General features: G+C 72.2%; 39 protein-coding genes. 21 read left to right on the top strand and 18 right to left on the bottom strand.

The window, feature by feature from the left end; all coding sequences use genetic code 11:
* Nucleotides 1-43: 43 nt before the first annotated feature.
* A complete protein-coding gene (locus ACZ7L7_RS08525) occupies nt 44-1,126 on the bottom strand; it encodes an aldo/keto reductase (RefSeq protein ID WP_453602554.1) in 1,083 nt (360 codons plus the stop codon).
* 150 nt (nt 1,127-1,276) lie between these two features.
* Between ACZ7L7_RS08525 and ACZ7L7_RS08520 the strand changes: the two genes are divergently transcribed.
* Nucleotides 1,277-2,185, top strand: coding sequence for an AraC family transcriptional regulator (locus tag ACZ7L7_RS08520; RefSeq protein ID WP_285512396.1), 909 nt, complete (start codon nt 1,277-1,279; stop codon nt 2,183-2,185).
* 30 nt (nt 2,186-2,215) lie between these two features.
* On the opposite strand, the gene ACZ7L7_RS08515 is transcribed toward ACZ7L7_RS08520, so the two are convergent.
* Nucleotides 2,216-2,701: a MarR family winged helix-turn-helix transcriptional regulator gene (locus ACZ7L7_RS08515; protein ID WP_285512395.1), complete on the bottom strand. Its 486-nt coding sequence runs from the start codon at nt 2,699-2,701 to the stop codon at nt 2,216-2,218.
* Between the two features lie 92 nt (nt 2,702-2,793).
* Here ACZ7L7_RS08515 and ACZ7L7_RS08510 point away from each other — a divergent pair, with 92 nt between their 5' ends.
* Nucleotides 2,794-4,596: an ABC transporter ATP-binding protein gene (locus tag ACZ7L7_RS08510; protein WP_471591843.1), complete on the top strand. Its 1,803-nt coding sequence runs from the start codon at nt 2,794-2,796 to the stop codon at nt 4,594-4,596.
* 303 nt (nt 4,597-4,899) lie between these two features.
* Nucleotides 4,900-5,757 (top strand): endolytic transglycosylase MltG, encoded by an 858-nt coding sequence (gene mltG / locus ACZ7L7_RS08505; RefSeq protein WP_285512393.1) that lies wholly within the window; start codon nt 4,900-4,902, stop codon nt 5,755-5,757.
* A 12-nt stretch (nt 5,758-5,769) separates the two neighbouring features.
* Here the strand turns inward: mltG and ACZ7L7_RS08500 are convergent, their stop codons facing one another.
* Entirely contained in the window at nt 5,770-6,840 is a 1,071-nt protein-coding gene (locus ACZ7L7_RS08500) for an NAD(P)-binding domain-containing protein (protein WP_471591844.1), read from the bottom strand.
* A gap of 7 nt (nt 6,841-6,847) precedes the next feature.
* Nucleotides 6,848-7,531, bottom strand: coding sequence for an ATP-binding cassette domain-containing protein (locus tag ACZ7L7_RS08495; protein ID WP_472075345.1), 684 nt, complete (start codon nt 7,529-7,531; stop codon nt 6,848-6,850).
* Nucleotides 7,532-7,709: 178 nt separating this feature from the next.
* Between ACZ7L7_RS08495 and ACZ7L7_RS08490 the strand changes: the two genes are divergently transcribed.
* The 5 genes from ACZ7L7_RS08490 to ACZ7L7_RS08470 all read left to right on the top strand — a co-directional run bounded on the left by ACZ7L7_RS08490 (nt 7,710) and on the right by ACZ7L7_RS08470 (nt 10,545).
* On the top strand, nt 7,710-8,132 hold the full coding sequence (locus ACZ7L7_RS08490; protein ID WP_453602561.1) for a secondary thiamine-phosphate synthase enzyme YjbQ: 423 nt from the start codon (nt 7,710-7,712) through the stop codon (nt 8,130-8,132).
* A gap of 119 nt (nt 8,133-8,251) precedes the next feature.
* Nucleotides 8,252-9,532 (top strand): M48 family metallopeptidase, encoded by a 1,281-nt coding sequence (locus ACZ7L7_RS08485; protein ID WP_285512389.1) that lies wholly within the window; start codon nt 8,252-8,254, stop codon nt 9,530-9,532.
* An 11-nt stretch (nt 9,533-9,543) separates the two neighbouring features.
* The gene (locus tag ACZ7L7_RS08480; protein ID WP_285512388.1) at nt 9,544-9,828 is read left to right on the top strand and encodes a hypothetical protein; all 285 of its coding nucleotides are present in this window, start codon (nt 9,544-9,546) and stop codon (nt 9,826-9,828) included.
* 221 nt (nt 9,829-10,049) lie between these two features.
* Complete coding sequence (locus tag ACZ7L7_RS08475) at nt 10,050-10,184, top strand: hypothetical protein (protein ID WP_285512387.1); 135 nt, start codon at nt 10,050-10,052, stop codon at nt 10,182-10,184.
* A 19-nt stretch (nt 10,185-10,203) separates the two neighbouring features.
* Nucleotides 10,204-10,545 (top strand): hypothetical protein, encoded by a 342-nt coding sequence (locus ACZ7L7_RS08470; protein ID WP_453602564.1) that lies wholly within the window; start codon nt 10,204-10,206, stop codon nt 10,543-10,545.
* A gap of 250 nt (nt 10,546-10,795) precedes the next feature.
* Here the strand turns inward: ACZ7L7_RS08470 and ACZ7L7_RS08465 are convergent, their stop codons facing one another.
* Nucleotides 10,796-11,416 carry a dihydrofolate reductase family protein gene (locus tag ACZ7L7_RS08465; RefSeq protein WP_471591846.1) on the bottom strand — a complete coding sequence of 207 codons (621 nt, stop codon included), beginning with the start codon at nt 11,414-11,416 and terminating at the stop codon, nt 10,796-10,798.
* Nucleotides 11,417-11,764: 348 nt separating this feature from the next.
* Here ACZ7L7_RS08465 and ACZ7L7_RS08460 point away from each other — a divergent pair, with 348 nt between their 5' ends.
* From ACZ7L7_RS08460 to ACZ7L7_RS08450, 3 genes are all read left to right on the top strand, one after another.
* Nucleotides 11,765-13,315, top strand: a complete 1,551-nt coding sequence (locus tag ACZ7L7_RS08460) for a pectate lyase family protein (RefSeq protein ID WP_453602568.1) — start codon at nt 11,765-11,767, stop codon at nt 13,313-13,315.
* 180 nt (nt 13,316-13,495) lie between these two features.
* A complete protein-coding gene (locus ACZ7L7_RS08455; RefSeq protein WP_285512383.1) occupies nt 13,496-13,678 on the top strand; it encodes a hypothetical protein in 183 nt (60 codons plus the stop codon).
* 17 nt (nt 13,679-13,695) lie between these two features.
* On the top strand, nt 13,696-14,322 hold the full coding sequence (locus ACZ7L7_RS08450) for a hypothetical protein (protein WP_453602571.1): 627 nt from the start codon (nt 13,696-13,698) through the stop codon (nt 14,320-14,322).
* Nucleotides 14,323-14,352: 30 nt separating this feature from the next.
* Here the strand turns inward: ACZ7L7_RS08450 and ACZ7L7_RS08445 are convergent, their stop codons facing one another.
* Nucleotides 14,353-16,221, bottom strand: a complete 1,869-nt coding sequence (locus ACZ7L7_RS08445) for an ATP-binding protein (RefSeq protein ID WP_472075342.1) — start codon at nt 16,219-16,221, stop codon at nt 14,353-14,355.
* Nucleotides 16,222-16,390: 169 nt separating this feature from the next.
* Here ACZ7L7_RS08445 and ACZ7L7_RS08440 point away from each other — a divergent pair, with 169 nt between their 5' ends.
* The 7 genes from ACZ7L7_RS08440 (at nt 16,391) to ACZ7L7_RS08410 (ending at nt 23,568) form a co-directional block, all read left to right on the top strand.
* On the top strand, nt 16,391-16,741 hold the full coding sequence (locus ACZ7L7_RS08440; RefSeq protein ID WP_285512380.1) for a zinc ribbon domain-containing protein YjdM: 351 nt from the start codon (nt 16,391-16,393) through the stop codon (nt 16,739-16,741).
* A gap of 168 nt (nt 16,742-16,909) precedes the next feature.
* Nucleotides 16,910-18,601: a SulP family inorganic anion transporter gene (locus ACZ7L7_RS08435; protein WP_471430120.1), complete on the top strand. Its 1,692-nt coding sequence runs from the start codon at nt 16,910-16,912 to the stop codon at nt 18,599-18,601.
* A 3-nt stretch (nt 18,602-18,604) separates the two neighbouring features.
* Nucleotides 18,605-19,027 carry an ATP-binding protein gene (locus ACZ7L7_RS08430; protein WP_453602573.1) on the top strand — a complete coding sequence of 141 codons (423 nt, stop codon included), beginning with the start codon at nt 18,605-18,607 and terminating at the stop codon, nt 19,025-19,027.
* A gap of 123 nt (nt 19,028-19,150) precedes the next feature.
* Nucleotides 19,151-19,495 (top strand): ArsR/SmtB family transcription factor, encoded by a 345-nt coding sequence (locus ACZ7L7_RS08425; protein ID WP_453602575.1) that lies wholly within the window; start codon nt 19,151-19,153, stop codon nt 19,493-19,495.
* A gap of 160 nt (nt 19,496-19,655) precedes the next feature.
* On the top strand, nt 19,656-20,513 hold the full coding sequence (locus ACZ7L7_RS08420) for an ABC transporter ATP-binding protein (protein WP_471591848.1): 858 nt from the start codon (nt 19,656-19,658) through the stop codon (nt 20,511-20,513).
* The gene (locus ACZ7L7_RS08415) at nt 20,510-21,496 is read left to right on the top strand and encodes an iron-siderophore ABC transporter substrate-binding protein (RefSeq protein WP_472075340.1); all 987 of its coding nucleotides are present in this window, start codon (nt 20,510-20,512) and stop codon (nt 21,494-21,496) included. Before ACZ7L7_RS08420 ends, ACZ7L7_RS08415 begins: the two co-directional genes overlap by 4 nt.
* Nucleotides 21,497-21,501: 5 nt before the next feature.
* The gene (locus ACZ7L7_RS08410) at nt 21,502-23,568 is read left to right on the top strand and encodes an iron ABC transporter permease (RefSeq protein WP_453602580.1); all 2,067 of its coding nucleotides are present in this window, start codon (nt 21,502-21,504) and stop codon (nt 23,566-23,568) included.
* A 54-nt stretch (nt 23,569-23,622) separates the two neighbouring features.
* On the opposite strand, the gene ACZ7L7_RS08405 is transcribed toward ACZ7L7_RS08410, so the two are convergent.
* Together ACZ7L7_RS08405 and ACZ7L7_RS08400 are read right to left on the bottom strand one after the other, a co-directional pair.
* Entirely contained in the window at nt 23,623-24,414 is a 792-nt protein-coding gene (locus ACZ7L7_RS08405; RefSeq protein WP_472075338.1) for an ABC transporter permease, read from the bottom strand.
* Nucleotides 24,415-24,417: 3 nt separating this feature from the next.
* Nucleotides 24,418-25,743, bottom strand: coding sequence for a lysine N(6)-hydroxylase/L-ornithine N(5)-oxygenase family protein (locus ACZ7L7_RS08400; protein WP_285512375.1), 1,326 nt, complete (start codon nt 25,741-25,743; stop codon nt 24,418-24,420).
* 122 nt (nt 25,744-25,865) lie between these two features.
* Here ACZ7L7_RS08400 and ACZ7L7_RS08395 point away from each other — a divergent pair, with 122 nt between their 5' ends.
* The gene (locus ACZ7L7_RS08395) at nt 25,866-26,813 is read left to right on the top strand and encodes a methionyl-tRNA formyltransferase (protein ID WP_285512374.1); all 948 of its coding nucleotides are present in this window, start codon (nt 25,866-25,868) and stop codon (nt 26,811-26,813) included.
* A gap of 20 nt (nt 26,814-26,833) precedes the next feature.
* Here the strand turns inward: ACZ7L7_RS08395 and ACZ7L7_RS08390 are convergent, their stop codons facing one another.
* Genes ACZ7L7_RS08390 through ACZ7L7_RS08380 form a run of 3 tightly spaced genes read right to left on the bottom strand, consistent with a single transcriptional unit; the run spans nt 26,834 to nt 29,891 of the window.
* Nucleotides 26,834-27,691 carry an ABC transporter ATP-binding protein gene (locus tag ACZ7L7_RS08390; protein WP_285512373.1) on the bottom strand — a complete coding sequence of 286 codons (858 nt, stop codon included), beginning with the start codon at nt 27,689-27,691 and terminating at the stop codon, nt 26,834-26,836.
* A gap of 4 nt (nt 27,692-27,695) precedes the next feature.
* A complete protein-coding gene (locus tag ACZ7L7_RS08385; protein ID WP_472075336.1) occupies nt 27,696-28,802 on the bottom strand; it encodes a FecCD family ABC transporter permease in 1,107 nt (368 codons plus the stop codon).
* A gap of 48 nt (nt 28,803-28,850) precedes the next feature.
* Complete coding sequence (locus ACZ7L7_RS08380) at nt 28,851-29,891, bottom strand: FecCD family ABC transporter permease (protein WP_285512371.1); 1,041 nt, start codon at nt 29,889-29,891, stop codon at nt 28,851-28,853.
* 176 nt (nt 29,892-30,067) lie between these two features.
* On the opposite strand from ACZ7L7_RS08380, the gene ACZ7L7_RS08375 reads away from it, so the two are divergent.
* Both ACZ7L7_RS08375 and ACZ7L7_RS08370 read left to right on the top strand, forming a co-directional pair.
* The gene (locus ACZ7L7_RS08375) at nt 30,068-48,727 is read left to right on the top strand and encodes an amino acid adenylation domain-containing protein (RefSeq protein ID WP_472075334.1); all 18,660 of its coding nucleotides are present in this window, start codon (nt 30,068-30,070) and stop codon (nt 48,725-48,727) included.
* Nucleotides 48,728-48,759: 32 nt separating this feature from the next.
* Nucleotides 48,760-48,969, top strand: a complete 210-nt coding sequence (locus ACZ7L7_RS08370) for an MbtH family protein (protein ID WP_285512369.1) — start codon at nt 48,760-48,762, stop codon at nt 48,967-48,969.
* Between the two features lie 60 nt (nt 48,970-49,029).
* Here ACZ7L7_RS08370 and ACZ7L7_RS08365 read toward each other — a convergent pair whose 3' ends face one another.
* From ACZ7L7_RS08365 to ACZ7L7_RS08335, 7 genes are all read right to left on the bottom strand, one after another.
* Entirely contained in the window at nt 49,030-50,100 is a 1,071-nt protein-coding gene (locus ACZ7L7_RS08365; RefSeq protein WP_472075332.1) for an iron-siderophore ABC transporter substrate-binding protein, read from the bottom strand.
* A gap of 66 nt (nt 50,101-50,166) precedes the next feature.
* Nucleotides 50,167-51,936, bottom strand: a complete 1,770-nt coding sequence (locus tag ACZ7L7_RS08360; protein WP_472075330.1) for an ABC transporter ATP-binding protein — start codon at nt 51,934-51,936, stop codon at nt 50,167-50,169.
* Nucleotides 51,933-53,630, bottom strand: coding sequence for an ABC transporter ATP-binding protein (locus ACZ7L7_RS08355; RefSeq protein WP_285512366.1), 1,698 nt, complete (start codon nt 53,628-53,630; stop codon nt 51,933-51,935). The genes ACZ7L7_RS08360 and ACZ7L7_RS08355 overlap by 4 nt, the downstream gene beginning before the upstream one ends.
* Before the next feature lie 83 nt (nt 53,631-53,713).
* Entirely contained in the window at nt 53,714-54,328 is a 615-nt protein-coding gene (locus ACZ7L7_RS08350) for a hypothetical protein (RefSeq protein ID WP_472075328.1), read from the bottom strand.
* 78 nt (nt 54,329-54,406) lie between these two features.
* Complete coding sequence (locus ACZ7L7_RS08345; protein WP_472075326.1) at nt 54,407-55,888, bottom strand: tripartite tricarboxylate transporter permease; 1,482 nt, start codon at nt 55,886-55,888, stop codon at nt 54,407-54,409.
* A 1-nt stretch (nt 55,889) separates the two neighbouring features.
* A complete protein-coding gene (locus tag ACZ7L7_RS08340; protein ID WP_471591854.1) occupies nt 55,890-56,426 on the bottom strand; it encodes a tripartite tricarboxylate transporter TctB family protein in 537 nt (178 codons plus the stop codon).
* A complete protein-coding gene (locus ACZ7L7_RS08335) occupies nt 56,423-57,409 on the bottom strand; it encodes a Bug family tripartite tricarboxylate transporter substrate binding protein (protein WP_453602608.1) in 987 nt (328 codons plus the stop codon). Before ACZ7L7_RS08335 ends, ACZ7L7_RS08340 begins: the two co-directional genes overlap by 4 nt.
* Between the last annotated feature and the right edge of the window lie 262 nt (nt 57,410-57,671).

Raw genomic sequence — 57,671 nt, 5'->3', positions numbered from 1 at the left:
GAAGGCTCCTTGACCGGCGGAAACCGGTCAAGGAGCCCGGAGTTCAGTACCGCACCGCACTCTGCAGCAACGGCGGATACACCGCCGACTCCTCCCCGTCCACCGTCGCCCCGGCGAACTGGAGCATTGACCGGATCGAACCGTTCACCGAGGACGGGTAGTCGAGCTCCGGCTCGGACACCTTGTCCAGCGCCTCCAGGTGCTCCGGCGCCAGCCGCACGTCAAGTCCCGCGAGATTGTTCTCCAGATGCTCCAGTCGCCGGGCTCCGATGATCGGTACGACCGTCCCGGGGCGGGACCGCAGCCAGGCCAGGGATACCGCCGCCGACGAGGTGCCCAACTCGTCCGCCACGGCGGCGACGGCGTCGATCACCTCGTACTCCCGCTCGCTCGGCCCGCCGACGAAGGCCGAGCGGGCGGAGTCGGTGACCTCGGTGCCGCGGCGGTACTTGCCGGAGAGGAAGCCGTTGCGCAGGGGGCTCCACGGCACCAGTGCCATGCCCTGGTCGGCGGCGAGCGGGGCGAGTTCGCCCTCGACGGTACGGGCCAGCAGCGAGTACTCGACCTGGAGGGCGATCAGCGGGGTCCAGCCCTTGAGCAGGGCCAGCGTCTGCGCCTGCGCGGTCAGCCAGGCGGGGGTGTTGGAGAAACCGACGTAGCGGATCTTGCCCGCCCGGACCAGGTCGTCCAGGGTGCGCATGGTCTCCTCGATCGGGGTGTGGCGGTCCCAGTTGTGCAGCCAGTACACATCGAGGTAGTCGGTGCGCAGTCGCCGCAGTGTCTCGTGGAGCTGCGCGATGATCGAGGCGCGGCCCGCGCCACCGCCGTTGGGGTCACCGGGGAAGAGGTTGCCGAAGAACTTCGAGGCCAGGACGACGTGTTGGCGACGTCCGGGGCGCGCGGCGAAGTAGTCGCCGAGGATCTTCTCCGAGTGGCCGTTGGTGTAGAAGTTCGCGGTGTCGATGAAGTTCCCGCCCCGGTCGAGGTAGGCGGAGAGGATCCGCTCGGACTCCTCGACGCTGCACCCGGCGGCCCCCGGGTCCTCGCCGAAGGTCATCGCGCCGAGCGCGAAAGGGCTGACACGGAGACCGGAACGGCCGAGAGTGATGTAGTGATCGAGCGGCATGATCGTGCTCCTTGATGAGGGAATCGGTCGGATCGACTACGTCAAGGAAATCGCAAAGATGCAGTTCATCGGTAGATCGATCCAATCGGCCTCTTGCACAATCCGACCGGACTCGGTCCGATCATGCTGTCCCCGCACTTACAGTGAAGCGTGCGCACGAGAGAAGAACTGCTCGACGAGATCCGCGGCATCATCGCGGAGCGGACGGCCACCGGAACCTCCGACACCGCGATCCCGGGACTGCTGCTGTCCCGGGTGGAGACGGCCGAGCCGGACTACTCCCTCACCGAGCCGCTGCTGGTGGTCATGGCGCAGGGCGGCAAGCGGCTGCTGCTCGGTGAGCAGGTCTACGAGTACCGGGCCGGGGACTGCCTCGTGGTCACCGCCGATCTGCCGGTCACCGGTCACTTCATCAACGCCCGCCGGGAGGAACCGGCGCTCGGCATGGCCCTGGAACTGCGCCCCGCCACCGTGGCCCCCCTGCTCCTTGAGGCGCCGCCGTTGCCCACGGCGCCCGGCACGGCGCTCGCTACCGGGCAGGCGGATGTCGATCTGCTGGACGCCGTGGCCCGCTTGCTCCGCCTGCTGGACCGCCCGACAGACGCGCCGGTGCTCGCTCCTCTCATCGAACGCGAGATCGTCTGGCGCCTGCTCACCGGCCCGCACGGCGCGATGGTCCGTCAGATCGGCATGGCCGACAGCAGCCTGACCTACGTGGCCCGCGCCATCCGCTGGATCCGCGAGCACTATGCCGAACCGATGCGCGTCGAGGACCTCGCCCGGCTCACCGGGATGAGCAGTTCGGCCTTCCACCGCAACTTCCGTGCCGTGACGGCGATGAGCCCGCTGCAGTTCCAGAAGCGCATCCGGCTCCAGGAGGCGCGTTCCCTGCTGGTCGCCCGGTCCGGGGATGTCGCGGGCGTGGGGCACGAGGTGGGCTACGACAGCCCCTCGCAGTTCAGCCGCGAGTACCGGAGGATGTTCGGCGCGCCGCCGGGCCAGGACGCGAACCGCCTGCGTGCGACGGTCGGGCCTTCCTCCGTACGGCAGTTGCCCTGAACCCCTGGCTACGTGCCGCCTGAACCCTGGCTACGCGCCACAGCCGCGGGCATCCCCGTCCACCAGTGTGTCCAGCAACCCCCCGAGCACCTCACGCTGTTCGGCCGTCAGCGGTGCCAGGATCTCCCGCGCCGCGGACCGTCGCGCCGCGTGCAGTTCCCGTAGCGCCTTCAGCCCGTCCTCGGTGAGTTCGATGCGGATCACCCGGCGGTTGGTCGGGTCCGGCGCCCGGCGCACCTTGCCGCTCGCCTCCAGCCCGTCCACCAGGGACGTGACGGCACGGGGGACCACCTCCAGCCGTTCGGCGAGGTCGGCCATCCGGGGCGGCGAGTCGTAGTGGGCGAGGGTGCGCAGCAGCCGGGACTGGGCCGGGGTGATGCCCAGGCCGGAGAGTTCGATGTGCCGCTTCTGGATCCGGTGCACACGCCGGGTGAGCCGCAGCAGCTGCTCGGCGAGCGAGCCGTCGGGGTCGGCCGCGGAGGCGGAGGCGGAGATCACCGGATCGGGGCTGGTCATACGGGAACAATAACAGGACCTTGTTCATTGTGAGTATAGGTAACAATGAGCTAAGCTCCGTCAGTCCCGTCCTCACCCCTCCGTAGGAGCCCATGCATCCCGATCACCAACCCACCTGGACACCGCCGGACGACAGCGATCAACAGCCCCGGCAGGTGCGCCGCATCCTGCGTCTGTTCCGCCCCTACCGCGGGCGGCTCGCGATCGTCGGCCTGCTGGTCGGCGCCGCGTCCCTGGTCTCGGTCGCCACACCGTTCCTGCTGAAGGCGATCCTCGACGTCGCCATCCCCGAGGGCCGCACCGGCCTGCTCAGCCTGCTCGCCCTCGGCATGATCCTCAGCGCCGTGCTGACCAGCGTCTTCGGCGTCCTGCAGACCCTGATCTCGACGACCGTCGGCCAGCGCGTCATGCACGACCTGCGCACCGAGGTCTACGGCCGCCTCCAGCGCATGTCGCTCGCCTTCTTCACCCGGACCCGCACCGGCGAGGTGCAGTCCCGCATCGCCAACGACATCGGCGGTATGCAGGCGACCGTCACCTCCACCGCCACCTCCCTGGTCGCCAATTTCACCAGCGTGGTCGCCACGATCATCGCGATGCTCGCCCTGGACTGGCGGCTCACGGTCGTCTCGCTGCTGCTGCTCCCGGTGTTCGTGTGGATCAGCCGCCGCGTCGGCAACGAACGCAAGAGGATCACCACCCAGCGCCAGAAGCAGATGGCCGCGATGGCCGCCACGGTCACCGAGTCGCTCTCCGTCAGCGGCATCCTGCTGGGCCGCACCATGGGCCGCTCCGACTCCCTGACCAAGGCCTTCGCCGATGAGTCGGAAGCCCTGGTCGACCTGGAAGTGCGCTCCAACATGGCCGGGCGCTGGCGCATGGCCGTCATCACGATCGTGATGGCCGCGATGCCCGCCGTCATCTACTGGACCGCGGGCCTGGCCCTCCAGTACGGCGGCCCCGAGGTCTCGATCGGCACGCTCGTCGCCTTCGTCTCGCTCCAGCAGGGCCTGTTCCGCCCCGCCGTCAGCCTGCTCGGCACCGGAGTCCAGATCCAGGCCTCGCTCGCCCTCTTCCAGCGCATCTTCGAGTACCTCGACCTGCCCATCGACATCACCGAGCCGGAGAACCCGGTCCACCTCGACGCGATCAAGGGCGAGGTCCGCTTCGAGAAGGTCGAGTTCCGCTACGACGACCAGGGCGCCCCCATCCTCGACGGCCTGGACCTCACCATCCCCGCCGGCGGAAGCCTCGCGGTCGTCGGCCCGACCGGTGCGGGCAAGTCCACGCTGGGCCACCTGGTGCCGCGCCTGTACGACGTCGTCGGCGGCCGGGTCACCCTCGACGGGGTCGACGTGCGCGACCTGGACTTCGACACGCTGGCCCGCGCGGTCGGTGTCGTCTCGCAGGAGACCTACCTCTTCCACGCAACCGTCGCCGACAACCTGCGCTTCGCCAAGCCCGACGCCACCGACGAGGAACTGCACGCGGCTGCCAAGGCGGCGCAGATCCACGACCACATCGCCTCGCTGCCCGACGGCTACGACACGGTCGTGGGTGAGCGCGGCTACCGCTTCTCCGGCGGCGAGAAGCAGCGGCTGGCGATCGCCCGGACCATCCTGCGCGACCCGCCGGTCCTCGTCCTCGACGAGGCCACCAGCGCCCTGGACACCCGCACCGAGCACGCCGTGCAGGAGGCCATCGACGCGCTCTCGGCCAACCGCACCACGCTCACCATCGCCCACCGGCTGTCCACCGTCCGGGGCGCCGACCAGATCGTGGTCCTGGACTCCGGCCGCGCCGTCGAGCGCGGCACGCACGAGGAACTGCTGGCCCTGGACGGCCGGTACGCGGCGCTGGTGCGCCGGGACGCGCAACTGGAACCGACGAACTGACGCCGCGTCCGGGGCCCATGAGTCGGCGTCGCGTCCGGGGCCCACGCGCCGGCGTCACGTCCGGGGCCCACGCGTCGGCGTCACCGCCGGGCCCACGAGTCGGCATCACCGCCGGGGCCCACGAGTCGGCATCACCGCCGGGGCCCACGACTCGGCGTCACCCCTGGGGCCCACGCGCCGACGTCACCGCCGGGCCCATGAGTCGGAAGCATCGCCTCCGGAGTCGACCGGATGGCCGCCGTCCGATGTCGACAAGATGAAAATATGCCGGGTTTGTGGCGATATGCGGGTTACCGTGCCCGCATGCACATGAACACTCCGTCACGGAACGCGATCCGACTGACGCGCCGGGGCCGAATCGTCCTCATCGCGACCGGGGCCGTCGTGGCCGGCACCGCCGTGGCGGTGCCGCTGCTGAGCATGGACAGCGAGGGCGAAAAGAAGCCCACGGCCCTGGTGATCCCGGAGGGCTGGCGGTCCGGACAGGTCTACGAGGCCGTCGACAAGGCCCTCGCCCTGCCCGCGGGGACCACCAAGAAATCCCTGGCCAAGGCCAACCTGAAGCTGCCGACCGACGCGGACGGCAACCCGGAGGGCTACCTCTTCCCGGCCACGTACCCGCTGGAGACCAACGGCACGAAGGCGACGCCGGAATCGCTGCTGAAGGCGATGGTCGACACCGCGAACAAGAAGTTCAACGGTGCCCCGATCGCCGCGGGCGCCCAGCGCAACGCGATGAACGTCTACCAGGCGGTCACCATCGCCAGCATCGTCCAGGCCGAGGCGGCCACCAAGGCCGACATGGGCAAGGTGGCGCGGGTCGTCTTCAACCGCCTGGAGCGCGGGATGCCGCTCCAGATGGACTCCACCATCAACTACGCCCTCAACCGCTCCACGCTGCGGACCACCGAGTCCGACACGAGGATCGACAGTCCCTACAACTCGTACCAGCGCATGGGCCTGCCCCCGACCCCGATCGACAACCCGGGCGAGGAGGCGGTGCGTGCCGCGATCAACCCCACGCCGGGTGACTGGCTGTACTTCGTCACCGTCAGGCCCGGCGACACCCGCTTCACCGCCGACTACGCCGAGCACCAGCGCAATGTCGCCGAGTTCAACCGCAACCAGCGCAGCGGCTCGCCCGAGGCCAAGTCGAAGTGACCGCGCGGGACATCACGCGGCGAGAGGGCGCTCCTCGGCCAGCAGCCGCCTGATGTCCCGTACGGCCGCGCGGCCCGCCCGGTTGGCGCCGATCGTGCTCGCCGAGGGGCCGTAGCCGACCAGGTGGATCCGTGGATCGGCGACCGCTCTGGTCCCCTCGACCCGGATACCGCCGCCCGGCTCCCGCAGCTTCAGCGGTGCCAGATGGTCGATGGCGGCCCGGAACCCGGTCGCCCAGAGAATGACGTCGGCCTCCACGCGGCGGCCGTCCGCCCACTCCACCCCGTCCGGGGTGATCCGCTCGAACATGGGCTGCCGGTCCAGCACCCCGTCCGCGAGGCCCTGCCGGATCGCGTCGTTGAGCGGCAGCCCGGTGACCGACACCACGCTCTTGGGCGGCAGCCCCTGCCGCACCCGCTCCTCCACCAGCGCCACCGCGGCCCGCCCCAGGTTCTCGTCGAAGGGGCCCTCGCGGAACACCGGGGGCCGCCGGGTCACCCAGGTGGTGGCGGCCGCGTACGGGGCGATCTCCAGCAGGTGCTGGGTACCGGAGGCACCCCCGCCCACCACGACCACCCGCAGCCCCGCGAACTCCTCCGGCCCCGGGTACTGCGCGGTGTGCAGTTGCCGCCCCCGGAAGGTCTCCTGCCCCGGATAGCGGGGCCAGAACGGCCGGTCCCAGGTCCCCGTGGCGTTGATCAGCGCCCGGGTCGACCAGTCCCCGGCCGAGGTCTCCACGACCAGCCGCCCGCCGTCCCCCTCGCGCACGGCCCGGACATCGACCGGCCGCCGTACGCGCAGGTCGAAGGCGCGCTCGTACTCCGCGAAGTACGCGGCGATCACCTCGGCGGACGGCCGCGCGGGATCGGCGCCGGTCAGCTCCATCCCGGGCAGCGCGTGCATCCCGTGCGCCTTGCCGTACGTCAGCGAGGGCCACCGGAACTGCCAGGCGCCGCCGGGCCCGGGGGAGTGGTCCAGCACCACGAAGTCACGGCCGGGCTCGAAGCCGGTGCGGCGCAGGTGATAGGCGCCGGAGAGCCCTGCCTGACCGGCGCCTATGACGACTACCTCGGTGTTGTTCACGGTTCTACTAACCAAGCGGGGTGCGAGGATCTTCCCGGGACGAGCGCGGCTCGGTGCGGCGGGGACGCTCATGGACGATGACACCGCCGTCGATCACGACCACCCGGTCGGCCAGGCGCTCGGCCGCCTCTGCGTCCCGCGTGGCCAGCAGTACGGCGACTCCCGGCCGCCGCCACACCTCCCCGCTCGGTGTGCCGAACGGTTCGTCCAGCAGGAGGAGTTCGGGCTCGCGCAGTAACGCCTGTGCCAGCCAGACGAGTTGGACCTCGTCGGGGGAGAGGGCCTTGGCGCGGGCGTTCGTACGGTGCCCGAGTCCGACCGCGTCGAGGGCGCGCTCGGCGCGGGCACGGTCCGGCTTGCCGGGCAGGCCGAGGAGGACGCAGCGCCAGACCCGTTTCCACGGGGGGAGTTGGGGCGCGTGCAGGGCAACGGCCTTGCGGCGCGGCACGAGAACAGTGCCCTCGATGTCACGGTCCAGCCCGGCGAGGACGCGCAACAGCGCCGACTTGCCGCTTCCGGCCCGCCCGAGGAGGGCGACGACCTCACCGGGTCGGATGTCCAGTCGCAGCCCGTCCAGGACCGGGCGGCCGTCGTAGGCGCGGGTAAGGCCGTCGACACGGACGGCGAGCGGGGCCTTGACGGTACGGCGGCGGGCTCGCGGACTCGTCGGCCGGTGGAGGTCGGTCGCCATGACGGCAGCCTTTCGCGGGTGCGGACGACGAGCGGCCGTTGGCTGACCACGCCGTACGCCCGACGGTAGGAAGGCGCCGGAGCACGGGTCAACGGAGGCCGGTTGAACTTCATACGGACGTCACACGCGGGGCGCGCGAGCGCGCTGCCGGGGAAGCGGATGACGGAGGATGGAGCACATGTCAGACACCTTCACCACCCGAGTCCTCAACGTGGCGTCCGGCTCCTCGGAGACGGTCGTCGATCTGACCCGCGACTGCGAGGCCTTCCTGCGGGAGGCGGCCGGGGGCCGGGACGGCCTGCTGAATGTCTTCGTCCCGCACGCCACGGCCGGCATCGCCGTCATCGAGACCGGCGCCGGCAGCGACCACGACCTCCTCGCCGCCCTCCACACGCTGCTCCCCGCCGACGACCGCTGGCAGCACCGCCACGGCAGCCCCGGCCACGGCCGCGACCACGTCCTCCCCGCGATCGTCCCGCCGCACGCGACCCTCCCGGTCCTGGGCGGCCGCCTGGAACTGGGCACCTGGCAGTCGGTGTGCCTGGTCGACACCAACAAGGACAACCCGCACCGGCAGGTCCGACTGAGCTTCCTGGGCTGACCGGGGGTGCCTGGGGGTATCTGATCACAGCTTCATATCGCGGGGTTTACGCAGGCGGCGCCGCATGATCGGCTTCGGGGTGCCATGCACGGGTGGCTTCTGGGGAGGGGAGCGTGCCGATGAGTGTCGCCGCGGAGGGGACCGCGCAGACGTGTCCGGAGTGCGGAGCGGAGATCCGCGTGGACGGACGGTTCACCACATGGTGCGCCGCCTGCGACTGGAACGTGGACCCCGGGCAACCGGAGGAGCCGCAGGGACGGCTGGAGCGGACGCGCCGCGCCCTGGCCCGACGGCACGGCGAGAGGCTTCTCGCCGAAGTGACGTCCTCCGGTGCCCTGCAACCACGACGGGACGCCTCCGCGCTCCTCGCCCACGCCATCGCCCTCGCCGTCCACGCCGTCACCCTGGTGCTGGCCGCACTGGGGATCTGGCTGTTCGTACGGGGGCTCGGCGGATTCGGGATGGTGCCCGGACTGTTCCTCCTGCTCGTGGCCTGGGTGCTCAGACCCCGGCCGAACCGGCTGCCCGGCGACATCCCCGCGCTGCGACGGGCTGACGCACCGGAGTTGTTCGCGCTGCTCGACGAGGTCGGCCGGGTGGCCGGCACGCGCGGTGTGGACGCGATCGTGGTGCGGGCCGAGCTCAACGCGAGCGTGACGACGTACGGCGTCTTCGGTCGTCGTGTGCTGACCATCGGGCTGCCGCTCTGGGAGATCCTCACTCCCCAGGAGCGGATCGCCCTGATCGGCCACGAGATCGGCCACTTCGGCAACGGCGACACCCGGCACGGCCTGGTGGTCGGAACGGCGTTCCATTCGCTCGACGCCTGGTGCTACTTCCTGGCACCGATTCCCCAGCCGACCGCGCTGCAGATGGCCGTCAACGTCGTGTCCTTCCTGCCGTACATGGCCGTTCAGGGTGTCATGCTCCTGCTCGACCAGCTGACCCTGCGCGCCACCCAGCGCGCCGAATACCTCGCCGACCGGGTGGCCGCCCGTGCCGGGTCCACCGAGGCGGCCGTGGGACTCATGGACCGGCTCCTGGTCCTGGACTCCGCCGCGGTGACCCTGCGCCGAGAGGCCAATCAGGCGAGCCTGAGGGGGCCGCGGGCGGGGACCACGAACGACACGGAAGGCCTGTGGGAGCGGCTCGCCGAGGCCATGGCGTCGATCCCGGAGCACGAGTACGAACGCCAGCGGCGGGCGGGCGCCCGGCGCGGCCACAGCGTGGACACCACCCACCCCCCGACCCACCTGCGCCGGTCCTGCCTCCTCACCGCCGAGCCCGTAGCCGCGGCCGTCCCGGCGGACCCCGAACGCGACCGGCGGATCGCCGCCGAACTCGCCGACGGGCGGCGCCGGGTGACACGGCAGATCCTGCGCCACGAGTTCGACGACTAGGTTTTCGGCCCATGGAGACCGAAGTGACCGCCGCGTACCCCTCCCTCACCCGAGCGATGGCCGAGGCCTTCGTCGATGTCCTCTGGTTCGTGGAGAGCTGCGAGGACGAGCAGATGCACCCGGACGACGCCGTCAAGGTTCTCGAAGGCGTCGCGCACTGGGCGACCCGACTGACCGACGACCAGCGCGCCGAGCTGCTCGAACTGCTCGACACGATGGCGGAGGCGGAACCCAGCCCCGCACGGCGGGAGTTCCTGGAGGGATTCGCGGTGGGCTTCGGGCTCGTCGACGAGTGACAATGCTCGGCATGACGACTTGAAGGGCACGGGCCGACCGTTGGCGCTGGACCAAGGTCGGCACCTGGGACACCGTCCTCGACGGGGACCACCGGGTCTGCGCCACCTGCGGCACACCCGTCCGCTCCTACCAGTACCGCTTCCACCCGCCCGACTCCGCGATGTACGAGCGCTGCGTCGGCCTCGCCTGGTGCTCCGGTTGCCGCGTCTACTCGGCGAACATGGTCCACGTACCCCGGGCGCGACGCCTTGTCGATGCCCTGGAGTCGCTGCCCCCTGAGCACAGGGAGCGGCTGCTCCGGTCGGAGACGCGGCTGATCGAGTATCTGGACAAGGCCCGCCCCTGGAGCGCGTGACGGCGATTACGATCACCGGGTGAGCAGCGGCATGGTGAGGGCGTTCACCGGCCTGTTCCGGGGACGCGGGCGCGCGGACGAGCACGCGGAGGAACTGGCCCGGGTCGAGGCGGAGATCACCGCGTTCGGGCAGACGCTGGCCCGGCATCCCTTCGTACCGGACCACCAGGCGCACGACGTCGAACTCCTCGCCGACTACCAGCAGGCGCTGGACGCGTACGAGCGGGCCAAGCGGGACTCCTGCCGCTCTTCGACGCCGAGGGCGGGAATGTCGTCGGTGTATCGGTGGCTGAAGTGGGCCAAGAGCGCGTCTACTTCTGGGACCACGAGCGGGAGGACACGGACTGTACCGTCCTGCTGATCGCCGACTGCCTCGATGAGTTCATGGGCTCTCTGCGTGATGCCGGTGACTGGGACGACGGCCCGTTCCGTGAACGCACCCGCCTCGACACCCACACGGTCAGCCCGATGACGGACAGGAGTATCGGGCCTCCGACGAGGATCGGGACGGAGCCCACGAGGACCGCGGTCAGGATGAGGTCCTGCCAGGTGGCTTCCGGCCCCGTCATGTTCCCCTCCGTCGTGCCGTCGATTCCTGCGGCAAGTCCCGTTCAGCAGTCGACACGGTACGTCACATGAATGACCTGGGTCGCGGCTCGGGAGCTGATCTGGGTCAGCTTCAGGGGCGGGACGTTCGCGAAGAGGCGGGAGCCCGCGCCGATGGTCACCGGGACGATGTGCAGGCGGAGTTCCTCGATCAGGCCGGCCGCGAGGTACTGGTTGATCGTCGTGGCGCCGCCGTGGATCAGGACGTCGCCGTCGCCCGCTGCCGCCCTCGCCTGCTCCAGCGCTGAGGTGATTCCGTCGGTGACGAAGTGGAACGTCGTGCCGCCCTCCATCGGCTGGGGCTCGCGCGGGTGGTGGGTGAGGACGAACACCGGGGTGTGGAACGGGGGATCGTCGCCCCACCAGCCGTTCCAGGGCCGGTCCCACGGTCCGCGCACGGGGCCGAACATGTTGCGGCCCATGATGTAGGCCCCGGCGCCGCCCAACTGCTCGATCTCCGCCTGGTTCTCCTCCGCCCGGTCGAACATCCAGCTGTGCAGCACAGCCCCCGAGCCGTCACCTCCGTCGTCGCCGAACGGGCGCTCCTCGCTCTGGTTCGGCCCGGCCGCGTACCCGTCCGCCGAGATCGTGATGTCGCTGATCACCCTGGCCGTTGGCGCCGTCATCGGCAGCTCCGCTCGTCGTCGTGGTCCGTCCGGGCGCCACGGGCCCGGGGGACGGCTTGCGCACAGGCGTCCCCCACAGCCTCGCACGCGTCACGCCGCCCAGCCCTTCACCCTCGGATTCGTTCGAGAATGTGAACGAGATTCCGTCCACGGTCTTGTCAGCCGGTCGACCCACCCCTATCGTCTCCCGCCAGAAAGCGCTTTCCCGCTCGCCACAGCCGCCCCGGGAACCCCCTTCCCGGCCGTCGGCCGGGTGCCCTCCGCGCGGATCGCCGCGCCACGGAACCAGGCACCGCGCAACGCCCGCACCACGCATCGGACGTACCCCGCACACGCCAGGAGACGACCATGAAAAGACCTCTCGCCCTACGCCTGTCCGCAGTCTCGGCCGCGCTCGCCCTCGGGGCCGCGGCGGGGATCGCCGCGCTGTCCATGCCCTCGGCATCCGCCGCGACCAGCGGCGCGACCGGCTATGCCACCCAGAACGGCGGCACCACCGGCGGTGCCGGCGGGCAGACCGTCAAGGCCACCACCGGCACCCAGATCCACGCGGCGCTGTGCGGCCGGGCCAGCAGCAGTACGCCCATCGTCATCCAGGTCGAGGGCACCATCAACCACGGCAACACCGCGAAGGTGTCGGGCGGCAGCTGCAACACCGCCGCCGGTGTCATCGAGCTGAAGCAGATCAGCAACGTCACCATCGTCGGCGTCGGAAGCGGCGCGGTCTTCGACCAACTGGGCATCCACATCCGTGAATCCAGCAACATCATCATCCAGAACGTCACGGTGCGGAACGTGAAGAAGTCCGGCTCGCCCACCTCCAACGGCGGCGACGCCATCGGCATGGAGAGCGACGTCCGCAACGTCTGGGTCGACCACGTCACCCTGGAGGCGTCCGGCGGTGAGTCGGAGGGCTACGACGGCCTCTTCGACATGAAGGACAACACCCAGTACGTGACTCTCTCGTACAGCATCCTGCGCAACTCCGGCCGCGGCGGACTGATCGGGTCCAGCGAAAGCGACCTGTCCAACGGCTATGTGACGTTCCATCACAACCTGTACAGCAACATCGACTCCCGCGCACCCCTGCTCCGCGGCGGCACGGCGCACGCCTACAACAACCACTACAAGAGCCTCAACGAGTCCGGCATCAACTCCCGCGCCGGCGCCAAGGCCAAGGTGGACAACAACTACTTCGAGGACTCCAAGGACGTCCTCGGCACCTTCTACACCGACGAGCGCGGCTACTGGCAGGTCAGCGGCAACGTCTTCGACAACGTGACCTGGTCCTCCACTGGCTCGAAGAACTACCCCGCGGGACCGAACCCGACGTCCAACACCACGGTCTCCATCCCGTATGCCTACACCCTCGACGCCGCCACCTGCGTGCCGGACGTCGTGAGCCGTACGGCGGGCGCCAACACCGGGCTGAAGGTGTCCGACGGCAACTGCACCCCGCAGACGCCGAGCCCGACCCCGACCACGCCCACCCCGACACCCACCACCCCCACACCGACCCCGACCGAGCCCAGCGGCACCAACCTCAGCATCGGCGCCGGTTCCGACGGCTCCAGCAAGGCCGACGGCACCAGCTACGGCAACGTCCGCGACGGAAACATGAGCACCTACTGGTCCCCGAGCGGTTCCACCGGCTCCATCTCCATCAAGTGGGGCTCCGCCACCACGGTCAACAGCGTCAACATCCGCGAGGCCGCCGGGTCCACCGGCGCCATCGGCTCCTGGCGCCTGCTGAACGCCGACACCGGGGCCGTCCTCACCTCCGGCACCGGCGCCGGCGTGATCACCTTCGCGCAGACCTCGCTGAAGAAGATCACCTTCGAGATCACGGGCTCCAACGGCACCCCCAGGGTCGCCGAGTTCGAGACCTACGCCCCGTAAGGGCTCATAAGGCACTCCCCGCTGCTCCGCCGCTCACCGGCGGGGCAGCGGGCCGTGGCCTTCCGGTCATGGCGAGCCTCGACGACATCACGGCCCTGCTGTGAGAACCCGGCTTCCACTGGTCCGACCCCGCTCCGTGGGAACGGCTGGAAGAGGAACTCGGCGTCCGCGTTCCTGCGCGTGCCGGACCCTCCGTCCGGACCCTGGGCGGTGGGCGTGCACGAGTGGAACAGCTTCAGCCACACCCCCCACGACATGCCGTTCAGCGACTGGTTGCCGGCGTATCTCAGGAACGAGGACGCCACGATGTACGCGCACGAACCCGGGCCGGAGTGGCGGCCGTCCTGCGAAGACACCACCTGAGGTGGCATCTTGGCCCCGTGACCCAGGTGCAGGAAGACGGACCGGGGAAAGAGGAACAGGCATGGCTCGCCACTCAGCGGCCCTCACGCATCCGTGACGTCCAGGCCGGGCGGCTGGGCTGGACGGAGGTCGATCTGCTCGACATCGACAGCGGGGGCGGGAAGCCGTTGCGGGACGCGCTGGAGGTGTTCGGCGTCCGGGTGCACTACCTGCCCGTCGGGCAGCCCCGCCATCTGGTGGCGGCCCTGGACGGGAGCAGACCGATTGCGCCCTACGTGATTCTCGCCTGCCATGGTGACGAGGGACGCGTCCTGCTGGACGAACTCGCCGAGGAACTGGCCCGGTTCCAGCCGTTCAACGGCACGCTGGGGCCGGAACAGGTGCGCGCGCACCTGCGGTTGCCGGGCAGCGTCGTCCTCGTCACGGGTTGCGAGACGGGGCACCCCGCGCTCGCCGACGCCTTCCTCGACGCCGGCGCCAGCGTGTACATCGCCCCTGAGGGCGCCCCGTTCGGCTACGCGAGTGTGTTCGCGCCGATGTTCCTCTTCTACGAACTCACCCAACAGCGAGGCCTGACCGAGGCCGTTGAGCGCCTGCGCGCGCACGACGACGAACTGTCCATGTGGCGCCTCCATCGGCGGTGACGCCGGGGGACCGGGCATACCAGGCCCCGCTCAGTGGCGGGCCGAGCCGCTTGCCGCCTCGGTGGGCACATCCGGCGTCGAGGCCCCGCGCGGTCGGGGAAGGGACGGGAGGGGGTGGCGGTCCCGGGTGCCCGACTCGATGTCCGTGATCAGTGCGCGCAGTGCCTCGTGGCCGTGCGGCAGGGCGCGTGCCCGGTCGAGGGTGGCCAGCGTACGGCGGGCGCGACGCGCCGCGCGGGTGTCGCGACCCTGGTGGTGGTCGACGTAGGCCATGGCGTAGCGGGCGAGGAGGGTGCCCCAGGCGTCGTCGCGGATCTCCCGTCGGGACAGGGCGCGATGGGCGGTGCGCCGGGCGACGTCGGGGGCGAGGGCCGTCTGGGTCACGGCCCGGGTCGCCAGGGCGACGGCGGGGGACGGGCCGTAGTCGGGGCGGGCGGGGAGCGTGCGCGCGGACTCGGCGAAGTGCGCGGCGGCGCCGCGCGGGTCTCCTTCGTGCAGCGCGATCAGCCCCTGCACATGTGCGATCTGCCCGATCGTGGTGTCGTCGCCCGCCAGGACCGCCTGCGGCCAGGCCTGGCCCAGCAGGACGCGGGCGGCCTGCGGATCGCGGCGCGCGCTGAGCCAGGCCGCCAGCCAACGGCCGCGCCTGGACGCCGGGTTGTCCTCCGGGCACAGGGGCAGCAGCCGCAGCAGGTAGTCGAGGCCCTGCTCGCCATGGCCGTAGACCACCCACCAGAACCACAGGCCGACGACCGTCCGCAGGGCCGTGACTCCCTGGTCGGGGCGGTGCACGGCCTGGTTCAGTACGGCGGTCAGCTCCTCCTGCTCCTCCTGGACCAGGGCCACCGCTTGGTCCTGGCGGCCCGACGCCCACAAGTACTGTGCTGTTCCGGCGAGTTGCCGCGCATGGGTGGCCCTGCGCTCCAGGGCGGTCTCGCACTCGCCGGCCGCCCGGAGCCGTTCGGCGCCGAAGTCCCGTGCGGCGCGGGTCATCCGGTAGCGGGGCGGGCGCGGCCCGCCGGGGTCGCGGACCGGTTCGAGGACGTTGATGGCCGCCAACCCGGCCAGCAGCGAGGGGACTTGGTGGGGTTCCACACCCCCGCCGCCGCACAGGAAGGACGCGGTGGACTCGTCGAACGCCCCGGCGAGGACGCTGGCCCTGCCCCAGACGATCCGCGCCTCGCGCTCGCACAGGGCGTAGGACGCGCCCACGGTGGCCCGCAGTGAACGGTGCCGGCGCAGCGCGGGGCCCTCCCCGTGCAGCCAGCACTGGTGGACCTCCAGGACGGCGGCGAGGTCGCCCACCCGCTGGAACGCGAGCTGTTCCGCGGCCAGTTCGAGGGCGAGCGGGACCCCTTCGAGGGAGCGGCAGATCCGTTCCACCGCCCGCAGGTCGGGGCCCTCTGCGCGGAAGCCGTCCGAGGCGGCGCGGGCGCGGCGCAGGAAGAGATCCACGGCCGGGGGAACGTCCGGACCGGTGGCGGCGAGCGGGGGCAGGCGCAGTACGCGTTCCTCGCCGAGGCCCAGCGCCTGCCGCGCCGTCACCAGCACCCGCAGTCCGGGTGCGGCGTCCAGCAGCCGCCGTACCCGGCCGACGGTCGCCCGGTGGACGGGGTCCACGTCGTCGAGCAGGAGCAGGCCCGTCGACGGCACCTGTGTGAGTGCCGCGGAGCAGTCGCCCTGCCCGTGCACCTGCACCATCGGCCACCGCGCGCCCACCGCCGCCGCCAGCCGGCTCTTGCCGACGCCCGCCCTCCCGGTCACCGTCACCAGACGGTGCGCCGCCAGCAGCCGTGCCAGCTCGGCCGACTCCCGCGCCCGGCCCACCAGCTCACCGGCGTTTCCGGTGCCGCAGGCACCCGGCGTCGCCGGGTCGCCGACGCAACTCCACACGCTCATGAGGCCCCCGAGGTCGGCGGCCCGGCGGTGCAGAACCGTCTCTTCTGTGGTGTCACGGCAACTCCAACGGGAGAACCGCGCCGAGGTGGCGACGTGGCCGACGGGAGTACACAACGCGGCTATCTTTCGCACGTACATACGACCCCGTGGTTGCGGTTACGCTGGGTTGATGATCGAGAATCTTCCGCCCTGTCCCCAGTGCTCCTGCGAGTACACCTACGAGATGAACGCCCTGGTCGTGTGCCCCGAGTGCGGCCACGAGTGGGTGCCCGCCGAGGGCGAGGCCGACACTGCGGGTGAGCGCGTGGTCAAGGACTCCGTGGGCAATGTGCTCCAGGACGGCGACTCCGTGGTCGTCGTCAAGGCGCTCAAGGTCAAGGGCAGCCCCTCGGGCATCAAGGCCGGGACCAAGGTGCGCAACATCCGCCTCGTCGACGGTGTCGACGGACACGACATCGACTGCAAGATCGAGGGCTTCGGTGCCATGCAGCTGAAGTCCAGCGTGGTCAAGAAGGCCTGATCCGGTAGACCGTCCGGGGGATCGGGGCGGCCGTGTCCTGCGGAATTGCAAAATTTCGCAATTGGTTAGATGCTGTGTTGGCTGTGCTCGCAGGTAGCCGCGAGCACAGCTTTTCGCGTACGCCCCGACGACGGGGCCACCACAGCAGGGAACCGAGGGGTCGTGTCCGTGCCGCAGCGGATCAACACAATCTGGGCCCGGATCGCGGCACTCTTGCCCGGTCGCGAGGACCTGGCGTACGTGCGCCGGGATCCGCGCCGCGATCTGCTGGCCGGTATGACCGTGGCGATCGTGGCGCTGCCGCTCGCGCTGGGCTTCGGAGTCTCCTCCGGCCTCGGCGCGGAGGCGGGGCTGGCGACCGCGGTGATCGCCGGAGCGCTCGCCGCCGTGTTCGGCGGATCGAATCTGCAGGTGTCGGGTCCGACCGGCGCCATGACGGTCGTGCTGGTGCCGATCGTGGCCGAGCACGGACCCTCCGGCGTCCTCACGGTCGGCCTGCTGGCCGGTGTGATGCTCGTCGCACTCGCCGTGCTCCGTGCCGGACGCTGGATGCGGTACGTCCCCGCTCCCGTCGTCGAGGGCTTCACTCTCGGCATCGCCTGTGTGATCGGCCTCCAGCAGCTCCCGAACGCCCTGGGCGTGCCCACCCCCGAGGGTGAGCGCGTCCTGCAGGTCAGCTGGGAGGCGTTCGAGGAGTTCGTCCAGCACCCGAACTGGACCGCGCTGGGGCTCTCCCTCGGTGTCGCGGCGCTCATGCTGGCCGGGGCGCGCTGGCGGCCGACCGTGCCGTTCTCGATCATCGCCGTCGTCGTCGCCACGGTCGTCGCCCAGCTGGCCGACCTCGACGACGCCGAGCCGATCGGCGACCTGCCCGCCGGGCTGCCCGCGCCCTCGCTGGGCTTCCTCGACCTCGGCTCGCTCGGCACCCTGCTCGCCCCGGCCGTGGCGGTCGCCGCACTGGCCGCGCTGGAGTCGCTGCTGTCCGCGTCCGTCGCCGACGGCATGACCGTGGGCCAGTCCCACGACCCGGACCGGGAACTGTTCGGCCAGGGCCTGGCCAACATCGCCTCCCCGTTGTTCGGCGGCGTGCCCGCCACCGGAGCCATAGCCCGTACGGCCGTCAACGTGCGCACCGGCGCCGGGTCCCGGCTCGCCGCCCTCACCCACGCCGCGGTCCTCGCCGTGATCGTCTTCGCCGCCGCGCCCCTGGTCGAGCGCATCCCGCTCGCGGCGCTGGCCGGTGTGCTGCTGGCGACCGCGGTCCGCATGGTCGAGGTCGGCTCCCTGCGGGCGATGGCCAAGGCCACCCGCTCCGACGCGCTCATCCTCGTCCTGACCGCCGCCGCCACCCTGGCCCTGGACCTCGTCTACGCCGTGGTCATCGGCCTGGCCGTGGCCGGCGCCCTCGCCCTGCGCGCCGTGGCCAAGCAGGCCCGCCTGGACCAGGTGGAGCTGGACCGCGGCGACCACAGCGCCGAGGAGCACGCCCTGCTCGCGGAGCACATCGTCGCCTACCGCATCGACGGCCCGCTGTTCTTCGCCGCCGCCCACCGCTTCCTGCTGGAACTGACCGAGGTCGCCGACGTCCGGGTGGTGATCCTGCGTATGTCGCGGGTGTCGACCATGGACGCCACCGGCGCCCTCGTCCTGAAGGACGCGGTGGAGAAGCTCCGGCGGCGCGGCATCCTCGTCCTGGCCTCCGGTATCCGGGCGGGCCAGCGGCAGGTCCTTAACTCCGTGGGCGCGCTGGACCTGCTCACGCACGGGGAGGCGGAGTACGCCACCACACCCGACGCGATCCGGGCGGCCCGCGCGCACCTGGAGTCGACCGGGGTGCTGCCCGCCCGCTCGGAGGCGTGATCCATGACCACCGGGCTGGAAACCCTGCCGTGGCGGCATGTGCTCACCCTGCCCACCGAGCCGGCCGCCGTGCGGATCGCCCGGCAGACGGCCGAGCTGGTGCTGGTCGAGTGGGGCATCGGCGTACGCCACCCCGCCGCGGACCCCGCGCTGCTCATCCTGAGCGAGCTGGTGACCAACAGCGTCCGGCACGCCGCCGAGCTCTCCCCGACGCTGACGGTCGTCTACGCGGCCGGCCCGGACTGTCTGGTCCTCGCCGTCCATGACCGCCACCCCTACCGGCCCTCGATGTGCGGACCCCTCCCCGAGGACGGCCGCGGGATTGGTACCGTCCGGGAACTCGTCCGCACCCTGGGCGGAACCGCGGTGGTCCGCGCGGACTCGGACGGCCGCGGCAAGAGCGTGTGGATCACGCTGCCGCTGTGAGTCCGGTGACAGAACGGCCGACGAGGCGCCCTGGCTCCCCGGCTGACCTCAGGAATTGCTAAAGTTGGCAACTCCTGAGGTCACATCGCCGGTGCCACAGGCGAGGATCGGAGAGGTGGCACGGTGAGTACGCCGCTGTATCAACTGAAGGCCGAGTTCTTCAAGACGCTCGGCCATCCGGCCCGGATCCGGGTGCTGGAGTTGCTCAGCGAGCGTGAGCACGCGGTGTCCGAGATGCTGCCCCAGGTGGGCATCGAGCCCGCGCACCTGTCCCAGCAGCTGGCCGTGCTGCGCCGGGCGAACCTCGTGGTGACCCGCAAGGAGGGCTCCACGGTGTACTACTCCCTCACCAGCCCCCACGTCGCCGAACTGCTCCGCATCGCCCGGACCATCCTCTCCGGCGTCCTGGCGGGCCAGGCCGAACTCCTCGCCGACCTGCAGGCGGCCCAGGGGGAGCCGAAGCGGTAGCCGTCGGCGCCGCGCGTGCGTGCAGCCCAAAGCGGCGGCACTGCGTTTCCACACGGTCAGGGCGGTCGTAGAACTGTCCATTTCTGGCCGAACTCTGTCTTGTGATCGTGTTCGACGCCCCCTTGCGAAGCGCTATTTAGGTTAGGCTAACCTTTGTTGTATGCGATCAGGTGAAGAGATCCCCGCGGCCTCCCATGCCCGCGGTCATGAACTGTCGGCCACCGGCGTCACCGTGGCCTACGACGGCACGGACGTCGTCCATGACGCCTCGGTGACCCTGCGGCCGGGCGAGGTGACCGTGCTCGTGGGGCCCAACGGCAGCGGCAAGTCGACGCTCCTGCGCACCATCGCGCGACTCCAGCGGCCCAGGACCGCCACGCTGGAGATCGACGACGCGGACGCCCTCGCGCTGAGCCCCCGTCAGTTCTCGCGTCTGGTGGCCCTGCTGACACAGGGTCGGCCCACACCCACCGGGCTGACCGTGCGCGAGGTAGTCGAGTTCGGGCGCTACCCCTACCGGGGCCGCTGGGGCAGGGCCGACCCGGACGGACCGGCCGCCGTCGACCGCGCGCTCGCCTTCACCGGCGTCGCCGAACTCGCCGACCGGGGCGCCGAACACCTCTCCGGCGGCCAGCTCCAGCGGGTCTGGCTCGCGAGCTGCCTCGCCCAGGAGACCGGCGTCCTGCTCCTCGACGAACCCACCACCTACCTCGACCTGCGCTACCAGATCGAACTCCTCGACCTGGTACGCGACCTGGCGGACGACCACGGCATCGCGGTCGGCGCCGTCCTGCACGACCTGGACCAGGCCGCGGCCCTCGCCGACCGCATCGTGCTGCTGCACGAGGGCCGCATCGTCGCGGACGGCCTCCCCGAGGACGTCCTCACCGCCCAGCGGCTGACCGACACCTACGGCATCCGCATCGAAGTCGACACCGACCCCCTCACGGGCCGGCTGCGCACCCGCGCGATCGGCCGGCACCACACGCGCACCGAAAGGCTCAGCACACCCTCATGAGACGCCTGATGACCACCGCGGCCCTCGCCACCGCCGCGGCCCTCGCCCTGACCGCCTGCGGTACCACCGAGCCCGCCGCCGACAGCGACGACGCGAAGAAGACCACCGAGGCCATCACCCTCACCGACGCCTCCGGCAAGAAGGTCGAACTCGACGGGCCCGCCAAGAAGGTCGTCGGGACCGAGTGGCACGAGGTCGAACTGCTGGTGTCGCTGGGCGTGGACCCCGTCGGCGTCGCCGACGTCAAGGGCTACACCACCTGGGACCAGGCCGTCCCGCTGAAGAACGAGCCGAAGGACATCGGTACCCGCGGCGAGCCCAGCATGGACACCATCGCCGCCCTCAAGCCGGACCTCATCGTCGCCAGCACCGACCTGCCGCCCGCCGCGGTCAAGCAGCTGCGCGAGGTCGCCCCGGTCGTCGAGGTGCGCTCCGCCGACGCGGCCGACCCCATCGGGCAGATGAACGAGAACCTCGACCTGCTCGCCAAGGCCACCGGCACCACCGCGCAGGCCGAGAAGCTCAAGGAGGGCTTCGAGACGAAGCTCGCCGAGGGCAAGAAGGCCATCGCCGACGCCGGTCTCGCGGGCGCCAAGTACGCCTTCGCCGACGGCTACGACATCTCCAACCAGGTCTCCATCCGCCCCTACACCAGCGGTTCGCTCATCGGAGCCGTCAACGAGCGGCTCGGCCTGAAGAACGACTGGAAGGTCAAGGGCGACGAGAGCTACGGCCTCGACACCACCGACGTCGAGGGCCTCACCGAGCTCAGCGACGACGTGCGGTTCGCCTACATCGGCAACGACGGCGACAAGAGCAGCACCCCCTTCACCGACGCCCTCGCCAAGGACAAGGTGTGGACGTCGCTGCCGTTCGTGAAGAAGGGCAACGTGCACCGACTGCCCGACGGCATCTGGATGTTCGGCGGTCCCGAGTCGATGAATCAGTACATCGACTCCGTCGTCGCCGCGCTGACGAAGTAGCACCCATGGCCGTCACCGCGACACCTCCCGTCACCCGTCCCCCGGTCACCACGTCCCGGACGGGCGCGGCCGCGGTGACGGCCGCACTGGTCCTGCTGGTCGCCGCCCTCGCGGTCGTCGACATCACGCAGGGCACCGCGGCGGTCGGCGCGGCCGAGGTGTGGAAGGCGTTCACCGGGCAGGCCGACCCCGGTGACGCCTCCGTCGTCATCGCCTCCCGGCTGCCGAGGATGACCGCCGGAATCCTCGTCGGCGCCATGCTCGGCATCGCGGGCGCCGCCCTCCAGGCGGTCAGCCGTAACGTCCTGGCCTCGCCCGACACCCTTGCCGTCAACGCCGGTTCGTACCTCGCCCTCGGCCTGGTCGCCGTCACCGGCGTCTCCCTGCCGCTGTTCGCCTCCTCCGCGGTCGCGCTCGTCGGCGCCCTCGCCGCGGCGACTGTCGTGCTCGGGCTGTCCGGCCTCGGCGCCGGAACCGTACGCCTGGTGCTCGCGGGCACCGCGCTGATGCTCGGCCTGAACGCCGTCACCGAGGGGCTGCTCCTGCTGTTCCCCGAGGAGACCCACGGGCTCTACCAGTGGAACCAGGGCAGCATCGGCCAGAACGGCTTCGACGGCGTGCTGCACATGGCGCCCCTCGGCGTCATCGGCCTGGTCGGGCTGCTGCTGGTCGCCCGCCGGGTCGACGCGCTGGCCCTCGGCGACGACACGGCGCGGGGGCTCGGCGTGCCGGTGCGCGCCACCCGCGTCACGGCCGTCGTGCTGGCGGCGCTGCTGTCGGCGGCGTCCGTCACGCTGGCCGGACCCATCGGCTTCGTCGGCCTGTGCGCGCCCGCCCTCGTACGCTTCCTCGCCCGCCGGGTACGGGCCTTCACCCGCACCCGGGCCGGCCTTCCCCTCACCGGCCTGACCGGCGCGGCCCTCGTCCTCGGCTCGGACGTGCTCCTACGGGCCCTGGTCCCCGCGGACCAGGCGGTCGCCGTCCCCACGGGCGTCGTCACCAGCCTCGTCGGCGCCGTCTTCCTCGTCGTCATGGCGGTACGGCTCAAGGACAGCGCGGCCTCGGCGGCTCCCGACCGACTGCGCATCCGCAGCCGAACGGTGTTCCTCACCGTCACCGCGGTCCTGGTGACCGTGCTGATCGGCGTGGCCATCGCCGCCGTACTCCTGGGCGACGCCAAGCTGTTGCTCGGGGACGTCGTCAACTGGGCGCAGGGCAGGGCCGGTCGGACCGTCTCCTTCGTCCTGGACACCCGGGTGCCCCGCGTGCTGGCCGCGCTGCTCGCCGGGGCCGCGCTCGCCCTGTCCGGCACGCTCATCCAGGCGGTCACCCGCAACCCGCTCGCCGAACCCGCCGTGCTCGGCGTCTCCGGCGGGGCCGCGCTGGGCGCCGTACTCCTGGTGACCACCACGCCGCTCGCCGGATCGTGGAGCCTGGCGGGCGCGGCCTTCGCGGGAGCCGCGGTCAGCTCCGTCATCGTCTTCGGTCTCGCCGCGCGGGGCGGCTTCCAGCAGAACCGGCTGGTGCTGGTCGGCATCGGCGTCGCCACCGCGGCGACGGCCCTGATCAGTCTCCTGATCGTCCTCACGGACCCGTTCAACGCGGTCAAGGCCCTTACCTGGCTGTCCGGTTCGACGTACGGGCGGACCATGCCGGACGTCGTGCCGCTGGCAGTCGTCGTGGTGGTCGGCGCGGTCGTGGCGGGAGCCCGGCGTGCGGAACTCGACCTCGTCTCCCTCGACGAGGACACCCCGCGCCTGCTCGGGATGGACCTGGCCCGGGCGCGGCTCGGTTTCCTGGTGCTGGGTGTGGTGCTGAGCGCCACCGCGGTGGCCGCCGCGGGCACGATCGGCTTCGTCGGCCTGGTCGCCCCGCACGCGGCCCGTGCCCTGGTGGGGCGCCCGCACACCCGCGTCGTCCCGGTGGCCATGCTGCTCGGTGCGGCCCTGGTGTGCACGGCGGACCTGCTGGGGCGCACGGTGATCGCGCCCGCGCAGTTGGGCGCCGGGATGGTGACGGCGGTGATCGGGACGCCGTACTTCCTGTATCTGCTGGTGCGCAGTCGGCGGTAGACGGAGCGCGGGTGCGCCGATGGGACCGGGGAAGCCGGTCCGATCGGCGCATTGTCAAGTGAGAGGGGTGTCCTCCCGCCGGTGCAGCCTGCGCCGGGCCACCAGTTCCACCGTCAGGGCCACCGAGACCGCCTCCACCGCCAGGAGCGCGATGAGGACGAAGACCTGGACCGTGCCCGCCTGAATCGGTGACGCCCCAGCCAGGAGCATGCCCACGAAGGCGCCGGGGAGGGTGACCAGGCCCACCGTGCGGGTCTGGTCCAGCGCGGGCAGCAGGGCGTCCGAGGCGGCACCGCGGGCGACTTCGAGGTGGGCCTCGCGGTCCGGGAGCCCCAGGGACAGGGCCGCCTCGACCTCGCCGTGGCGTGCGGTGACCTCGTCCAGGGCGCGCCGGCCGGCCAGTACCGTCGCGGTCAGGGCGCCGCCGATGAGGATGCCGCTCACCGGGACGATGGCGATGCCGGGCACGGTGAGCAGGCCGGTCAGCACCAGGGCGGTGATGACCGGCGCCACCGGGACCGCGATCGGCAGCGCCGCCCACCACCAGGTTCCGTTGCCGGTGATCCGCCGTCCCGCCGTGCGGGTGGCGACGGCGGACATCAGCAGCAGGAACCCGATCAGGCCCGCGGTGCGGTGCACGGCCCAGCCGATCACCAGGGACACCGCGGCCAGTTGCAGGGCCGCCCGCACGCCTGCCGTCACGACCTCGCGGGCACGTCCGTACGACTCGTCCGGCGCGAGCCGGAAGAGGGCCGTCACGGCGGTGGCCGTGAGCAGCAGGACGACGAGGGCGACGGCGAGCGTGGCGTTGACGGGCAGCAGGGTGTCGGCCGCCAGCGGGAGCACGGGCTACCGCGCGGCGGTGCTCGCGTTCCGGCTGAGGAGCGAGGCGCTGATCTCCCCGGCGCGTACGGCGGTCGTGGACAACAGGGTCGAGGTGAGGCCGTGGGTGTGCTCGGTGCCGCCCTGGAGGTAGATGGCCGCCCGCACGTGCGCCGCGGTCTCCACCCGGTGGTCGCGACCGATCCTCAGCTGGTCCTCCTCGTCGCGCAGGCAGAGCTTGGCGATCTCCCTGAGGTTGTCGCCGAGGCCCCTGGGCTGGTAGCCGGTCGCGTAGACGACCAAGTCGCAGTCGAGGAGCTGCTGTTCACCGGTCGGCAGGAACTCCACCGTCACCTTCACGCCGTCCGCGTGCTCGGCGACCTCGCGCAGCCGGGAGACGTTCATCATCCGCAGCCGCTGCCTGCCCTGCACCTTCTCCTGGTACATCGTGCGCGACAGGGACTCGATCAAGTCGATGTCCACCACGGAGTAGTTGGTGCCCCGGTGGTAGTCGTACAGGGATCGTTTCACCTGCGGCGGGGCCTCGAAGAACAGGTCCACGGCCTCGGGGTCGAAGATCCGGTTGGCGAACGGACTGTCATCGGCCGGTGTGTAGCCGTACTTGGCGAACACCGAGCAGATCTCGGCCTCGGGGAAGGTCCGGTGCAGATAGTCGACGGCCTCCGCGGCGCTCTGCCCGGCGCCGAGGACGACCGCTCGGCGGACGGGCCTGCCGGACCGTACGCGCTCCTCCACGCGGGACAGCAACTCGCTGTTGTGCCAGGCGCGTTCGGAGAAAATCGCGCCGGGCGGCAGGTGGGGTTCGAGACCCGTCGCCACGCACAGCGTGCGGGTCCGGCGTACCGTCAGCCGCTCCGGGGCGGCCGGATCGCGGCTGGCGACGTCGAACCAGCGGACCTCGCCGTCCTGCGTCACCGGCTTCACGGAGACCACGTCGGCCCCGTACTCCACGAGGTGGTCCACGCGGGCCGCCGCCCACTCGAAGTAGTCGTGGAACTCGATACGCAAGGGGAACAGTGTCTTCTGATTGAGGAAGTCCACCAGCCGCCCGCGCTCGCGCAGATAGCACAGGAAGCTGAAGTCGCTGGTGGGGTCACGCATCGTCACCAAGTCCTTGAGGAAGGACACTTGCATGGTGGCGTCGTCGATCAGCATGCCGCGATGCCAGCCGAACCGCGGCTGCCGCTCCAGGAACTGGACGCGCAATCCGTCCCCTTGGTGAGGGCCGGCGCCCTGCTCGTGCAGCGCGATCGCGAGGGCGAGGTGTGAGGGGCCGAAGCCGATACCCAGAACGTCGTGGATGGAGTCCGGTTCACTGTGCAGCGTGGTCACCGCGTCATCGCCTCCTGTAGGGGGGAGTTCGCAGCACCCTCAAATGAGGTCGACAGTCTCCCCCGAGCACCCACATGCTAGATAAGGTAAGCCTTACCTAGCAATGGCTGAGGAGGGCATACATGCGGGTCGTCATGTTCGGTTACCAGACCTGGGGACACCGGACGCTACAGGCTCTGCTGGACTCCGAGCACGAAGTGGTCCTGGTCGTCACCCATCCCAAGAGCGACCACGTCTACGAGAGGATCTGGTCCGACTCCGTCGCCGAACTCGCCGAACAGCACGGCGTACCCGTGCTGTTGCGCAACCGGCCCGGCGACGACGAACTGCTGCGCGCGCTCAAGGACGCCGCGCCGGACATCATCGTCGCGAACAACTGGCGCACCTGGCTGCCCGCCGAGATCTTCGACCTGCCGCCGCACGGCACGCTGAACATCCATGACTCGCTGCTGCCCTCGTACGCCGGCTTCTCACCGCTGATCTGGGCGCTCATCAACGGCGAGAAGCAGGTCGGGGTCACCGCCCACCGGATGGACGCCGACCTCGACATGGGCGACATCCTGCTCCAGCGCGCGGTGCCGGTCGGACCCACCGACACGGCAACGGACCTGTTCCACCGCACCGTTGACCTGATCGGGCCGGTGGTCCGCGAGTCGCTGGACCTGATCGCCTCCGGGCGGGCCGTGTGGATCCCGCAGGACCGCACCCGGTCCAGCTTCTTCCACAAGCGGTCCCTGGAGGACAGCCGGATCGACTGGAGCTGGCCCGCCGAGGACCTGGAACGGCTGGTGCGGGCCCAGTCCGATCCGTACCCGAACGCCTTCACGCACTACCGGGGCGAGCGGATACGGATCATCAAGTCGGCGGTGTCCCAAGGACGTTACGGCGGCACACCGGGCCGGATCTTCATCCGTGAGGGCGACGGCGTGGTCATCGTGGCCGGGGCCGAAGCGCGCTCGGGGAAGCTGCCGGGGCTGGTGGTGCAGCGCGTACGCACCGAGGACGGCACGGAGTACGACGCCACGGACTACTTCCGCACGATGGGGGGCTACTTGACGCCCCATCCGTGATCGGCCGCACGCGGGACCGGTCAGGCGCCGGGGGCGCCCACCGGTTCCGCGTCTTCGATCCCCTCGTGGTGCCGTCCCATCGGAATCACCATGGGGGTGCCGGAAACCGGGTCCGTGCCCACCACGCACCGCAGCCCGAAGACCTCCTCCACCGCCTCGGCGGTCACCACATCGGCCGGGGCGCCCTCCGCGACGATGCGGCCCGCCTTCATCGCGACGATGTGATCCGCGTACCGGCAGGCCTGGTTGAGGTCGTGCAGCACCATCACGACCGTGCGGCCCTGATGGCGGTTGAGGTCGGTGACGAGGTCCAGTACGTCGATCTGGTGGGCCAGGTCGAGGTAGGTCGTCGGCTCGTCCAGGAGCATCACCGGGGTGCCCTGCGCGACCGCCATCGCGATCCACGCCCGCTGCCGCTGCCCGCCGGAGAGTTCGTCCACCGCGCGGTGTGCGAGGTCGGTCATGCCGGTGGCGCGCAGCGCCTCGTGCACGGCCTCCTCGTCGGCCGAGGACCACTGCCGCCACCAGGTCTGGTGCGGTGAACGGCCGCGCCCCACAAGGTCGACGACGGTCAGGCCCTCGGGCGCGACCGGGGTCTGCGGCAGGATGCCGAGGCGCTGGGCGAGGGTGCGGGTCGGGATGGCGTGGATGGACCGGCCGTCCAGGTGCACCGCGCCGGACTTCGGGGGCAGCAGCCGGGCGAGCGCGCGCAGCAGGGTGGACTTGCCGCAGGCGTTGGCCCCGACGATCACGGTGATCCTGCCGGTCGGCACCACCAGGTCGAGGTCTTCCACGACCACGCGGTCGTCGTACGCCAGCCGCAGGCGCTCGGCGCGCAGTTCGGGGCCGGCGGTGGGTGCGGTCTCGGTCTTCGACACGGTGTCAGCCTCCTGAACCGGCGCGGTTGGCGCGGACGAGCAGCCAGAGCAGAACGGGCGCGCCGAGCACACCCGTGACGATCCCGACCGGAAGTTCCGTGTCCGGGACGAGTTTGCGGGCGGCGAGATCGGACCCCAGCACCATCACGGCGCCGGTCAGCCCGGCGCCGACCGGGGGCGGGAAAGCCGTGCCGGCCAGGCGCTGGGCGACCTGGGGCGCGGCGAGGGCGACGAACGCCACCGGGCCGGCGGTCGCGGTGCCGAAGGCCACCAGGCCCACGGCGGCGAGGAGCACGGCGACGCGGACCGTCTGCACGCGGGTGCCGAGGCCCCGGGCCACGTCGTCGCCCAGCTCCAGCGTCCGCATCAGCCGTCCGAGCAGCAGCGCGGGGGGCAGTAGCAGGACCAGCGCCCAGCCGAGCGGGGTGATCTGCTCCCAGGTACGGCCGTTGAGGTTGCCCACCAGCCAGCCCAGCGCGGCCTGCGCCTGGAAGCGCTGGCCCCGGGCCATCAGGTAGTCGGTGGCGCTGGTGCAGATCCAGGCGACGCCCACGCCGACCAGGACGATGCGGTAGCCGCTGGTGCCGCGCTTCCAGGCCAGGACGTACACCAGGAGCGCCGCCGTCAGCGCGCCCAGCAGACCGAGCGCCTGCGTGCTCAGCCCGCCGTCCCAGCCCAGCACGATCCCGGCCACCACGGCGGTACCGGCGCCCTGGGTGATGCCCATCATGTCGGGGCTGGCCAGCGGGTTGCGGGTCATGGTCTGCAGCAGCGCGCCCGAGACGCCGAAGGCGATGCCCACGAGAGCACCCCCGAGGGCGCGGGGCAGCCGCAGCTCGTGCACGATCAGCTCGGTGGCCGGATCCGAGGCCCCCACCAGCGCCTTCATCACGTCCGTCAGCGGCAGCGCGATGTCCCCGACCGAGGTCTCCACGGCGAACAGCAGGAACGCGGCGGCGGCGAGCCCCAGGCAGACGGCCACGAGCCGGGGCCGCACCAGCCCGGACACCGGCGGCACCGACAGCCGGAACGGCACCCGCCCTCCCGTACGCCGGGCCACTGGCTTCACAGCGCCCTTGCGTCCCGGACCGGACGCGAGATCAGTCGTCATGGGTCACAGCTCCGGGGGGTGCGGGGTCGGCGCGGTGGGTCGTCATGCTCACAGCTCCGCGAGTCGTCGGCGGCGGACCAGCGCGATGAAGAACGGGCCGCCGAGGAAGGCGACGAGGATGCCCGCCTGGATCTCCGTGGGCCTGGCCAGGAGGCGGCCGGCGATGTCCGCGGCGAGGAGGAGGCAGGGGGCCAGGACGGCCGACAGCGGCAGCAGCCAGCGGTGGTCGGGGCCGATACCGGCGTACTGGGCCAGGACCCGGGCGATGTGCGGGACGACCAGGCCGACGAAGACGACCGGCCCGATGACGGCGACCGCGCCGCCCGTGAGCAGGGTGACGGCGACCACCCCCTGGACGCGGACCAGGCCGACCTTGAGCCCGAGCGAGCGGGCCACGTCGTCACCGAGGGCGAGGCGGTTCAGAGCGGGGGCGCAGGCCAGGGCGAGGAGGGCGCCGACGCCGAGGAACGGCAGGACGCGTACCAGGACTTCCTGCTCCTGGTTGGCGAGGGAACCCGCCGACCAGAAGCGGTAGCGGTTCAGGGCGTCCGGGTCGGTCAGCGCGACGGCGCTGGTCAGGGAGAACAGCAGCGAGGTCACCGCGACCCCGGCCAGGGCCAGCTTCACCGGGGTGGTGCCCGAACGGCCCAGCCCGCCCAGCAGATAGACCAGCACGCTCGCGGCCATGGCCCCGGCGAACGCGAACCAGATGTAGCCGTACACCGAGCCGATGCCGAGGACACCGACCGACAGCACCACCGCGAACGCCGCGCCCGCGCTGACCCCGAGGATGCCCGGGTCGGCCAGCGGATTGCGGGTGAGAGCCTGCATCAGCGCGCCCGACAGGCCGAGCGCGGCGCCGGTGGCGAGGCCGAGGGCGGTCCGGGGCAGCCGTACCGACCAGATGACGTTGTCCACACGCTGGTTGGGCGGGTCGCCGAGGAGGGTGTGCCAGACCTGGTCGAGGGGCACGCCGAGCGCTCCGTAGGCCATCGACAGGCCGCACAAGGCCAGCAGCGCCGCGCCGGAGAGCGCGAGCAGGAGTACCGCGCGGGGGCCTTTCGCCGCCCGGACCGCCGAGGTCCCCACGTCAACTTCCTTCGGTCAGCCTTGCCTAACAAACAGGACCATAGGGGGAGTTGGGCCCCGGTCCCATCCCCTTGTCGAAATATGTGTGCGTGCTTTGAATTAGGTAACCCTTACCTTACTATGGCGCCGATCCCCGGCCCAGGCCGGGAACGACCCGCTGGGGAGGGCGCGCTGCTGTGTGCGGTTCCGAAGAAGTCCTGGCCTACTGGCAGCGGATGCTGACACCGCTTCCGCTGGAGACATCACTTCCCGTCGACCGACCTCACCCGACCGAACCGGACCGCACGCGCGAGGTCCGTACCCTGTCCGGCCTCCCCGAGGCCACGGACGCCGAACTGCTCACCGCCTTCGTGGCGTTGCTGCACCGCTACGGTCAGGCCACCGATGTCACCGTGGGCCACGACGGACTGCCCCTGCGGGTCCGCGTCGACCACGAACCCTCCTTCCAGGGGCTGTTGCGGCAGGTGGAGCAGACCTGGGCGGACGCCGAGATCCACCGGCTGCCCATCGACATGCTGGTCGAGGAACTGCACCCCCGGCCCACCCGCGGCGGCGGGCTCTTCTTCAACACGGTCCTCGCCACCCCCACCCGCCCCGCCGGTGAACTGCCGGGCCCTGTCGACCTGTTGCTGGAGGTGTGCGCGGGCGAGGCACGGGCCACGTACGACCCCGGGATCCTCGACGCCACGACCGTCGACCGCCTCCTCGGCCACTACCGCACCCTGCTCGCGGACGCGCTCGCCCGCCCCCGAACAGCCCTGGACAGGCTGCGACTGATGGCGGAGGGCGAGTACACCCAGGTCGTCCACGACTGGAACGCCACCGAGCACTCCGTGCCCCTCGCGACCTGGCCCGCGATGTTCGCCGAACAGGTCCGCACCCGCCCCGACTCCGTCGCCCTGGTCTTCGAGGACGAGCGGCTCACCTACGCAGAGCTGGACGAGCGCGCCAACGGCCTCGCCCACGCCCTCATCGCGCGCGGCGCCGGCCCCGAGCGGATCGTCGCCCTGGCCCTGCCCCGCTCGATCGACCTGATCGTCACCGAGGTCGCCGTCCTGAAGTCCGGCTCCGCCTACCTGCCGATCGACCACGACTACCCGGCCGACCGCATCGCCTACATGCTCGGCGACGCCGCCCCCGTCTGCATGGTCACGACGGAGGAGACCGCACGCGACCTGCCCGAGCAGGAAGGCATGACCGTCCTGGCGCTCGACGCGCCCGACACGGCCGCGGAGCTGGCCGCGTGTCCGGCCCACGACCCGGACGCCCCGATCACCGTCGACAACGCCGCCTACGTCATCTACACCTCCGGCTCCACGGGCAGGCCCAAGGGCGTCGTCCTCGCCCACAGCGGCGTCGCCAAGCTCGTCGCCACCCAGAGCGAACGCTTCGGCATCGGCCCGCACAGCCGGGTCCTCCAGTTCGCCTCACCCAGCTTCGACGTCGCCTTCTGGGACCTGTGCCTCGGCCTGCTCTCCGGTGGACGGCTCGTCGTCGTACCCGCCGAACTGCGCGTCCCGGCCGCCCCACTCGCCGACTACGCCCACGCGCACGGCATCACCTTCATGATCCTGCCGCCCGCCCTGCTCGCGGCCATGCCGGACGACGTCCAACTGCCGCCCACCGCGACCCTCTTGGCGGGCACCGAACGGGTTTCCCCGGAACTCGTCGGCCGCTACGCCCGCGGCCGGATGATGTTCAACGCCTACGGCCCCACCGAGGCCACCACCAACTCCACGCTCGGCCTGTGCGACCCGGACATCCCCGCCGGTTCCATCGTCCCCATCGGCGTACCCGACCCCGGCACCCGCGCCTACGTCCTCGACGCCTACCTGCGCCCCGTCCCCGCCGGACTCACCGGCGAGCTCTACCTCGGCGGCTCCGGACTCGCCCGCGGCTACCTCGGCCGCCCCGACCTGACCGCCGAACGGTTCGTCGCCGACCCCTTCGGCGCCCCCGGCGAACGCCTCTACCGCACCGGCGACCTGGTCCGATGGCGAGCCGACGGACGCCTGGAGTTCCTGGGCCGCGCCGACGCCCAGATCAAGATCCGCGGCTTCCGCATCGAGCCCGGCGAGATCGAGTCCGTGCTGCGCGGCCACCCGGCCGTCGACCAGGTCACCGTCGTCGCCCGCGAGGACCGCCCCGGCGACCGCCGCCTCGTCGGCTATGTCGTGCCCTCCCTCGACGGCTCCGCGAGCCACGTCGAGGAGTGGAAGGAGGTCCACGAACTCCTCTACAGCGCCGCCGGATCGGAAGGCGCCCAGGAGAACTTCGCGGGCTGGAACAGCATGTACGACGGGCTGCCGATCCCCGTCGAGGAGATGCGGGAGTGGCGGGAGAACACCGTACGGCGCATCCGCGAACTCGGGCCCGCCCGGCGCGTACTGGAGATCGGCGTCGGCAGCGGACTGATCCTCTCCCGTATCGCCCCCGACTGCGAGGAGTACTGGGGCACCGACCTCTCCGCCGAGGCCGTCGCCGCCCTGCGCGCCCAAGTGGACCTCCCCGGCGTCCATCTGCGCGCCCAGCCCGCCCACGACACCACCGGGCTGCCCGACGGCCACTTCGACACCGTCGTCATCAACTCCGTCGCCCAGTACTTCCCCAGCGCCGACTACCTCACCGAAGTCCTGCGCGCCGCCTCCCGGCTGCTCGCCCCCGGCGGGCGGATCTTCGTCGGCGACGTACGCAATCTGCGGCTGCTGCGCACCCTGCGCGCGGCCGTGGAGACGCGGCGGGCCACCACCGACGACAAGAGCGCCCTGCGCGCCGCCGTCGAGCAGTCGGTCCGCTGGGAGGGCGAACTCCTGCTGGACCCCGACTACTTCGCCGCCCTCGACGGGTTCGACGCCGAGATCCGCATCAAGCGGGGCACGCATCACAACGAACTGAGCCGCTACCGGTACGACGTCGTCCTGCGCCCCGGCCCCCGCGCGGTCGTCCCCGACGAGCGCGAGGTCCCCTGGGCGGGCGCGGACCACCTGGAGGCCCTGCTCGACGCGCGCCCCGCCCGCCTGCGCGTCACCGGCATCCCCAACGCCCGCCTCGCCGACGACCTCGCCGACCTGCGCGCCCTGGAGGGCAGCAGCCGCGAGGCCGCCCCCGGCGCCGACCCCGAGGACCTGCACGCCCTGGCCGAGCGCCACGGCTACCGCGCCGCGCTCACCTGGAACGGCACCGCCGACGACGGCGCCCTCGACGCGGTCCTCGCCCTCACCGACCCGACCCCCGGCCTCTACCGCGGCACCGACGCCCACCCGCACGCCAACCGCCCCGCGCCCTTCCGCGACGTGCACGCCCTGATGCGCACCCTGCGCGCCCACGCCGCCGAGTGGCTGCCCGACTACATGGTCCCCTCGGCCCTGGTGCCCCTGCACGCGCTGCCGGTCACCCCGAGCGGCAAGATCGACGCCCGCGCCCTGCCCGCCCCCGACTACGGCGCGATGAGCTCCGGACGCGCGCCCGGGACACCGCGCGAGAAACTGCTGTGCTCCCTCTTCGCCCAGGTGCTCGGACTGGACGCGGTCACCGCGGAGGACGACTTCCTCGCCCTCGGCGGTGACAGCATCACCGCGATCCAACTCCTCATCCGGGCCCGCGAGTCGGGACTGAGGCTGACCACTCGCGACGTCTTCCGGCACCGCACCGCCGAGTCCCTGGCCCGAGCCGCGGTGGAGCGCGTCGAGGAACACGCCGAGCAGGCGCCCCTGCTGGAGGTCGACCCCGGCGAACTCGCCGAGATCCAGGGCGGCAACCCCCTCGACATCGAGGAACTGCTCCCGCTCACCCCGCTCCAACAGGGCTTCTTCTTCCACTCCCTGACCAGCGGTAACGGCGGTGACGTCTACGTCGTCCAGCAGGTCCTCGACCTCACGGGTCCCGTCGAGGGCAGCGCCCTGCGCCGCGCCGCCCAGCGGCTGCTGGACCGGCACGCGCCGCTGCGCGCCGCCTTCCGCCAGCGCCCCGACGGCACCCCCGTGCAGATCATCACCCGGCACGCCGAACTGCCCTGGCGCGAGGTCGACCTGTCCGCGCAGGACGGCGGGATCCGCGAGACGCTCGGCGAAGCCGTCGCCGCCGACGAGCGCGCGGCCGGCTTCGACCTGTCCGCGCCGCCTCTGCTGCGCTGCGCCCTGGTTCGGCTCGGGGAGCACCGCAGCCGACTCGTCCTCACCTTCCATCACGCGGTAGCCGACGGCTGGTCCCTGCCCGTCCTGCACCGCGAACTGATGGCCTGCTACGGCACCGACGACCCCGCGCTCCCCGAGGTCGCCCCGTACCGCGACTTCCTGCGCCGCCTGGCCGCACAGGACCGCGAAGCCGCCCGCGAGGCCTGGCGCACCGCGCTCGCCGGACTCGACGAGCCCACCCGCCTGGTCGACACCCCGGCCACCGGGGAGCCGGTGCGGCCCGCGCACGTCCGCGTGGAGCTGTCGGAACGCACCACCGCACGCCTGTCCGACCGCGCCCGCGAGCACGGCGTCACCCTCGGCACCGTCGTCCAGACCGCCTGGGGCCTCCTGCTCGGCAGGCTCACCGGCCGCCATGACGTGCTCTTCGGCACCACTGTCTCCGGCCGCGACAGCGAGGTCGAGGGCATCGCCTCCCTGGTCGGCCTGTTCATCAACACCCTGCCCACGCGGCTGCGTTGGGCTCCGGGCGAGACCCTCGGCACCCTGCTGACCCGCCTCCAGGAGGAGCAGGCCCGCCTGCTGGACCACCAGCACCTCGGACTCGCCGAGATCCAGCGGCTCGCCGGGCACGCGGGCGCAGGCGAACTCTTCGACACCCTGGTCGTGTTCGAGAACTACCCCTCCGAACCGGACCTGCGGGACCCCTCGGGCACCGTCCGCATCACCGGCGACGCCTTCTACGACGCCGTGCACTATCCGCTCGCCCTGATCGTCAAGCCGGGCGAACGGCTGGACCTGCGACTCAAGCACCACAGCGAGCGGCTGGACGGCGATGCCGTACGCGCGCTCGGCGACCGGCTGGCCCGGCTGCTGGAGGAGTTCGCCGCCGACCCCGGTCAGCGGGTCGCGGCCCTCGACCTGCTCACCCTGGACGAGGCCCTGCGCGCCCACGTGGCCGGCGAGGAGCACGAGGTCCCGGAAACCACACTTGCCGAGGCCATCGCGGCCCGGACCGCTCGCACTCCGGACGCCACGGCCGTCGTCTTCGCGGACGAGCGGCTCACCTACGCCGAACTCGACGCCCGTGCCGAGGCGTTGGCGTCGCGCCTGCGCGCCCGCGGGGCCGGTCCCGGCGGGTTCGTCGCGGTTGCCGTACCCAGGTCCGCCGAGCTGATGGTGGCGCTGCTGGGCGTACTGAAGTCGGGCGCCGCGTACCTCCCGATCGATCCGGACTACCCGGCGGACCGCATCGCCCACATGGTCGCCGACTCCGGGACGAGCACGGTGATCACGCTGACCGGGATCGCGGACCGGCTCCGGCTCGCGCCCGACGCCGTACTCCTCCTCGACGACAAGCACACCGACGAGCCCCCGGCCGCACCGGCACGCCCCGCCCACCCCGACGACCCCGCCTACCTCATCTACACCTCCGGCTCCACCGGCCTGCCCAAGGGCGTGATCGTCACCCACCGCGCCATCGTCAACCGACTCGCCTGGATGCAGTCCGCCTACGGGCTCACCGCCGACGACCGCGTCCTGCAGAAGACCCCGTCCAGCTTCGACGTCTCGGTCTGGGAGTTCTTCTGGCCCCTCCTCGAAGGCGCGGCGGTCGTACTCGCCAAGCCCGACGGCCACCGGGACCCGGCCTACCTGGCCGCCCTGGTGCGCGACGAGGGCGTGACGACCATGCACTTCGTGCCGTCGATGCTGGAGGCGTTCCTCCAGTCCGACGAGGTCACCGCGGACTCTTCCTGGGCGGCCTCCCTGCGCCGCGTGTTCAGCAGTGGCGAGGCCCTGCCCACGGCCGCCGCGCACCGGTGGCGGGACCTGACGAGCGTCCCCCTGCACAACCTGTACGGCCCCACCGAAGCCGCCGTCGACGTCACCCACCACCCCGTCGACGGCACCGACCAGGGCGTCACCGTGCCCATCGGCCGCCCCGTCCGGAACACCGGCCTGCGCGTGCTCGACACCTGCCTGCGCCCCGTGCCCGACGGCGTCCCCGGCGAGCTGTACCTGACCGGCGTCCAGCTCGCCCGCGGCTACCACGCCCGTCCCGCGCTCACCGCCGAACGCTTCACCGCCGACCCCTACGGCCCGCCCGGCACCCGCATGTACCGCACGGGTGACCTCGTCAGGCGCCGCCCCGACGGAGTGATCGAGTACCTGGGCCGCACCGACCGGCAGGTCAAGCTGCGCGGCAACCGCATCGAACTCGGCGAGATCGAGGCCGCCCTGACCCGCCTGCCCGCCGTCGCCCAGGCCGCGGCGACGGTACGGGACAACTCCCTCGTCGCCTATGTCGTACCGACGACCACAGCCGAAACGGACGATCTGCGCGCCGCGCTGGAGGGCACCCTGCCCGCGCCCATGGTCCCGTCCGCCTACGTCGTCCTCGACGCCCTGCCCCTGACCCCCAGCGGCAAGCTGGACCGCAACGCCCTGCCCGCCCCGCAGGCCGTGCGCGCCCCGTCCCGCGCCCCGCGCAACCCTCGCGAGCGACTGCTCACGGAGATCTTCGCCGCCGTGCTGAAGCTGCCCGACGCCGGAGTGGAGGACGACTTCTTCCTGCTCGGCGGCGACAGCATCAGCTCCATCGCCGTGGCGAGCCGCGCCCGCCGGGCGGGCCTCGCCATCGGCCCGCGCGAGGTCTTCGAGCACCGCACCCCGGCCGCGCTCGCCGAGGCCGCCACGGTCCTTGAGGACGCGGGCACCACCCAGGAGGCCTCCGCCTTCACGCTCACCGACGAGGAGCGGGCCCGCGTCGACCGACTCGCCCCCGGACGCGTCGAGGACATCTGGCCGCTGGCCCCGCTCCAGGAGGGCCTGTTCTTCCACTCCACCTACGACGACAGCGCGCTGGACGTCTACACGGTCCACGAGTCCTTCGACTTCGCCGAGCGCGTCGACGCCGACCGGCTGCGCACCGCCACCCGCGCCCTGCTCGACCGCAACCCCTCCCTGCGCGCCGGGTTCACCAGCGAAGGGCTGCGCCAGCCGGTGCAGTTCATCGTCCGGGACGCCGGTATCCCGCTCACCGAAGTGGACCTGTCGGGGCTTTCGGCGGCCCAACAGGACCGGCGCATGGCCGAGTTGCTGGACCAGGAGCGCGCCCGCCGCTTCGACCTGAGCCGCCCGCTGCTCTTCCGGATGCTGCTGATCCGGCTCGGCGAGGAGCGCGGCGACCGGCTGATCGTGGGCCGCCATCTGATCCTGTGGGACGGCTGGTCGGCCTGGCTCTTCCTGGACCAGCTGTTCGCCCTGTACGAGAGCGGCGGCGACCCGGCAGGGCTCGCCCGGCCCGGCTCGTACCGCGACTACCTGACCTGGCTGGAGCGCCAGGACGACTCCGCCGCCCGGCGCGCCTGGCGTGCCGCGCTGGCCGGGTTCGAGGAGCCGACGCTGCTGGCCCCGGCGGTCGACGACCGGGGCCTGGAGCCGGTCATTCCGCGTCAGTTGGACGCCGTGCTGGCCCCGGACACAGCCGGGCGGTTGCGGGAGGCCGCCCGGCGGCACGGACTGACCCTCAACACCGTGTTGAACGCCGCCTGGGGGCTGGTGCTCGCGAGCGCGTGCGGCCGCACGGACGTCGCCTTCGGTACCACGGTCGCCGGCCGCCCCAGCGAGGTGCCGGACGTCGAGAACGTCATCGGTATGTTCCTCAACACCGTGCCCGCCCGGATCGCCTACGACCCGCGCGAACCGGTGCTGGACCTGCTGCGCCGCATCCAGGGCGAGCGCTTGGAGGTCATGCCGTACGAGTACCTGGGGCTCGGTGTGCTCCAGGCCGAGACCGGGCACCGACGGCTGTTCGACACGCTGTTCGTGCTGCGCAACGCCGACACCGACGAGCGGCTCGCCGAGCTGAGGGACCGGCACGGGGCGAGTGCGGTCGCCAACGTGGACGCCACCCACTACCCGGCCAACCTCGTCGTCACCCCCGGCGAGCGCGTCCGCGTCACCCTGGCCTACCGCCCCGACCTGCTCGCGGACGACTTCGCGCAGCGGCTGATCGACCGGTTCGTACTGCTCGTCTCCGCACTCGTGGCCGACCCGTCCGCCCCCGTGGGCACGCTGTCCGCGCTGCTGCCCGACGAGGCCGCCGCGCTGGCCCGCGAGGAGGAGGCGGGCCGGCAGCCCGTACCGCACGAGACGGTCGCCGACATGCTCGCCGCCCAGGCCGCGCGCACCCCCGGGGCCACCGCCCTCGTCTTCGGCGAGCAGAAAGTCACCTACGCCGAACTCGACGCCCGCTGCGACCGGTTGGCCCGACTGCTGGTCTCGCGAGGAGCCGGTCCCGAGAAGGTCGTCGCGCTCGGTCTGCCGCGCTCCATCGACACCGTGGTCGCGCTGTTCGCGGTGCTGCGCACGGGTGCCGCGTACCTGCCGCTGGAGCTGGACCACCCGGCCGAGCGGCTGTCCATGATGCTCGCCGACGCCCGCCCGCTGCTCCTGCTGTCCACACGGGCTGTCTCGGCGACCCTCACCGGCGACACCCCGCGCGTACTCCTGGACGACCCCGAGACCCAGGCCGAACTCTCCGCCCTGCCCGCCGAACCGGTGCACGTGTCCTTCAGCCTGGACCACCCGGCGTACGTGATCTACACCTCCGGCTCCACCGGCCGTCCCAAGGGCGTGGTCACGCCGTACATCGGCCTGACCAACATGCAGCTCAATCATCAGAAGGAGATCTTCGCCCCGGCCATCGCCTCGGCGGGCGGACGCCGGCTGCGCATCGCGCACACCGTGTCCTTCGCCTTCGACATGTCCTGGGAGGAGCTGCTCTGGCTCGTCGAGGGCCACGAAGTCCACATCTGCGACGAGGAGTTGCGCCGGGACGCCACCGCGCTGGTGGCGTACTGCGAGGAACACCGCGTCGACGTGGTCAACGTGACCCCGACCTACGCCCATCTCCTCATCGAGGAAGGCCTGTTGGAGGGCCACCGGCCGCCGCTCGTGCTGCTGGGCGGTGAGGCGGTCACCGAGACCGTGTGGAACACCCTGCGGGACACCGAGGGCACCTACGGCTACAACCTGTACGGGCCGACCGAGTACACCATCAACACCCTCGGCGGCGGCACCCACGACAGCGCCACCCCGACCGTCGGCAAGCCCATCCGCGCCACCCGCGCCCGCATCCTCGACCCCTGGCTGCGGCCCGTCCCGGACGGTGTGGCGGGCGAGCTGTACATCGCCGGCGTGGGTCTGGCACGCGGCTACCTGGACCGGCCCGGCCTGACCGCCGAGCGGTTCGTCGCCGACGCCTACGGCCGCCCCGGCGAGCGCATGTACCGCACCGGCGACCTCGTCCGGCGCCGCCCGGACGGCAATCTGGACTTCCTCGGCCGTACCGACGACCAGGTCAAGATCCGTGGCCACCGCGTCGAACTCGGCGAGATCGAGAGCGCGTTGGCGCAGCACCCCGAGGTCTCCCAGGCCGCCGTCATCGCCCGCGACGACGCCTCCGCGCCCGGCACCCAGCGGCTGGTGGGGTACGTCGTCCCGGCCGAGCCCGACGCCGAGGCCCGCCGGGAGGCCGAGGCGGAGCAGATCGGGGAGTGGCAGGAGATCTACTCCGCCGAGTACACGGAGATCGGCACCGCCGTCTTCACCGAGGACTTCGCGGGCTGGGACAGCTCCTACGACGGCTTGCCCATCCCGCTGGAGCACATGCGGGAGTGGCGCGAGGCCACCGTCGAGCGCATCAAGGAGCTGCGGCCCGCCCGCATCCTGGAGATCGGCGTCGGCTCCGGCCTGCTGCTGTCCAGGCTCGCCCCGGACGCCGAGGAGTACTGGGCGACCGACTTCGCGGCACCCGTGATCCGCAAGCTGGGCGAGGACATCAAGGCGGACCCCGAGCTGGCCCGGAAGGTGCAGCTGCGGTGCCAGGCGGCCGAGGTGACGGACGGACTGCCCGTCGGCCACTTCGACACGATCGTCATCAACTCCGTCATCCAGTACTTCCCGAGCCTGGACCACCTGCGCAAGGTGATCCGGGGCGCGATGGGTCTGCTCGCGCCGGGCGGCGCGCTGTTCCTGGGTGACGTACGGGACCTGCGGCAGGCGCGCGTCTTCCAGACCGGTATCCAGGTCGCGCGCGGCGCCGAGCCGCTGCGGCAGGCCGTGGACCGAGGGCTCGCCCTGGAGAAGGAACTCCTCGTCGACCCCGACTGGTTCACCACCCTCGGTGTTGGCGTCGACCTGCGCACCAAGCGCGGACGGCACCACAACGAACTGACGCGGTACCGGTACGACGTCGTCCTGTACGCCGGCACCGCCGACGCCCTCCGGCTCGACGACGTGCCCGAGACCGAGTGGGGCGCCGACCTCAGCGGACTTCTGAGCGCCGCCGACCCCTTCCGCGTCCGTCGCATCCCCGACGCCCGCACGGCCGCCGACCTCGCCGCGATGCGCGCGATGGACGCCGAGCCCGCCCCCGCAGCGGGCGAGGAGCCCGAGGACGTACGGCAGTTGGGGGAGACCCACGGCTTCCGGGTGCTGACCACCTGGGCGGACGAACCGGGCTCGTTCGACGCCGTCTTCGTCCCCGCCGCGCACACGGGCCGCACCCTCGGCCTGTACCGCCCCCGCGCCGGGCGCGACACCGAGCCGTACGCCAACACCCCGACCGCCACCCGCGGCCAGGGCGCGCTGATCCGCCGTATCCGGGAGGATCTGGGACAGCGGCTGCCGAGTTACATGGTCCCGGCCGCCTTCGTGGTGCTGCCACGCCTGCCGATGAACGACAACGGCAAGCTAGACGTGCGCGCCCTGCCGGACGCCGAGCCCGCCGTCGCCCTGTCCGCCGGACGCGGCCCGCGCACGCCGGTCGAGGAGGTGCTGTGCCGGCTCTTCGCCGAGGTGCTGGGGCTGCCCAGGACCGGCGCGGAGGACAACTTCTTCGACCTGGGCGGACACTCGCTGCTCGCCACCCGCCTGATCAGCCGCGCCCGTACCGAACTCGGCGCCGAACTGGCCATCCGCGACCTGTTCGAGGCCCCGACCCCCGAGCAACTGGCCCTGCGCGCGGACGCCGGACGGCCCGCGCGCCCTGTGCTGGAACCGGCCGCCGAACGGCCCGGCCGGATCCCGCTGTCCGCCGCCCAGCGGCGGCTGTGGCTGACGGAACGCCTCACCGGCAGCGTCGCCTACAACTTCCCGCTGGTGTTCCGGCTGCGGGGCGGGCTGGACCTGGACGCCCTGCGCACCGCCCTGCGCGATGTGACAGACCGTCATGAGGCCCTGCGGACACGCTTCCCGGTGGCGGAGGACGGCGAGCCGTACCAGTGGATCGCCCCGCCCGGGGCGGCCGCACCCGAGTTCACCGTCGAGGACTGCGTGGAGGCCGACCTGCCCGACCGTGTGGCCGCCGCCCAGCGCCGCCCCTTCGACCTGAGCACCGAACTCCCGGTACGGGCCCGGGTGCTGCGCCTCGGCCCCGCCGACCACGTGCTGGCGTTGATGCTGCACCACATCACCACGGACGAATGGTCCGACCGGCCCTTCCACACCGACCTGACCACCGCCTACCTGGCCCGCCGCGAAGGCCGCGCCCCCGACTGGGCGCCGCTGCCGGTCCAGTACGCCGACTACACGCTCTGGCAGGAGACCCTGCTCGGCCAGGTCGGCGCCGCACAACTCGCCCACTGGACCGAGGCCCTGCGCGGCCTGCCCGACGAACTGACCCTGCCCCTGGACCGGCCCCGCCCCGACGCGCCCACCGGACGTGGCGGCAAGGTCCGCCTGGAGGTGGACCCGGACACCGGACGGTCCCTGCGCGACCTCACCCGGACCACCGGCACCAGCATGTTCATGCTGTTCCAGGCGGCCACCGCCGCCCTGCTGCACCGGCTCGGCGCGGGGGACGACATCCCGCTCGGCGCACCCGTCGCGGGCCGCACCGACGAGGCGCTGAACGACCTGGTCGGCTTCTTCGTCAACACACTCGTCCTGCGCACCGACCTGTCGGGTCCTGAACTGACCTTCCGTCAACTGCTGGCGCGGGTCCGGGAATCCGCCCTGGCCGCCTTCGAGCACCAGGACCTGCCCTTCGACGCCGTGGTCGAGGCCGTCAACCCGCCCCGGGTGACCGGCCGCAACCCGCTGTTCCAGGTCATGCTCGGCTACCACTACCGGCCCGACGGCGACCCGGACGTGCTCGGACTGCCCACCGAGTGGTTCGACATGGACACCGGCGCGGCCAAGTTCGACCTCCACTTCACCTTCGTCGACGAGACCGGGGCCGATCGCCTGGTGCTGCTCCTGGAGCACGCCCTCGACCTGTGCGACACCACGACCGCCCGGACCATCGCCCAGCGGCTCCTGCGCCTGCTGGAGCAGGTGGCGGCCGACCCCGACCGGCCCGTGCGCGACCTGCGGCTGCTGGACGACGGCGAGCACGAGACGGTCGTCGAGCGCTGGAACGACACCGCGCACGACGTCCCCGCGACCACGCTGCCGGAACTGTTCCGCGCCCAAGCCGCCCGTACTCCAGACGCCCCTGCCCTCGTCTTCGGGGCGGAACGGCTCACCTACGCCGAACTGGACAGCCGGGTCGAGCACACGGCACGCGTCCTGGCGGGCCGGGGCGTCGGGCCCGAGGACACGGTCGCGGTGGCGCTGCCCCGGTCCGTCGAACTGATCGTGGCCCTCCTCGCGGTGCACCGCGCGGGCGCCGCCTACCTGCCGCTGGACCCCGGCCTGCCGCCCGAGCGCATCGCGTTCACCCTGGACGACGCCCGGCCCGCGTACACCATCCAGGACGGACTCCCCGACGGACCCGAAGGCGAACTCCCCACCGGACACAACCCGCTGAGCCCGGCCTATGTCATCTACACCTCCGGCTCCACCGGCCGCCCGAAGGGAGTGGTCGTCCCGCACGCGGGCATCGTCAACCGGCTGCTGTGGATGCAGCACACCTACCCCCTCACAGCGGCCGACCGGGTGCTGCAGAAGACCCCCGCCGGCTTCGACGTGTCCGTGTGGGAGTTCTTCTGGCCGCTGATCACCGGGGCCGCCCTGGTCGTCGCCCGGCCCGACGGCCACCGTGACCCGGCCTACCTCGCCGCGCTGATCCAGGACGAGCACATCACGACCGCCCACTTCGTCCCCTCGATGCTCCAGGTCTTCCTGGAGGAACCCGCCGCCGCGCACTGCACCGGCCTGCGCCAGGTGATGTGCAGCGGAGAGGCGCTGCCGCCCGCCGTCGCCGAACGCTTCCACCACCTGCTGCCCGCGAGGCTGCACAACCTCTACGGGCCCACGGAGGCCTCCGTCGACGTCACCGCCGTCGAGGTGCCCGCCGGGGCCCGGCAGGTGGCCATCGGCCGCCCGGTGTGGAACACCCGCGTCTACGTCCTGGACGCCGCCCTGCGCCCGGTCCCGCCCGGTGTGGCAGGGGAGCTGTACCTGGCCGGGGTCCAGCTCGCCCGCGGCTACCTGCACCGCCGCGCCCTGACCGCCGAACGGTTCGTCGCCGACCCCTACGGCGCGCCCGGCGCCCGCATGTACCGCACGGGTGACCTGGCCCGCTGGACCGCCGACGGCACCCTCGACTTCCTCGGCCGGACCGACGACCAGGTCAAGATCCGCGGTATGCGGGTCGAACCCGGTGAGGTGGCGTCCGTCCTCGCCCGGCACCCGTCCGTCGGCCACGCCGTCGTCGTCGCCCACGACCAGCGGCTCGTGGCCTACGTCGTGCCCTCCGACGGTCGTGCCGCCGACCCGGCCGAACTGCGCCGCCACAGCGCCGCCGAGTTGCCCGAGCACATGGTCCCGGCCGCGTTCGTGACCCTCGACGCCCTCCCGCTCACGACCAACGGCAAGCTGGACCGCCGCGCCCTGCCCGCCGCGGACTTCACCGCGCAGGCCGGCGGCGCACGGCCCCGCACGCCCCGCGAAGAGGTCCTGTGCGCCCTGTTCGCGGACGTCCTCGGCCTGCCCGCCGTCGGAGTCGACGACGACTTCTTCGCCCTCGGCGGCCACTCCCTGCTCGCCATGCGGCTGACCGCCCGGATCCGCGCCGCCCTCGGCGTCGAACTGCCCCTGCGCGCGGTGTTCGACGCGCCGACCGTGTCCGGGCTGGCCTCGGCACTCGCGGCCGACGGCCCCGCACCGGCGGCCACCCGTCCGGCACTGACGGCAGGCCCCCGCCCCGAGCGGCTGCCCCTGTCCTCGGCCCAGCAGCGCCTGTGGGTGCTGTACCGGGTCGAGGGACCCAGCGCGACGTACAACATCCCCTCGGCCTGGCGGCTGACCGGCACCCTGGACGTCGAGGCGCTGCGAGCCGCCGTGCACGACCTCGCGGTACGGCACGAGACGCTGCGCACGGTCTTCCCCGAGGAGGACGGCCGCGCCTACCAGCACATCCTCACCCCGGACCAGGCGCGCGTCCCCTTCGAGGTGGAGGACACCGACCAGGAGCGGCTCGGCGAGCGGCTGGCGCAGGCCGGGGCGTACGGCTTCGAGCTGGACCGCGAACCCCCGCTGCGCGTCCATCTGTTCCGCACCGGGGAGCAGGAGTGGACCCTCCTCGTCCTGCTGCACCACATCGCCGGTGACGAGTGGTCGGACGCGCCCCTGAACCGGGACCTCGCCCTCGCCTACGCCTGCCGCACGCGGGGGCGGGAGCCCGACTGGGCGCCGCTGCCGGTGCAGTACGCCGACTACACGCTCTGGCAGCAGAAGGTGCTGGAGCAGGTCAGTGAGCGGCAGATCGCCTACTGGCGGCAGGCCCTCGACGGCCTCCCCGAGGAGCTGGCGCTGCCCTTCGACCGGCCCCGCCCGCTGGAGGCCAGCTACCGGGGCGGCTCGGCCGATCTGTCCCTCGACGCCGAACTGGCGGCGCAACTGCACCGGTTGGCACGCGGCCACGGGGTCAGCGTGTTCATGGTGCTCCAGGCCGCCGTGGCGACCCTGCTCACCCGGCTGGGCGCCGGGACCGACATCCCGATCGGCAGCCCGATCTCCGGGCGCGCCGACGCGGCCCTGGAGGACCTGGTCGGCTTCTTCCTCAACACCCTGGTGCTGCGCACCGACACCTCCGGCGACCCCAGCTTCCGCGAACTCCTCGCCCGGGTGCGGGAGGCCGACCTGGCGGCCTTCGACCACCAGGACGTGCCGTTCGAACGGCTGGTGGAAGTGCTCAACCCGGCCCGCTCGCTGGCCCGGCACCCGCTGTTCCAGGTGATGGTGGTCTACCTCGCGGCCGGGGACGAGAGCGCGAGCTTGCCCGGTCTCCACGGGCGCCGGGACGAAGTCGCCCGCACCACGGCCAAGTTCGACCTGTCCTTCGACTTCGTGGAGCGTGCCGACGGGGGCGGAGTCGACGGCGTCCTGGAGTACAGCGCGGACCTGTTCGACCACGCCACCGCCCAGTCCTTCGCCGACCGGCTCCGCCGCGTCCTGCGCGCCGTGGCCGCCGACCCGGACCTGACCGTGGGCCGGGTGGACATCCTCGCCGAGGAGGAGCGGCAGCGGCTCGCGGACGGCTGGCACAGCCGCCCTGTGCTCGCGCCGCCGACCACCGTGCCCGCGCTCTTCGAGGCGCGTGTCCGTGAGTTCCCGGGGCTGCCCGCAGTGGCCTCCGACGGCGTCGAGCTGACCTTCGCCGAACTCGACGCGGAGGCCAACCGCCTGGCCCGGCTCCTCCGCGAACTCGGCGCGGAACCGGAGAAGTCGGTCGCCCTCGCTTTGCCCCGCAACGCGGGCTTCCTGGTGGCCGTGCTCGCCGTGCACAAGGCGGGCGCCGCATACCTGCCGCTCGACCCGGACGCACCGCGGGAGCGCACCGCCGACGTCCTCGCCGACGCCCGCCCCGTGGTCACCCTCACCACGGGCGAGTTCTCGGACACCCTGCCCCCGGACGCCGAGCGGCTGGTCCTGGACGAGCCCGCAACAGCCGCGCGGATCGCCGCCCAGGACCCCTCCGACCTCGACCGCACCAGCCTGCTGACGCCCCGTCACCCGGCCTACGTCATCTACACCTCCGGCTCCACCGGCCGCCCCAAGGGCGTCGTGGTCACGCACGAGACCCTGGGCAACCTCTTCCACAGCCACCGCGAGACGCTGTACCGCCCTGCGATCGAGGCCACCGGACGGCGGCACCTGCGTGCCGGGCACGCCTGGTCGTTCTTCTTCGACGCCTCCTGGCAGCCGCAGCTGTGGCTGCTGGACGGGCACTGCGTGCACATCGTCTCCGAGGAGGTCAGGCGCGACCCCGAACTCCTCGCCGACGCCGTACGCCGGCACCGCTTCGACTTCCTGGAGGTGACGCCGTCCCTGTTCGCCCAGATGGCCGGCAGCGGCCTGCTGGAGGGCGACGACTGCCCCCTCGCCGTCGTCGGCGTAGGCGGCGAGGCCGTACCGGTCGCCCAGTGGCGGCGACTGGCCTCGCTGCGCGCCACCGAGGCGTTCAACCTCTACGGGCCCACCGAGTCCACGGTGGACGCCCTGGTGGCCCGCGTCGGCGACAGCGACCGCCCGCTGGTGGGCCGACCGGTGGCCGGGACCCGCGCGTACGTCCTGGACGAACGGCTGCAGCCGGTGCCGCCGGGTGTCACGGGCGAGCTGTATCTCGCGGGCGGCGGACTCGCCCGCGGCTACCTCGGCGCCCCCGCCCTGACCGCCGAGCGGTTCGTCGCCGATCCCTTCGGCGCGCCCGGCTCCCGTCTCTACCGCACGGGCGACCTGGCCCGCTGGACGTCCGACGGCCGGATCGACTTCCTGGGCCGGGCCGACGACCAGGTCAAGATCCGCGGCTTCCGCATCGAACCCGCCGAGATCGAGTCCGCGCTCACCGCCCATCCCGCCGTCACCCAGGCCTTGGTGACGGTCAGCCAGGAAGGCGCGCGCAAGCTGCTGGTGGCCCATGTCGTCGCCGAGGGCGCCGACCCCGCCGCACTGCGTGCCCATGTCGCCGAACGGCTCCCCGACCACATGGTCCCGGCCGTCGTCGTCCCGCTCGACCGGTTCCCGCAGCTCGCCAACGGCAAGCTGGACCGCTCCGCCCTGCCCGCACCCGACTTCTCCGCCCTGTCCTCCGGACGCGCCCCCGCCACCCCGATGGAGGAGACGCTCTGCGCGATCGTCGCCGAGGTGCTCGGGCTCGAACAGGTCGGCGCGGACGACGACTTCTTCGCCCTGGGCGGCGACAGCATCGTCGCCATGCAACTCGTCAGCCGGGCCCGGGCGGCGGGCGTCCGCATCACCCCGCGCCTGGTCTTCCGGCACCGCACGGCCGCCGCCCTGAGCGCGGTCGCCGAGACCGAGACGGCCGATGAGGTCCGCCGCGAGGACGACGGCACTGGAACCGTGCCGTTCACCCCGGTCATGCACTGGCTGCGCGAACTGGGCGGCCCCGTCTCGACGTACCACCAGGCCGCCCTGGTCCGCACCCCGGCCGACCTGGACCTGCCCGGACTGACGGCCGTGCTCCAGGCCCTGGCCGACCGCCACGACCTGCTCCGGGCGAGGCTCGTACGCACCTCGCCCGAGGACTGGTCCCTGCACGTGCCGCCGGCCGGCGCGGTCGACGCCGTCGACTGGCTGGAGCGGGTGGACGTCACCGGCCTCGACGCCGAGGCCCTTGGCTCGGCGGTGCGCGAACACGCCCACGCCGCGCGGGCATCGCTGGCCCCGGACGCGGGCGTCATGGTGCGGGCGGTGTGGTTCGACGCCGGGGACGCGCCGGGGCGGCTGCTGCTCATGGCGCACCACCTGGTCGTGGACGGCGTGTCCTGGCGCGTGCTGCTGCCCGACCTGGCCGCCGCCTGGGCGGACGTCCGCGGCGGACGCCCGGCCCGGCTCGCCCCGGTGGAGACCTCCTTCGCCCGCTGGGCCCGTACGCTCGCCGAACGGGCTCAGGAACCGGCCGTGGAGGCCCAACTGCCGTTGTGGACCGGCGTGCTGGACGGCGGAACCGAGCCCTTCCCGCTCGCCCGCCCCCTCGACCCGGACCGCGACACAACCGGCACCCAGCGCGAGGTCGTCCTGCGGCTGCCCGCCGAGCGGACGGGACCCTTGCTGTCCGCCGTCCCGGCCGCGTTCGGCGCCCAGGTCAACGACGTCCTGCTCGCCGGACTCGCCCTCGCCGTCGCCGACTGGCGGCGCCGCGACGGCGGCAGCGACACCTCGGTCCTGGTCGACCTGGAGAGCCACGGGCGGGCCGAGGAGATCGCCGGGGACGACACCGATCTGTCCCGTACCGTCGGCTGGTTCACCAGCGTCTACCCCGTGCGTCTCGACGCCGGGACGGCCGACCCCGCCGACGCCTTCGCGGGCGGACCGGCCGCTGAGGACGCCGTGCGCCGGGTGCGCGAGCACCTGTCGTCGCTGCCCGTCAACGGCGTCGGGTACGGCATGCTCCGCCACCTCAACCCGCGCACCCGCGAGGAACTGGCGGCCCGTGAACCCGCCCGGATCGAGTTCAACTACCTGGGCCGCTTCGGCATCCCCGAGGACACGGACTGGTCGTACGCGCCCGAGGAGGACGCGGCCGACATCGGTCCCGAGGCGGCCATGCGGGCGGGCCACGCGCTGAGCATCAACGTGGTCACCGAGGACCGGGCGGACGGGCCGGTGCTGGCCGCCCACTGGTCCTATCTGGAAGGGCTGTTGACGGGCGAGACTGTACGGGACCTCGCCGAGACCTGGTTCCGGGCGCTGGAAGGGCTCGTCGCACGGGCCCAGCGCACTACCTGAGCCGACCGAAGGACCGTGAGGAGAGGAAGAGCATGAGCAATCCGTTCGAGGACCCCGAGGGCGTCTACCTGGTTCTCGTCAACGACGAGAACCAGCACAGCCTGTGGCCCGACTTCGCCGATGTCCCGGCCGGCTGGCGGACCGTCCACGGCCCGGCGGCCCGCCAGTCCTGCCTGGAATACGTCGAGGAGAACTGGACCGACATGCGGCCGCGCAGCCTCGCGGAGGCCATGGACGGCTGAGCGACAGCGCGAAGAGAGGGGGCGGCCGACGGGCCGCCCCCTCCTTTGTGTGTGCCGGTGTCAGGAAGCCGGCTGCTCCACCTTCGTGTCCGGCTTGCCGTCGACCGCCGCCGCGAGCTGCGGCACCAGGCGCTCCACGACGTACGGCAGGCTCAGGACGGTGCCCATGGACACCGCGTTGCCGTAGTCGCTGGTCTCGTTGATGTACACCTCGCGGCCCTCGCCGACCACCTTCAGGTCCTTGTACGAGGCGTCCTTGTGCAGCTTCGCGGCGTCCTTCTCGACGTCACCGACCAGCCAGACGATCGCGTCCTGGTCCAGCAGATCGGTGCGCTCCTTGCTGATGTTCGCGCCGAACTGGTCCCCGATCGCCTTGTCCAGGTCCTTGGGCAGCTCGAAGCCGAGGTCGGTGAGCAGGTGCGAGCGCGAGTCGCCGCTGCCGAAGACGAACATGCCCTCGTACGGCGTCGCCACCACGCCGGTCTTCCCCGCGAACTCGGGGTGCTCCTTCACGGCCGCCGCGATGGCGTCCTCGGTCTTCTGCACGGCGGCCTCGGCCTCCGCTTCCTTGCCGAGGGCCTTGCCGATGGTCTCGGTCTGCTCCTGCCACGGCACGCCGTAGTCGTTGTACTGCTTCGGCTGGGCGACCACGGGTGCGAACTTCGACAGCGACTCGTACTGCTCCTTGGTGAGCCCGCCGTACACGGCCAGGATCAGGTCCGGCTTCAGCGCCGCGATCTTCTCCACCTGCGGGCCGGTACCGGTGTCCTTCAGCACCGTCGGCGCGTCGGCGCCGTTCAGCCTGTCCTCGGCCCAGGGGCCGATGGCGCCCTTGTAGCCGCCGACCCACTCGGTGGTACCGACCGGGACCTTGCCCAGGGCCAGTACCGGGTCCTGGTCGGTGAGGCCGACGGTGACGATCCGCTTCGGCTCGGACTCGATCGTCGTGGTGCCGTACTTGTGGTCGATGCTGACCGGGAAGGCGGAGCCGCCCGACCCGGTGGCCTTGGCGTCGGCGTCCGAGGAGCCCGTGTCGGAGTCGTCGCTGCCGCAGGCCGTCGCGGCGGTGAGGAGCAGCAGGGACGAGGCCAGCGCGGCGGCGAGCCGGGGAGTTCTGCGGGAGCGGAACATGGGCGGTCCTTCTGTTTCGGTTTCCTGTGGTGCCGGGCGGTGCGGGGGGTTGGGGGAGTCGTGGGGTCAGGGGCGGGTGTCGCGGGTGTCCGACCAGGCCGCCCACAGGGCGGCGTAGCGGCCGCCCGCGGCGCGCAGTTCGTCGTGGGTGCCGGTCTCGACGATCCGTCCGGCGTCCATGACGACGATCCGGTCGGCGGTCGCCGCCTGGCTGAGGCGGTGGGCCACGATCAGCGCGGTGCGCCCGTCGGTGGCCCGCGCGACCGCCTTCTCCAGCGCCCGAGCACCGGCGCTGCCCGCCTCGGCGGTGGCCTCGTCCAGGATCACCAGCGGGGGATCGGCGAGGATCAGCCGGGCCAGGGCCAGCGCCTGGGTGCGGTCGCCGGTGAGCCGGTGACCGCCGTCCCCTACGACCGTGTCGAGCCCGTCGGGGAGCGCCTCGGTCCAGCCGAGCGCGTCCACGCGGTCCAGCGCGGCGCGCAGTTCGTCGTCGGTGGCGTCGGGCTTGGCCAGCCGCAGGTCGTCGGCGAGCGGACCGGCGAACACATGCGTCTCCTGGGTGATCAGGGCGACCGTACGGCTGGCCGCCGGGCCGCCCAGCTCGGTCGGCGGCACCCCGTCGACCAGGACGGTGCCCTCGGTCGGCGGCTGGATACCGGCGACGAGGCGGGCCAGGGTCGTCTTCCCGGCGCCGCTGGCGCCGACCAGCGCGACCCGCTCGCCGTGCCGGATCGTCAGGTCGATGTCGTGCAGCACGGGATGGCCGGGGCGGTACGAGTGGCGCAGGCCCCGCACGACGACCTCGATCCGGCCGCTCTCCGCCTGCTGTGCCGGAGCGGCGGACACCGGCACGTCGGTGACGCCGACCAGCCGCGCCAGGCCCGCCATGGCGGACTGCGCGTCGTCGAGGAGGACCAGGGCGGCGTTGACCGGGGTGAACAGGCTGTGGAAGTACAGCGCGGCGGCGGTCGCCGTGCCGACGGACGCCGAGCCCTGCCGCACCAGCCAGTACCCGGTGAACAGCACGGCCGCCAGTCCCAGGTACTCGGCGATGTGCAGTCGGCTGTAGAACCCCAGCACCAGCCGCACGCCCTTCATGGTCAGCGCGACCACGGACCGGGACCGTTCGGTGACCCGGTCGGTGTGCTGCCGCTCCAGCCGGAACGCCCGTACGGTGGAGGCGCCCGCGACGGTGTCGAGGAGCTGTTGCTGCTGGGCGCCCGCGGCCACCCGCTGCTCGGCGTAGAGCGGGACCGCGCGGGCCACGTACCAGCGGGCGGTGGCCACCTGCACGGGCACCGCCAGCAGCGCGGCGAGCAGGAACCGCCAGTCGAGCAGGGCCATCGCGCCGAGCGTGAGGAGGATGGTCAGCAGCGAACGGGCCAGCTCCGGAAGGGCGTTGCGGACGGCCTCGGCGATGAGGGAGACGTCGGCGGTGACGCGGGCGGTCAGGTCCCCGGCGCCGGCCCGCTCCACGCGCTCCAGCGGCAGGCCGAGGGCGCGTTCCACGAAGCGTTCGCGCAGCCGGGCGAGGGTGGTCTCGCCGAGGCGGGAGATCAGGGACAGGCCGAAGCCGGTGGTGATGCCCTGGGCGACGGCGACCGCCACCAGGAGCGCCGCCGTGGTGGTGATCGCGTCGACCGAGGCGCGGTCGGCGGCCTGGTCCACGATCCGGCCGAGCAGCGGCTGGGTGAGCAGGCCGATGGCGGTGGCGCCCACCATGACGGCGAACGCGGTGACGGCCAACGATCTGTGCGGGCGCAGCAGTTCGGCGACGGCCGCACGGGTGCGCGCGGGGGTCGCTACGGGCAGCAGCTGTGCCGAGGACTCGCTCATGCCAGGACCGCCGCGCGATAGGTGCCGTGCTGGTGGACCAGCCGTTGGTGGGCGTCGGAGGCGGCGACCGTTCCCCGGTCGAGGAGGACGACCCGGTCGGTGACGGCGAGCAGCGCGGGGCTGTTGGTCACCAGGAGGGTGGTCCGCCCGGCCCGCAGTTCCTTCAGTCCGGCCGCCATGCGTGCCTCGGTGACGGCGTCGACGGCGGTGGTGGGTTCGTGCAGGACGAGTACGGGGGCGTCGGCCGTCAACGCGCGTGCCAGAGCGATCCGTTGGCGTTGGCCACCGGACAAGGAGCGGCCCCGCGCGGTCACTTCGGTGTGGGCTCCGTCGGGCAGGGTGCGGACTACCTCGTCGGTGCCGGAGGCGGCGACGGCCGCGTCGACAGGAGCGTCCGGTCCGGCCGCCGCGGTGATGTTGTCCCGGACACTGCCCTCGAAGAGGTCCGCGTCGTGCTCGGCGACGAGGACCGCCGCCCGGAGCTCGGCGAGGCGCAGTGCGGACAGGTTGGTGCCGTCGAGTTCCACGGTGCCCTCGTCGGGGTCGGCGTGGCGGGCGAGGATACGCAGCAGGGCGGTGGCGTCCGCCGGGTCCACGGTGACGACGCCGACCGTCTCGCCGGGGGAGATCTCCAGGTCCACGGCGCGCAGCGAGTCGTACGCCACTCCGCGCAGCCGCAGCCGGCCCTCCACGCGCTCCAGCGTGGGCGCGTCGGCGGGTGCCCGCACGGCGTGTTCGGCTTCGAGGATCTCCGCGATCCGCGCGGCCGAGGCGCGGCCCTGCGCCAACTCGGCGTAGACCCAGGAGAATTCGGAGAGCGGGCCGATCAGGAAGAGGGCCAGGGCCACGGCGGAGACGAGTTCGCCGAGCCCGATGTCACCGCGTGCGGCGAGCCGTCCGCCGACCAGGGCGACCAGGGCCAGGAAGGACCCGGTGAGCATGGTCACCACGCCGTTCTGCCAGGCCTCGGCGCGGGCCGCGCGCAGGGTGGCGGTGAGCGAGTCCTGGCTGATCCGGCGATAGCGGGCGACGGCCGCCGGTTCCGCGCCGATGCCCTTGAGTACGCGCAGCCCGGCCACCAGGTCGGCGGCCACCCCCGACGCCCGTGCGGCGCGCTCCTGTTCGGTCTCGCTGCGCCGCTCCAGCGGCTTGCTCAGCAGGTGCACCAGCCACAGCAGCAGGGGAGTGCCCAGCAGGACGAGCAGGCCGAGCGGGATCGACATGCGCAGCAGGACGATCGCGCCGACCGCGAGTCCGGTCGCGGCGGCGATCCCGACGATGAGCGCCATGGCGACCGCGCCGACCCGTTTGGCGTCCTCGGTCGCGGTGTTGGCCAGCTCGCCGGGCAACCGGCCTTCGGAGGCGCCCCCTTCGGGCGCGAGGACGCGCTCCACCAGAGCCGTGCGCAGGTGGTGCGCGGCGGTCACGGAGGCGCGTTCACCGGCACGGGCGCCGAAGCGGAAACTGTAGGAGAGGCCGACGTACACGACGGCGAGTACCCCGAGCCACATCAGCAGTCCGCCGCCATCGCCGTCCACGACACCTTCGTCGATGGCGAGTCCGATGACGACGGGCACCAGGGCCTCGCCGGTCTGGTGGCCCATGCCCAGCAACGCGCCGAGCGCGACATCGCGGCGCTGTCCGCGCACCGCTCCGCGCAGGACGTGGCGTCCTGGCAGGTCCGCTTTACTCACTCGTCCTCCGGACCGGATTCACAGCGCCCTGACAGCAGTTGCGCACGAACTTAGGTAAGGCTAACTACAACTCCGCGCGTCGGCTACCCCTTTGAGGAAGCGTCGTCCGCGTGGTTGCCGTCCGCCGGTGTGGCGTCGGTCCGGATGAGCCGGTAGCCGTGGGTGAAGGCCGAAGTGCCGCGCCGGTCCGCCCGTTTGGGCCGGGCGCGACGGGCCGCGACGATGAGGGCGTCCACCCGGGGGTGCTCGCGGCGCAGCCGGTTGAGGGTGCGCACGGAGACACCGACGGCCGCTGCGGCAGGCGGGATACGGGTGCCGGCGCGGATCTGCTTGAGCAGGACGCGCAGGGTCACGGGGGTCAGCGGCGGCGGCCGTCCATGGTCGGCGCCCAGCGAGTAGGACCGGGCGAGCGCGTGCGCGGCGGACAGGGCGCCGGCGAACGCGGGTTGCCGGTCCCGCCAGGTGTGCAGCAGGCGTTCGGGCACACCGGCCGCGGCGGCGCACCCGGCGGGGCCGAGGCCGAGGGCCGCGGCCCGTAGCGCCTCGGCCATGCGCAGAAGCGTCTCCTCGCGGAGGTGGGGACTGTTGCCCAGCGCCGCGAGGAGATCGTCGTCCACCTGTGCTTGCGCGTCGAGCCGCGCCATCACGCCCTCGGCCCAGGCCGCCCATTCGCGGTCGGGGCCAGTCGCATCACTCACTGAACCCCCCAATTAGGTTAGGCTTACCTAATCATATGGGAGGGCTGTGTGACCACCCCGGAGCGCCGGATGCGACGCTCAGCTCCTGGCGCGCACCCTCCGCAGCAGCGGCCACGCCAGCAGCACGGCCACCACCGCGTAAAGGGCCACCGAGAAAGGCGTGTTGACCAGCCCCGAGACACTGCCGTCACTGATCTGCAGGGCCCGGCGCAACTGTTGCTCGGCGTTGGGCCCGAGGATCACCCCGATGACGGCGGGCAGGACGGGAAGTCCGTAGCGCCGCATACCGAAGCCGATCAGGCCGATGACCAGCAGGATCACCAGGTCGATCACCTCACCGCCGACGGCGTAGGCGCCGACCGCCGCGAAGAACAGGATCCCCGCGTACAGATACGGCCGCGGGATCCGCAGCAGCTTCGCCCACACCGGCGCCAGCGGCAGGTTGAGCGCGAGCAGCAGCACCATGCCGACGAACAGCGACGCGATCAGGCCCCACACCAGGTCGGGTTCGCGCTCGAACAACAGCGGGCCCGGCTGGATGCCGTACTGCTGGAAGGCGGCGAGCATGACCGCCGCGACCGCCGTGGTGGGCAGGCCCAGGGTGAGCATCGAGACCAGGGTGCCCGCCGCCGACGCGGACGCGGCCGACTCCGGTCCGGCCACGCCTTCGATGGCGCCCTTGCCCCACTCGTCCTTGTGCTTGGACAGACGCTTCTCGGTGACATAGGACAGGAACGTCGGGATCTCCGCGCCGCCCGCCGGGATCGCGCCGAACGGGAAGCCGATGAACGGCCCGCGCGCCCAGGACTTCCAGGTGCGCCGCACATCCTCCTTGCCCAGCCACGGCCGCCCCACCGGGATCGCCTCACCGGGCCGGCGCCGCAGATGCGCCGCCACCCACAGCGCCTCGCCGATCGCGAACAGACCCACCGCCACGATCACCACGTCGATCCCGTCGGCGAGTTGCAGCGAACCGAACGTGAGCCGCTGCTGCCCGGTCATCTGGTCCAGGCCCACCAGACCGAGCGTGAGCCCGATCAGCAGCGAGGCCAGCCCCCTGATCCGCGACGAGCCCAGCACCGACGTCACCGCGATGAACGCCAGCACCATGATGGCGAAGTAGTCCGGCGCGCCGATGTCCACCGCCAGCTCCGCCACCGTCGGTGCCAGTGCCACCAGCAGGATCGTGCCGACCATGCCGCCCGCGAAGTGACCGATGGCCGCCGCCGCCAGCGCCTGCGCGCCCCGCCCCGACTTCGCCATGGGGTTGCCCTCCATGGCCGCCACCACCGCGGCGCTCTCACCGGGGGTGTTGAGCAGGATCGAGGTCGTCGAACCGCCGAACATCGCCCCGTAGTAGATGCCCGCGAACATGATGAACGCGCCGATCGGATCGAGTCCGTACGTCACCGGCAGCAGCAGCGCCACCGCCATCGCCGGACCGATGCCGGGCAGCACGCCGATCGCCGTGCCCAGCAGCACACCGAGCGCCGCCCAGAGCAGATTCAGCGGGGTCAGGGCCGTACCGAAGCCGTCCATGAGGGAGGTGAGGGCGTTCATGTCACAGCGCTCCCATCAGCGGACCGCCGGGCAGCGGCACTCCGAGCAGGTTGTTGAACAGGACATAGGTGAGCAGTGCGAGCGCCGCCGCGATCAGCGGGTCCCGGTCCACGCGGCGGCTGCCCAGCGCGTAGGCCGCGCCCCAGAACAGCAGGGCGCCCGCGGCCGGGAAGCCGAGCGGCTCGATCAGCACGGCCGCACCCAGGAACACCCCGGTGAGCAGGCCCACCGTGCGCCAGTCGGCCGGCTCGGACAGGTCGATGTCCTCGCCCGTCTCCGCCTGCCCGCGCCCGCCGCGCAGCACGTCCACGGCGAGCAGTGCGGCGACCACCAGCAACCCGATGCCGACCACCACCGGTACCGTCTTCGGCCCGACCGGACCGCGCTGCGCGATGTCCACGTCCATGGTGAGCGCGTCGGTGAGCACCAGCACTCCGAGCGCCAACAGCAGCACACACACCCCGAGTTCGGAGTGCTCGCGCAGCCACGTCCGGCGAACGTCCGCCGTCGTGGGGGGAGTTTCCGTCTCCGTCGTCACAGTCCCAGCTCCTTCAGCACCGACACCACACGCCTGTCCTGGGCGGCCAGGAACTCGCCGAACTTGTCGCCGGTGAGGAAGGCGTCCTCCCAGCCGTTGCGCTCCAGCGACCTCTGCCACTCGGGCGAGTCGTGCAGCGCCTCCACGAACCGGGTGAGCTTGGTCCGCTCGGCGTCGGTGAGCCCCGGCGGCGCCACGATGCCGCGCCAGTTGGTGAAGCTCACGTCGTACCCGGACTCCTTCAGCGTCGGCGCGTCCCCGAGTTCACCGACCCGCTCCGGGCCGGTCACCGCCAGCACCCGCAGCTCGCCCGCCTTGATCTGGTCGAGGTACTCGCCGACCCCGGACACCCCGAAGGCGACCTTGCTGCCGAGGATCGACGCGAGCAGCTCACCGCCGCCGTCGAAGGGGATGTAGTTGACGTCCTTCGGCGCGATCCCGGCCGCCCGCGCCATCAGCATCGGCGCCAGATGGTCGGGTCCGCCGGGCGAGGACCCGCCGCCGACCGGCAGCTTGCCCGGGTCCTTGCGCCACGCCTCGATCAGCTCGTCGATCGTCCGGTACGGCGACTCGTCGGCGACCACCACCACGTCCTGCTCCTCGGTGAGCCGCGCGATGGGCGTGGTGTCCGCCAGGGTCTTCGGCGCGTGGTTGGAGCGGGCCGCGCCCACCACACCGAGCCCCATCGACATCGCCAGCTTGCCGTTGCCGTGCTCGCTGACCAGCCGGGTCAGACCCACGGTGCCGCCCGCGCCGGGCAGGTTGAACACCTCGATGTTGTGGGAGAGCCCGGCGTCCTCGGCGTCCTTCGCGGCCGTACGGGCCGTGATGTCGTAACCGCCGCCGGGAGTGTTGGGAACCATGAGCCGCAGTCCCGGGATCTGCGTGCCGGTCTCGGCGCCACTGCCGGTGGCCAGCAGCGGCGGTCCGACGAGGACCAGCACCGCGGCCCCGAACAGGGCGAGGGGAGTGCGCAGGCGCACGAATGCCACCACCTGTCGGTAGATAAGGGGAGAGGGGTGAGGTGGGCCACATCGTGCAGCGCGCCCGGGGGCCTGTCTCGCTTGCGGAACCAACGGAGGTTTTGGTCTTTGTGTCAGCGCCGGATGCTCTGCGTCAGCGCCGGACGCTTCGTGTCAGCGCCGGACGCTTCGTGTCAGCGCCGGACGCCGGTACGCCAGGCGGTTGCGGCACGACCCTGGCATTCCCGCCGACCGTCTGCGAAGGTCACGGCGGTGGGGGTCC

It is taken from the genome of Streptomyces sp. NPDC110618 (genome assembly GCF_055657065.1).
This window is presented reverse-complemented; position numbering and strand designations above follow the sequence as displayed.

Bases quoted from the DNA above. Each gene is read 5' to 3' on its own strand.
- ACZ7L7_RS08525 (WP_453602554.1), bottom strand. From the start codon at position 1,126: ATGCCGCTCGATCACTACATCACTCTCGGCCGTTCCGGTCTCCGTGTC.
- ACZ7L7_RS08395 (WP_285512374.1), top strand. From the start codon at position 25,866: ATGCGGGTCGTCATGTTCGGTTACCAGACCTGGGGACACCGGACGCTA.
- ACZ7L7_RS08415 (WP_472075340.1), top strand. From the start codon at position 20,510: ATGAGACGCCTGATGACCACCGCGGCCCTCGCCACCGCCGCGGCCCTC.
- ACZ7L7_RS08495 (WP_472075345.1), bottom strand. From the start codon at position 7,531: ATGGCGACCGACCTCCACCGGCCGACGAGTCCGCGAGCCCGCCGCCGT.
- ACZ7L7_RS08370 (WP_285512369.1), top strand. From the start codon at position 48,760: ATGAGCAATCCGTTCGAGGACCCCGAGGGCGTCTACCTGGTTCTCGTC.
- ACZ7L7_RS08440 (WP_285512380.1), top strand. From the start codon at position 16,391: ATGATCGAGAATCTTCCGCCCTGTCCCCAGTGCTCCTGCGAGTACACC.
- ACZ7L7_RS08410 (WP_453602580.1), top strand. From the start codon at position 21,502: ATGGCCGTCACCGCGACACCTCCCGTCACCCGTCCCCCGGTCACCACG.
- ACZ7L7_RS08420 (WP_471591848.1), top strand. From the start codon at position 19,656: ATGCGATCAGGTGAAGAGATCCCCGCGGCCTCCCATGCCCGCGGTCAT.
- ACZ7L7_RS08430 (WP_453602573.1), top strand. From the start codon at position 18,605: ATGACCACCGGGCTGGAAACCCTGCCGTGGCGGCATGTGCTCACCCTG.
- ACZ7L7_RS08480 (WP_285512388.1), top strand. From the start codon at position 9,544: ATGGAGACCGAAGTGACCGCCGCGTACCCCTCCCTCACCCGAGCGATG.
- ACZ7L7_RS08460 (WP_453602568.1), top strand. From the start codon at position 11,765: ATGAAAAGACCTCTCGCCCTACGCCTGTCCGCAGTCTCGGCCGCGCTC.
- ACZ7L7_RS08365 (WP_472075332.1), bottom strand. From the start codon at position 50,100: ATGTTCCGCTCCCGCAGAACTCCCCGGCTCGCCGCCGCGCTGGCCTCG.
- ACZ7L7_RS08360 (WP_472075330.1), bottom strand. From the start codon at position 51,936: ATGAGCGAGTCCTCGGCACAGCTGCTGCCCGTAGCGACCCCCGCGCGC.
- ACZ7L7_RS08490 (WP_453602561.1), top strand. From the start codon at position 7,710: ATGTCAGACACCTTCACCACCCGAGTCCTCAACGTGGCGTCCGGCTCC.
- mltG (WP_285512393.1), top strand. From the start codon at position 4,900: ATGCACATGAACACTCCGTCACGGAACGCGATCCGACTGACGCGCCGG.
- ACZ7L7_RS08475 (WP_285512387.1), top strand. From the start codon at position 10,050: ATGGTCCACGTACCCCGGGCGCGACGCCTTGTCGATGCCCTGGAGTCG.
- ACZ7L7_RS08510 (WP_471591843.1), top strand. From the start codon at position 2,794: ATGCATCCCGATCACCAACCCACCTGGACACCGCCGGACGACAGCGAT.
- ACZ7L7_RS08445 (WP_472075342.1), bottom strand. From the start codon at position 16,221: ATGAGCGTGTGGAGTTGCGTCGGCGACCCGGCGACGCCGGGTGCCTGC.
- ACZ7L7_RS08485 (WP_285512389.1), top strand. From the start codon at position 8,252: ATGAGTGTCGCCGCGGAGGGGACCGCGCAGACGTGTCCGGAGTGCGGA.
- ACZ7L7_RS08465 (WP_471591846.1), bottom strand. From the start codon at position 11,416: ATGACGGCGCCAACGGCCAGGGTGATCAGCGACATCACGATCTCGGCG.
- ACZ7L7_RS08345 (WP_472075326.1), bottom strand. From the start codon at position 55,888: ATGAACGCCCTCACCTCCCTCATGGACGGCTTCGGTACGGCCCTGACC.
- ACZ7L7_RS08385 (WP_472075336.1), bottom strand. From the start codon at position 28,802: ATGACGACTGATCTCGCGTCCGGTCCGGGACGCAAGGGCGCTGTGAAG.
- ACZ7L7_RS08515 (WP_285512395.1), bottom strand. From the start codon at position 2,701: ATGACCAGCCCCGATCCGGTGATCTCCGCCTCCGCCTCCGCGGCCGAC.